Annotated in this window: 53 protein-coding genes and 1 pseudogene (1 of these 54 running past the window's edge); 35 read left to right on the top strand and 19 right to left on the bottom strand. The window is 70.2% G+C overall.

Going from position 1 to position 57671, the window contains the following annotated elements; genetic code table 11:
* From FB558_RS00250 to FB558_RS00230, 5 genes are all read left to right on the top strand, one after another.
* Nucleotides 1-1126 carry the 3' portion of a GMC family oxidoreductase gene (locus tag FB558_RS00250; protein WP_142046997.1) on the top strand. The gene continues 536 nt to the left of window position 1, outside the view, so the window shows 1126 of its 1662 coding nt (coding positions 537-1662); its start codon lies off the left edge, out of view; the stop codon is at nt 1124-1126.
* Between the two features lie 108 nt (nt 1127-1234).
* Nucleotides 1235-2902 carry a GMC family oxidoreductase gene (locus tag FB558_RS00245; protein WP_142046995.1) on the top strand — a complete coding sequence of 556 codons (1668 nt, stop codon included), beginning with the start codon at nt 1235-1237 and terminating at the stop codon, nt 2900-2902.
* A gap of 28 nt (nt 2903-2930) precedes the next feature.
* A complete protein-coding gene (locus tag FB558_RS00240) occupies nt 2931-3629 on the top strand; it encodes a gluconate 2-dehydrogenase subunit 3 family protein (protein WP_142046994.1) in 699 nt (232 codons plus the stop codon).
* Nucleotides 3626-4519: an SMP-30/gluconolactonase/LRE family protein gene (locus FB558_RS00235; RefSeq protein WP_142046993.1), complete on the top strand. Its 894-nt coding sequence runs from the start codon at nt 3626-3628 to the stop codon at nt 4517-4519. The genes FB558_RS00240 and FB558_RS00235 overlap by 4 nt, the downstream gene beginning before the upstream one ends.
* Nucleotides 4520-4861: 342 nt before the next feature.
* Nucleotides 4862-5611: a FadR/GntR family transcriptional regulator gene (locus FB558_RS00230; RefSeq protein ID WP_142046992.1), complete on the top strand. Its 750-nt coding sequence runs from the start codon at nt 4862-4864 to the stop codon at nt 5609-5611.
* A 276-nt stretch (nt 5612-5887) separates the two neighbouring features.
* Here FB558_RS00230 and FB558_RS00225 read toward each other — a convergent pair whose 3' ends face one another.
* From FB558_RS00225 to FB558_RS00185, 9 genes are all read right to left on the bottom strand, one after another.
* On the bottom strand, nt 5888-6970 hold the full coding sequence (locus FB558_RS00225) for a Gfo/Idh/MocA family protein (RefSeq protein WP_211365906.1): 1083 nt from the start codon (nt 6968-6970) through the stop codon (nt 5888-5890).
* The gene (locus FB558_RS00220; RefSeq protein ID WP_142046990.1) at nt 6967-7908 is read right to left on the bottom strand and encodes an aldo/keto reductase; all 942 of its coding nucleotides are present in this window, start codon (nt 7906-7908) and stop codon (nt 6967-6969) included. The genes FB558_RS00225 and FB558_RS00220 overlap by 4 nt, the downstream gene beginning before the upstream one ends.
* 27 nt (nt 7909-7935) lie before the next feature.
* Entirely contained in the window at nt 7936-8958 is a 1023-nt protein-coding gene (locus FB558_RS00215) for a LacI family DNA-binding transcriptional regulator (RefSeq protein WP_211365904.1), read from the bottom strand.
* A 46-nt stretch (nt 8959-9004) separates the two neighbouring features.
* On the bottom strand, nt 9005-10093 hold the full coding sequence (locus tag FB558_RS00210) for an ABC transporter permease (protein WP_142046989.1): 1089 nt from the start codon (nt 10091-10093) through the stop codon (nt 9005-9007).
* A gap of 63 nt (nt 10094-10156) precedes the next feature.
* On the bottom strand, nt 10157-11689 hold the full coding sequence (locus tag FB558_RS00205) for a sugar ABC transporter ATP-binding protein (RefSeq protein ID WP_211365902.1): 1533 nt from the start codon (nt 11687-11689) through the stop codon (nt 10157-10159).
* On the bottom strand, nt 11679-13454 hold the full coding sequence (locus FB558_RS00200) for a GMC family oxidoreductase (protein WP_142046985.1): 1776 nt from the start codon (nt 13452-13454) through the stop codon (nt 11679-11681). The genes FB558_RS00205 and FB558_RS00200 overlap by 11 nt, the downstream gene beginning before the upstream one ends.
* Nucleotides 13455-13458: 4 nt before the next feature.
* Nucleotides 13459-14094: a gluconate 2-dehydrogenase subunit 3 family protein gene (locus tag FB558_RS00195; RefSeq protein ID WP_142046983.1), complete on the bottom strand. Its 636-nt coding sequence runs from the start codon at nt 14092-14094 to the stop codon at nt 13459-13461.
* Complete coding sequence (locus tag FB558_RS00190) at nt 14094-15194, bottom strand: sugar ABC transporter substrate-binding protein (RefSeq protein WP_211365900.1); 1101 nt, start codon at nt 15192-15194, stop codon at nt 14094-14096. The genes FB558_RS00195 and FB558_RS00190 overlap by 1 nt, the downstream gene beginning before the upstream one ends.
* A gap of 110 nt (nt 15195-15304) precedes the next feature.
* On the bottom strand, nt 15305-16453 hold the full coding sequence (locus FB558_RS00185) for a nitrilase-related carbon-nitrogen hydrolase (protein WP_142046980.1): 1149 nt from the start codon (nt 16451-16453) through the stop codon (nt 15305-15307).
* A 505-nt stretch (nt 16454-16958) separates the two neighbouring features.
* Here FB558_RS00185 and FB558_RS00180 point away from each other — a divergent pair.
* The 4 genes from FB558_RS00180 (at nt 16959) to FB558_RS00165 (ending at nt 21903) form a co-directional block, all read left to right on the top strand.
* Nucleotides 16959-18110: a zinc-binding dehydrogenase gene (locus tag FB558_RS00180; RefSeq protein ID WP_142046978.1), complete on the top strand. Its 1152-nt coding sequence runs from the start codon at nt 16959-16961 to the stop codon at nt 18108-18110.
* Nucleotides 18107-19555 carry an aldehyde dehydrogenase family protein gene (locus FB558_RS00175; protein ID WP_142046975.1) on the top strand — a complete coding sequence of 483 codons (1449 nt, stop codon included), beginning with the start codon at nt 18107-18109 and terminating at the stop codon, nt 19553-19555. The genes FB558_RS00180 and FB558_RS00175 overlap by 4 nt, the downstream gene beginning before the upstream one ends.
* Before the next feature lie 12 nt (nt 19556-19567).
* Nucleotides 19568-21031, top strand: a complete 1464-nt coding sequence (locus FB558_RS00170; RefSeq protein ID WP_142046973.1) for an Nramp family divalent metal transporter — start codon at nt 19568-19570, stop codon at nt 21029-21031.
* A 122-nt stretch (nt 21032-21153) separates the two neighbouring features.
* Nucleotides 21154-21903, top strand: coding sequence for an IclR family transcriptional regulator (locus tag FB558_RS00165; protein WP_170231127.1), 750 nt, complete (start codon nt 21154-21156; stop codon nt 21901-21903).
* Between the two features lie 15 nt (nt 21904-21918).
* Here the strand turns inward: FB558_RS00165 and FB558_RS45110 are convergent, their stop codons facing one another.
* Entirely contained in the window at nt 21919-22578 is a 660-nt protein-coding gene (locus FB558_RS45110; protein WP_170231126.1) for a GntR family transcriptional regulator, read from the bottom strand.
* Between FB558_RS45110 and FB558_RS00155 the strand changes: the two genes are divergently transcribed.
* The 16 genes and pseudogenes from FB558_RS00155 to FB558_RS00085 all read left to right on the top strand — a co-directional run bounded on the left by FB558_RS00155 (nt 22505) and on the right by FB558_RS00085 (nt 38788).
* Entirely contained in the window at nt 22505-23503 is a 999-nt protein-coding gene (locus FB558_RS00155; protein ID WP_342787342.1) for an RraA family protein, read from the top strand. The two genes, FB558_RS45110 and FB558_RS00155, sit on opposite strands and share 74 nt — an antisense overlap.
* Before the next feature lie 78 nt (nt 23504-23581).
* Complete coding sequence (locus tag FB558_RS00150; RefSeq protein WP_142046965.1) at nt 23582-24589, top strand: tripartite tricarboxylate transporter substrate binding protein; 1008 nt, start codon at nt 23582-23584, stop codon at nt 24587-24589.
* 45 nt (nt 24590-24634) lie between these two features.
* Entirely contained in the window at nt 24635-25180 is a 546-nt protein-coding gene (locus FB558_RS00145) for a tripartite tricarboxylate transporter TctB family protein (RefSeq protein WP_142046963.1), read from the top strand.
* Nucleotides 25181-25223: 43 nt separating this feature from the next.
* Nucleotides 25224-26756 carry a tripartite tricarboxylate transporter permease gene (locus FB558_RS00140; protein ID WP_142046961.1) on the top strand — a complete coding sequence of 511 codons (1533 nt, stop codon included), beginning with the start codon at nt 25224-25226 and terminating at the stop codon, nt 26754-26756.
* On the top strand, nt 26756-27604 hold the full coding sequence (locus tag FB558_RS00135) for an enoyl-CoA hydratase/isomerase family protein (protein WP_142046959.1): 849 nt from the start codon (nt 26756-26758) through the stop codon (nt 27602-27604). Before FB558_RS00140 ends, FB558_RS00135 begins: the two co-directional genes overlap by 1 nt.
* The gene (locus FB558_RS00130) at nt 27601-28809 is read left to right on the top strand and encodes a CaiB/BaiF CoA transferase family protein (RefSeq protein ID WP_142046957.1); all 1209 of its coding nucleotides are present in this window, start codon (nt 27601-27603) and stop codon (nt 28807-28809) included. Before FB558_RS00135 ends, FB558_RS00130 begins: the two co-directional genes overlap by 4 nt.
* Nucleotides 28806-29597 (top strand): enoyl-CoA hydratase/isomerase family protein, encoded by a 792-nt coding sequence (locus FB558_RS00125; protein WP_170231125.1) that lies wholly within the window; start codon nt 28806-28808, stop codon nt 29595-29597. The genes FB558_RS00130 and FB558_RS00125 overlap by 4 nt, the downstream gene beginning before the upstream one ends.
* Nucleotides 29598-29655: 58 nt before the next feature.
* Nucleotides 29656-30849, top strand: coding sequence for a glycoside hydrolase family 88 protein (locus FB558_RS00120; protein ID WP_170231124.1), 1194 nt, complete (start codon nt 29656-29658; stop codon nt 30847-30849).
* Nucleotides 30846-32027: a CaiB/BaiF CoA transferase family protein gene (locus tag FB558_RS44270; RefSeq protein ID WP_246106176.1), complete on the top strand. Its 1182-nt coding sequence runs from the start codon at nt 30846-30848 to the stop codon at nt 32025-32027. The genes FB558_RS00120 and FB558_RS44270 overlap by 4 nt, the downstream gene beginning before the upstream one ends.
* Nucleotides 32024-33007 carry an aldo/keto reductase gene (locus FB558_RS00110; RefSeq protein ID WP_246106175.1) on the top strand — a complete coding sequence of 328 codons (984 nt, stop codon included), beginning with the start codon at nt 32024-32026 and terminating at the stop codon, nt 33005-33007. Before FB558_RS44270 ends, FB558_RS00110 begins: the two co-directional genes overlap by 4 nt.
* Nucleotides 33008-33023: 16 nt before the next feature.
* Complete coding sequence (locus FB558_RS00105) at nt 33024-34667, top strand: acyl-CoA dehydrogenase family protein (protein WP_142046947.1); 1644 nt, start codon at nt 33024-33026, stop codon at nt 34665-34667.
* Nucleotides 34668-35447: 780 nt separating this feature from the next.
* Nucleotides 35448-36599 carry a glutathione-independent formaldehyde dehydrogenase gene (locus FB558_RS00100; protein WP_142046945.1) on the top strand — a complete coding sequence of 384 codons (1152 nt, stop codon included), beginning with the start codon at nt 35448-35450 and terminating at the stop codon, nt 36597-36599.
* 61 nt (nt 36600-36660) lie between these two features.
* Nucleotides 36661-37140 carry a hypothetical protein gene (locus FB558_RS00095; RefSeq protein WP_211365899.1) on the top strand — a complete coding sequence of 160 codons (480 nt, stop codon included), beginning with the start codon at nt 36661-36663 and terminating at the stop codon, nt 37138-37140.
* A pseudogene (locus tag FB558_RS44265) lies at nt 37137-37415 on the top strand (alcohol dehydrogenase catalytic domain-containing protein); the annotation flags it as partial. The gene FB558_RS00095 and the pseudogene FB558_RS44265, both read left to right, overlap by 4 nt.
* Nucleotides 37416-37500: 85 nt before the next feature.
* Entirely contained in the window at nt 37501-38310 is an 810-nt protein-coding gene (locus tag FB558_RS00090; protein WP_246106174.1) for a zinc-binding dehydrogenase, read from the top strand.
* A gap of 136 nt (nt 38311-38446) precedes the next feature.
* Nucleotides 38447-38788, top strand: coding sequence for a putative quinol monooxygenase (locus FB558_RS00085; RefSeq protein WP_246106173.1), 342 nt, complete (start codon nt 38447-38449; stop codon nt 38786-38788).
* 164 nt (nt 38789-38952) lie between these two features.
* Here FB558_RS00085 and FB558_RS00080 read toward each other — a convergent pair whose 3' ends face one another.
* Entirely contained in the window at nt 38953-40635 is a 1683-nt protein-coding gene (locus FB558_RS00080; protein WP_142053439.1) for a PucR family transcriptional regulator, read from the bottom strand.
* Between the two features lie 553 nt (nt 40636-41188).
* Here FB558_RS00080 and FB558_RS43000 point away from each other — a divergent pair.
* The 4 genes from FB558_RS43000 to FB558_RS00065 all read left to right on the top strand — a co-directional run bounded on the left by FB558_RS43000 (nt 41189) and on the right by FB558_RS00065 (nt 43606).
* Complete coding sequence (locus FB558_RS43000; protein WP_170231123.1) at nt 41189-41569, top strand: STAS domain-containing protein; 381 nt, start codon at nt 41189-41191, stop codon at nt 41567-41569.
* Nucleotides 41560-41703 (top strand): hypothetical protein, encoded by a 144-nt coding sequence (locus FB558_RS42995; protein ID WP_170231122.1) that lies wholly within the window; start codon nt 41560-41562, stop codon nt 41701-41703. The genes FB558_RS43000 and FB558_RS42995 overlap by 10 nt, the downstream gene beginning before the upstream one ends.
* Nucleotides 41704-41729: 26 nt before the next feature.
* Nucleotides 41730-42287 (top strand): type 1 glutamine amidotransferase domain-containing protein, encoded by a 558-nt coding sequence (locus FB558_RS00070; protein WP_142046939.1) that lies wholly within the window; start codon nt 41730-41732, stop codon nt 42285-42287.
* A gap of 473 nt (nt 42288-42760) precedes the next feature.
* The gene (locus FB558_RS00065; protein ID WP_142046937.1) at nt 42761-43606 is read left to right on the top strand and encodes an aldo/keto reductase; all 846 of its coding nucleotides are present in this window, start codon (nt 42761-42763) and stop codon (nt 43604-43606) included.
* 395 nt (nt 43607-44001) lie between these two features.
* Here the strand turns inward: FB558_RS00065 and FB558_RS45610 are convergent, their stop codons facing one another.
* The 6 genes from FB558_RS45610 to FB558_RS00040 form a co-directional block, all read right to left on the bottom strand.
* A complete protein-coding gene (locus FB558_RS45610; protein WP_170231121.1) occupies nt 44002-44208 on the bottom strand; it encodes a YetF domain-containing protein in 207 nt (68 codons plus the stop codon).
* A complete protein-coding gene (locus FB558_RS00055; RefSeq protein ID WP_211365896.1) occupies nt 44150-45715 on the bottom strand; it encodes a low temperature requirement protein A in 1566 nt (521 codons plus the stop codon). Before FB558_RS00055 ends, FB558_RS45610 begins: the two co-directional genes overlap by 59 nt.
* Nucleotides 45716-46098: 383 nt before the next feature.
* A complete protein-coding gene (locus FB558_RS42985; protein WP_170231120.1) occupies nt 46099-46272 on the bottom strand; it encodes a hypothetical protein in 174 nt (57 codons plus the stop codon).
* 792 nt (nt 46273-47064) lie between these two features.
* The gene (locus tag FB558_RS00050; RefSeq protein ID WP_142046933.1) at nt 47065-48336 is read right to left on the bottom strand and encodes a hypothetical protein; all 1272 of its coding nucleotides are present in this window, start codon (nt 48334-48336) and stop codon (nt 47065-47067) included.
* 296 nt (nt 48337-48632) lie between these two features.
* Entirely contained in the window at nt 48633-48971 is a 339-nt protein-coding gene (locus FB558_RS00045; protein ID WP_142046931.1) for a helix-turn-helix domain-containing protein, read from the bottom strand.
* A complete protein-coding gene (locus tag FB558_RS00040) occupies nt 48968-50125 on the bottom strand; it encodes a tyrosine-type recombinase/integrase (RefSeq protein ID WP_246106172.1) in 1158 nt (385 codons plus the stop codon). Before FB558_RS00040 ends, FB558_RS00045 begins: the two co-directional genes overlap by 4 nt.
* A gap of 440 nt (nt 50126-50565) precedes the next feature.
* On the opposite strand from FB558_RS00040, the gene FB558_RS00035 reads away from it, so the two are divergent.
* From FB558_RS00035 to FB558_RS00020, 4 genes are all read left to right on the top strand, one after another.
* Nucleotides 50566-50817, top strand: a complete 252-nt coding sequence (locus tag FB558_RS00035) for a hypothetical protein (RefSeq protein ID WP_142046928.1) — start codon at nt 50566-50568, stop codon at nt 50815-50817.
* Nucleotides 50814-52265, top strand: coding sequence for a relaxase/mobilization nuclease domain-containing protein (locus tag FB558_RS00030; RefSeq protein ID WP_142046926.1), 1452 nt, complete (start codon nt 50814-50816; stop codon nt 52263-52265). Before FB558_RS00035 ends, FB558_RS00030 begins: the two co-directional genes overlap by 4 nt.
* Nucleotides 52266-52413: 148 nt before the next feature.
* Nucleotides 52414-52914, top strand: coding sequence for a hypothetical protein (locus FB558_RS00025; RefSeq protein ID WP_142046924.1), 501 nt, complete (start codon nt 52414-52416; stop codon nt 52912-52914).
* Between the two features lie 238 nt (nt 52915-53152).
* A complete protein-coding gene (locus FB558_RS00020; RefSeq protein ID WP_142046922.1) occupies nt 53153-53731 on the top strand; it encodes a Do family serine endopeptidase in 579 nt (192 codons plus the stop codon).
* 646 nt (nt 53732-54377) lie between these two features.
* Here the strand turns inward: FB558_RS00020 and FB558_RS45605 are convergent.
* Nucleotides 54378-55121, bottom strand: a complete 744-nt coding sequence (locus FB558_RS45605; RefSeq protein WP_425468011.1) for a trypsin-like peptidase domain-containing protein — start codon at nt 55119-55121, stop codon at nt 54378-54380.
* A gap of 171 nt (nt 55122-55292) precedes the next feature.
* The gene (locus tag FB558_RS00015) at nt 55293-55859 is read right to left on the bottom strand and encodes a DUF4231 domain-containing protein (RefSeq protein WP_246106171.1); all 567 of its coding nucleotides are present in this window, start codon (nt 55857-55859) and stop codon (nt 55293-55295) included.
* Nucleotides 55860-56673: 814 nt separating this feature from the next.
* On the opposite strand from FB558_RS00015, the gene FB558_RS00010 reads away from it, so the two are divergent.
* Nucleotides 56674-56856: a YegP family protein gene (locus FB558_RS00010; RefSeq protein ID WP_142046920.1), complete on the top strand. Its 183-nt coding sequence runs from the start codon at nt 56674-56676 to the stop codon at nt 56854-56856.
* Between the two features lie 640 nt (nt 56857-57496).
* Nucleotides 57497-57671: MEDS domain-containing protein (locus FB558_RS45430; protein WP_425468010.1), on the top strand; the 175-nt coding region annotated here is incomplete at its 3' end.

Genomic DNA, 57671 nt, shown 5'->3' with positions numbered 1-57671 from the left:
GCACTGGTGGCCCGCGGACAACGCGATCCTCACCCGCGCCAGGGACGCGCGGCTGGCCTGCAACGACTGCGGCTTCTGCCTGGCCGGCTGCCCGCGGCACTCCATCGCCTCCACCGACGTGTCGTACTGGCCGAAGGCCCTGCGCAACGGCGTCGACCTGCGCGTGAACGCCCGCGTCGAGCAGATCCACGCGAAGGACGGACGCGCGACCGGGGCGACGTACATCGACCGCGTCACCGGGCAGCGGCACGAGGTGCGGGCCGGGGTCGTGGTCGTTGCCGCGAACTCCATCGGCACACCGCGGCTGCTGCTGATGTCGGCGCAGAAGGGCCACCCCGACGGGCTGGCCAACTCCAACGGCCTGGTCGGTACGCACTTGATGTTCCACAGCTGGTCCTTCGTGGACTTCTGGTTCGACGAGCCGCTCGAGGGCTTCAAGGGCCCGGAGCCTGCGGTGCTCTACAGCCAGGAGTTCTACGACACCGACCCGTCGCGGGGTTTCCTCAACGGCTTCTCGCTGCAGGTCGGCACGGCCCTCGGCGCCGCCACCAGCGCACTGGGCACCAACACCGGCAACATCGCGCCCTGGGGGACCGGACACCGCACGTTCTTCAACGAGCACTTCGGGCGGCACGCGCTGATCTACGTGCAGGGTGAGGACCTCCCGGTGCGCACCAACCGCGTCACGCTCGACCCCGAGGTGAAGGACTCCAGCGGCCTGCCGGCACCGCACGTCCACTACGAGCTGCACGAGAACGACCGCCGGCTCGTGCAGTGGGGGGTCGAGCGCGCCCAGGAGGCGGCCGAGGCGGCCGGCGCCGTGATCGACACGGCGACCACGGGGATCGGCGGGATCGACGGACCGCCGCCCGGCTGGCACATCATGGGCACCTGCCGGATGGGCAACACCCCCGAGGACTCGGTCACCAACAAGTGGAACCAGACCTGGGACCTGCCCAACCTGTTCATCGCCGACGCGAGCTCCCTCACCACGGGCGCCGCGGTGAACCCCACCAGCACGCTGCAGGCCGTCGCGGTCCGATGCGCCGAGTACATCAAGCGCCGTCACCGCGACATCGCCGCGCAGACGAAGACGCCCACCAACGCCGAAGCGCCCGACCTGTAACCCGCGTCCCACCTCCACCCGACCCACCCCGCCGAGGGAGCTCTCCCTCGGGTTCCGGGGCATGCCGTCGCGCCTCGGCACTGCTGCCCGCGCGGAGAGGAGAGCATCGTGCGTCACGCCAAGAAGCCCGAGCCGGTCGACGCGATCGTCGTGGGACTCGGCGCCACCGGGGCCACCGCGGCCAAGGTGCTCAGCGAGTCCGGCCTCAAGGTCGTCGGCTTCGACCGCGGCCCGTGGCTGTCGGCCGAGGACCACTACTCCGGTGACGAGCTCAAGTTCGTCAATCGCAACTACCTCTGGCCCGACCCGAACCTGTTCCCGCGCACGCTGCGCCACGACGAGACCTCGGTCGCCGAGCGCTTCCCGTTCTCGCCCACTCCGCAGCTCGTCGGCGGCGGCACCAACCACTGGGCCGGTTGGGTGCCGCGGCCGCGCGAGTCGGACTTCGTGGTCCGCAGCCTGCACGGTGACATCGAGGGCGCGAGCCTGGCCGACTGGCCGATCCGCTACGAGCACCTCGAGCCCTACCTCACCAAGGTGGAGTGGGAGTTCGGCATCTCCGGCATCGCCGGCGCCGACAAGTACGAGCCGTTCCGCAGCAAGGGCTACCCCAGCGAACCCCTGCGCCCGACGCGGTTCGGCAAGCGCTTCTACGAGGCCTGCAACAAGATGGGGATCAACGGCTTCCCCATCCCGCACGCGATGGTGACGAACAACCACAAGGGCCGCGACCCGTTCAACACCACCAGCTTCTGGAACCAGTACGGCGACCCGAGCACCGCGCGGTCGAACACGCTGACCACGTTCATCCCCGAGGCGGTCGCCACCGGCAACTTCGAACTGCGCAGCGAGTCGTTCGTCCGCGAGATCACCGTCGGTGCGGACGGCCGGGCTACCGGCGTGATCTACATCGACCCGGACGGCAACGAGGTCGCCCAGGAGGCCGCCGTCGTCGTCCTCGGCCTCGGTGCCATCGAGTCCGCCCGCCTCATGCTGATGTCGACCTCCCCGCAGCACCCCGACGGCCTGGGAAACTCGAGTGGCATGGTCGGCAAGAACGCCACCTTCCACGAGTACGTGTCCGCGGTCGGGCTGTTCGACCAGGAGATCGACGACCCGCTCTACGGCTGGGTCGGCAACTACATCAGCGGCGGCACGTTCGAGTTCTACGAGACCGACGAGAACCGCGGACACATCGGGGGCTGCCTGATCTCGGCGTCGCAGACCTGCCACCCGATCAACTGGGTCTTCCCGGGCCGACCGCAGTGGGGGCAGTCCCTCAAGGACGCCGACCGCAGCTACTTCAACTTCGCGATGAAGATCGGCGCGATCCTGCACGACATGCCGGTCGAGTCCAACCGCGTCGACCTCGACCCGACGGTGAAGGACGCCTGGGGTCTGCCGGTCGCCCGGATCACGCACAAGCCGCACTCCAACGACGTCGCCATGAGCAAGTGGCAGGTCGACAAGAACGCGGAGATCCTGCAGGTCGCGGGCGCGCGCAAGACCATCCCGGTCTACCTGGACCGCATGACCGGCAACACCTGTCACCAGCACGGGACTGCGCGCATGGGCACCGACCCGTCGAAGACGGTGCTCAACGAGTGGTGCCAGTCGCACGACGTGGACAACCTCTTCGTCGTCGACGGCTCCTGCTTCCCGACCTCGACCGGCGTCAACCCGACGCTGACCATGATGGCCAACGCCTGGCGCGTCTCCGAGTACATCGCGGACGTCCGGTCCAAGGGCCGCGACGAGCGCATCACGGTCGCCTGACAGTTCCGAGAAAGGAAAGGAGGACGTCGTGACCCTGAAGGCCGACTGGGAGATCGTCGGTTCCCCGATCGACCCCGACTCCGACGAGCGCCTGTTCTTCACCCAGCACGAGTGGGACACGATCGAGGCGGCCGCCGCCCGCATCGTCCCCAGCGACCACGACCCGGGCGCCCGCGAGGCACGCGTGGTGGTGTTCATCGACCGCTACCTGTCGGGCATCGACTACATCTTCGCCGCCGCCGACGGCAGTGGCTTCCTCAAACTGACCGGGAAGTTCGCCGACGCCTGGCGGGCGCGCATGTACGACATGCAGCGGACCTACCGCGAGGGCATCACGGCGCTCGACGCCGTAGCCCAGGAGCAGTTCTCGAAGCCCTTCACGGACCTCGCGGAGGCGGAGCAGGACCTCGTGCTGGAGGCCTACTCCGGCGCGCCGAAGCCCAGCCCGGTGACCCTCGGTGCGAGCCTGGCGGTCGGGACGTTCCTGCAGGGCACGTTCGACCAGGGGCTGCCGTTCTTCGAGGCGCTGTGCCTGCACGTCCGGCAGGGCTTCTACTGCGACCCCGTCTACGGCGGCAACAAGGACCGGATGGGCTGGAAGGTCATCGGCTTCCCGGGACCGGAGTCGCTCAAGCACACGATGGACGGCACGTACAGCACGTCGCAGTACTTCGTCGAGTCCTACGACTGGGCCGACCTCGTCCCCCATCTGAGAGCCGGTCGATGACGACCGAGGTCGTCTCCGCCGTCGAGGTCCGGGACCCCCGGCTGCACGACGTCGTGGCGGACGAGCCGCTGCGACGCGTGGTCTCGGGGTTCCGGTTCCTCGAGGGTCCGGTGTGGCACCCAGGGGAACGGTCGCTGGTGTTCAGTGACATCCTCGCCGCCCGGCTTTCGACGCTGTCCGCCGACGGCGAGGTGTCGGTGTTCCGCGACCCCAGCCACATGGCGAACGGGAACGCCTACGACCGGCAGGGCCGGCTGCTCACCTGCGAGCACGCGACCAGCCGACTGGTCCGGCAGGAGGCCGACGGATCACTGGAGACGCTGGCGGACCGCTACCGGGGCCGGGAGCTGAACAGCCCGAACGACGTGGTCGTCGCCCGAGACGGGACGATCTACTTCACCGACCCGACCTATGGCCGCGGCGCCTCCTACGGCGTGCCGCGGGCGCGGGAGCTGCCGTTCTGCGGGGTCTACCGACTCGGGGAACGCGGTCTGGAACTGCTCACCGACGACGTCGAGGGGCCCAACGGGCTGTGCCTGTCCCTCGACGAGCGGTACCTGTTCGTCGCCGACACCGAGCGGATGCACATCCGCCGGTTCGAACTCACCGAGAGCGGCGTCGTCGGCGGCGAGATCTGGGCGCGGACCACGGGCACCGGACCCGGCGTGCCGGACGGGCTGAAGATCGACAGCGCCGGGAACCTGTTCAGCTGCGGACCGGGCGGGATCCACGTCTTCGACCCCGCGGGCGCGCCGCTCGGCGTCATCGGGGTCCCGGAGGTCACCGCGAACTTCACCTGGGGCGACGACGACCTGTGCACGCTCTACATCTGCGCCAGCACCACGCTCTACCGGTTCCGGACGCGGGTCCCCGGGCTCCCGGCGTTCTGAGAGGGAAGAGATGACCCTGTCCGCGGCCCAGGAGCGAACGGTCGGACGCCTCGGCAGCGCCCGGACCGTGCCGGTCCTGCGCGCGTCCGATGCCGAGGCCGGGCACGCGGCCGCGTTACTCCCGGTCGCGGCGGGACTCGATGTCCTCGAGCTCAGCGCGACCGTCCCGAGCCGGCCGGTCCTCGTTGCGGCTGTGAAGGCCGCGGGGGTTGCGGCGCGCCAGTCCCTGCCGGACAGTCGGGTGCGGAAAACTAGTCGTCAGACCACCGGACCACACCTGGCGTCCAGGCGGTGGGCGGACGCCGGACTGGCGACGTCGGCGACAGGGGAGGGGGAGGCCGGATGAGCAGCGCGATCCGGGGCGGGATCGAGCCCGTCCGCAGACTGAAGGTGGCAGACTCCGTCGCCGAGCAGCTCGAGCGGATGATCAGCCGGGGGGACTTCAAGCCGGGAGACAAGCTGCCGCCGGAGCGGGTGCTCGCCGACCAGTTCGGTGTGGGGCGCAGCTCCATGCGCGAGGCCATCCGGGTCGTCGAGGTGAACGGGCTGCTGCGCAGCGATCACGGGGTCGGAGTGTTCGTGGTCAGCAACTCCCGGCGCACGTCCGACCTGTCCCAGCTGCTCGTGCTCGACGAGTTCACCGTCCCGGAGCTGTTCGAGGTCCGGATCACGCTCGAGCGGGACTCCGCGGGTCTCGCCGCCAAACGCATCACCGCGGACGAGGCAGCGGAACTCCAGGGCATCATCTCCGGGATGGCGGATCCCGACCTGAGTGACGAGGCGTTCGTCTCCCTCGACGCCGATCTCCACCGGGCGATCGCGCAGGCGACGAAGAACCGGCTGCTCATCAAGCTGCACTCGACCATCGAGCCGCTGTTCGTCGACTACTCCCACAAGGTGATCACGCTGCCAGGGCGCCGCGAGCACGCTCACGCCGGGCACTGCGCAATCGTCGACGCAGTCGTCGGGCGACGGGTCCGCGACGCCCGCACAGCCGCCGTGCGGCACATCCGCGACGTCGAGCGCGACATCATCGCCCACCTCGGCCAGTCGGGGGGCGAGAACGGCCAGGATCTGTCCGCCGGCCGCTGACCCTCGGAGGCGACGTCGCTGCGCAGGCGGTGCGCACGGGACGACGTCGCGGAGGAGCGGCAGCACTCTCGTCGGCCGGACGACCCCGGCGGCGGGTTGAGCGTTCCACCGGGGCGAGCGCGACACTCTCCCGCCCGACGGCTCGCCGAGGCCGTCGACGCCAGGCGTGTTCGCAGCGTCGCCCCGGCAGGCACGTGGCTGCGGGGCCCCGCATCCGGCGCCCTCGCCACCGGTGCGTCACAGTCCCGTCCCTGACCCGCGTTCAGCGCTGCGGGATCAGGCGGCCCAGGATTCCCGGGAGGTGCGCACCGTCGCACCCGTGCGGGCTGACTCCTCGATCGCCAGGCTGATCAGGTGGTCCTGGCAGGCGTGCGCCAACGGGTACGGGGGCTCGCCGGTGCCGCGGCACCAGGCGCCCATCCGGTCGACGATGGTTGCCACCGAGATGTCGTCCTCGGCCAGCCGCGCTCCTTGGTAGGGGTTGCGGTAGACCACGCGGCCGTCGGCGCTGATGTGATCGAGGTCGAAGCCCTCGAGGTTCAGGTCGATCCCGGTCTGGCGGCGCACCAGGTGGGACTCCACCGCGGTCACCGGGTCGGCCAGGCGTACGAAGCGGTCGTCCACGAGCTCGCCGTGGGTGCCGCGCACGACGATCCGGTTCGCGCGCAGCGGGTTGAACCACTGGTTGTCGGTGAAGTCGTAGAGGCCGGAGCGCCCGTCGCCGAAGTCGAGTACCGCGAGCGTGGTCTGCGCCGTCTTCGCCTCGTCGCCGCCCGACCAGCCGCCGCGGTCGAGTGGGTCGGCGAGCGGTGCGGTGAGGCCGCGTGCGGTCACCTCGGCGTCGGCGAACCCGGCGTCGAGCATCAGCCGGATCATCGACACCGCGTGGTAGAGGTGCGTGGAGGAGACCTGCACGGAGGTCACCCGTCCGATCGCGCCGCTGCGCAGCACGGCCCAGCGGGCGGCGTGCGCGGGCATCATCAGGTACTGCTCGGCGACCTGGACGAGCCCGCTGTCGCCGACGCGCGACCACAGGTCACGCAGGCCGGCGAGATCCGGCGCGGGCGGGGTCTCGCTCAGCACCGGCACGCCCTGCTCGACCAGCTCCACGGTGACCGCGGGCGCGGCCGCCCACGGCACCGAGACGATCACGAAGTCCGGCCGGTCCGCGGCCACGAGGTCGGCGGTGGTGCGAAACGTCGGCACGCCCCACTCCGCCTCCACCTCTGCACCGCGCTCCGCGGTGCGGGTGACGACCCCGGTCGCGGTGAACCGGTCGGGCATCAGCCGGGCCAGGCGCAGGAAGAAACCGGTGCGCCAGCCGCTGCCGACGATCCCGTACCGAACGGGGGCGCTCACAGCCCGACACCTGCCCGGCCGGGGGCCGCGAGCGCGAGGAGCTCCTCCCACAGCGTGTCCGGGATCGACCACCCCGCGAGCTGTAGCGTCTTCTCGACGCGGCCGGGCTCGGACATCCCCACGATCGTCGAGGCGACGCGGCTGTCGCGGGTCGAGAACTGCAGTGCCGCGGCGGCCAGCGGCACGTCGTGGGCCCGGCACGCGCGCTCCATGGCCCGCACCCGCTCGATCGTCTCCGCGCTCGCGGGGCGGTAGCAGTACTGCGGCACGGCGTCCGGCCCGCGGACGAGCATGCCGCCGCCGTAGGGCGCGGCGTTGACGAACGCGACCCCGCGCGCGGCGGCGTCCTCGATCAGCGGCTCCGCAGAGGAGTCGACGAGCGTGTACCGGTTGTGGCTGATCACGGCCTCGAAGACGTCGAGAGCGAGGTAGTCGATCATGAGATCGATGGGCCCGCCGGCCACGCCGATGTGCTCGATCACGCCCTCGTCGCGCAGTGCGACCAGCGCCTCGACCGCCCCGCCCGGGCCCGTCGCCTCCGCGAAGGTGATGCGCTCCGGGTCGTGCAGGTACACCAGCTGCAGGCGGTCCAGGCCCAGCCGCTCGAGGCTCTCCCGCACCGACGCCCGCACGCGCTCGCCCGAGAAGTCGTCGCTGCCCGGCAGCGGGTCGACCTTGGTCGCCACCACGAAGCCCTCCGGGAGGCCCCCGGCCTCCCGGATCGCCCTGCCGATGCGGACCTCGGCCTGCCCGTCGCCGTAGTTGTTCGAGGTGTCGAGGAAGTTGATCGGCCCCTCGAAGACCCGGCGCACGGTGGCGACGGCCTGATCGGCACTCACCTCGTAGCCGTACTGCGAGGGGAAGTTGCCCAGCGGGCTGGTGCCGTGGCAGAGGGGAGTGACGGACAGCCCGGTCTTGCCGAGGGGCTGGGTCTGCATGGGGGTCCTTCCGATGGGGTGCGTGGGTCAGTGCCTGGGCGGCGCGCTGCTGGCGCGCACGACGAGCTCGGGGGGCACCCGGGGTTGCGGCTGCAACGGCCGGCTCTGGATGAGCTCGACGAGCCGCTCGACGCAGCGGCGCCCGACCGCCGCGAAGTCCAGGCGGACGGTGGTGAGGGCGGGCCGGTAGTAGGCGGCCTCCGGGGTGTCGTCGAAACCGACGACGCTGATGTCGCCGGGCACGTCGCGGCCGGCCTCGCCGAGCGCCTGGAGCACGCCGAGGGCCATCTGGTCGTTGGCGACGTAGACCGCGGTGACGTCGGGGTCAGCGGCGATGCGCGCGCCCGCGGCGTGACCGGAGGCCGCGCTCCAGTCGCCCTCGTAGGTCGGATGGGCGACGCGACCCCAGCTCGCGAGCTCGTCGCGCCAGCCGCGGATGCGGGCCTCGGTGCCCAGCCAGCCGGGCGGGCCGCTGACGTGCCGCACGGTACGGTGGCCCAGCTCGAGCAGGTGCCGGGTCGCCAGCCGCGCACCGAGCGACTCGTCGATCGCCACCATCGTGGTGCCGTTGTCCAGGTCGGGCTCGAACATGACGAGCGGGACGTCGGTCGTTAACCCCTCGACGGCGGTCGCAGCGGCGGTGACGGGGGCCAGGACCACGATGCCGTCGACGGAGTCGTCGACGAGCTGGTCGATCGCGGTCTGCATGCCGGCCCGGTCGGCGTTCACGGGGTTGAGCAGCCGCGTCGCGTACCCCGCCTGGCGCGCGGTCTCGGCGATGCTGAGCAGCATCACCGTCGGCCCGTACTGGAACGTGCCCGCGGCGATCACGCCGATGTTCATCGTCCGCCTGCGCGCCAGCGCCCGGGCCACGGTGTTGGGCTTGTAACCCAGCTGCTTCATCGCCGCCTGGACACGGGCGCGCACGTCCGGGCTGACCTGCGGGTTGTCGTTGATCACCCGGGAGACGCTCTGGTGGGACACGCCGGCGAGCCGGGCGACGTCGCGCATCACCGGTTGCCGGGCGCGGTCCGTGTTGCGGGACGGCATGTGGTTCCCCCTCTGATCGCGCGGACGGATGCGGGCGCGGCGGCCGTCATCCTCCCGCCAGGCGTCGGCGCCGGCCCCGCACTCCCGCGAAGGCGGCCGAGATCCGGTCGACGCCGCCCGCACTGGACAGGAACACCGCGATGACGATCACCAGTCCCTTGATCACGAGCTGCGGCTCCGACGAGATCCCGATCAGGTTCATGATGTTCGTGATGATCGAGATGATGAAGCACCCGATCACGGCGCCGACCGGGTTGCCCTTCCCGCCGAACAGCGACGCCCCGCCGACGACCACGGCCGCGATGGCGTCCAGCTCGTAGCCCTGGCCGATCAGGGAACTGCCCTGCAGCAGCTGCGCGGCGGCGAGCAGTCCGGCCAGCCCGGCGAGCAGGCCCGACAGCCCGTAGGTGAGCAGCAGGTCCCGGTTCACCGGCAGGCCGGACAGGCGTGCGGCCTCCCGGTTGCCGCCGACGGCGTAGAGGCGGCGCCCGAAGGTCGTGTAGCGGGCGGCGTAGGCGGCCACCAGGGTCACCAGGATGAAGATCAGCACCGGGTTCGGGATCCCCACGAGCGCTCCGTCGGAGAACCAGGTGACGAACGTCGGATCGGTGATCTGGATCAGGCTCGTGGACTGGATGATGTAGCTGATCCCCTGCACCATCGACAGCGTCGCGAGCGTGGCGATGAACGGCGCGATCCGCAGCCCCACCACGAGCACCCCGTTGAGCAGCCCGACCAGGGCACAGGCCGCCAGGGTGAGCAGCACCGCGACGCCCGCCGGGTACCCCTGCTGGAGCAGCAGCGCGGAGACGACGGTGGACAGCGCGACCACGGACCCGACCGACAGGTCGATACCGCCCGTGAGCACGACGAAGAACTGTCCGACGGCCAGCACGGCGACGATCGTCGAGAACGTGACGACGTTGGTCGCGTTGCGGGCCGTGAGGAAGTCCGGTGACGCGATGAAGCCCGCCACGACGATCGCCAGCAGGACCAGCAGCAGGTAGCTCTGCGGGAGCGCGTGTCGCAGGGCGGCCCACGGGCCCCGCCGCTCGGGCCTGGTCCGGTCTCCCGGTGGTCGCGCTGTCGTCCCTGGGGCCGTCGTGTCCGGACTCGTCGTGCCGTGATCAACCATCTCGCACCTCTGCGTGCGCCATGGGCGCGGTCGTCGTGCTGCGGGGAAGGAGTGGGGGAGGGGTCAGCCGAAACGCTGGATGATCGCCTCGCCGTGGGGGTCGATCTCGTCGTGGTCGAGCTCCGCGACGATCCGGCCGCCCGCCATGACCAGCACGCGGTCGCACATCATCGCCTCGGAGAGCTCCGAGCTGGCGACGATCACGGTGCCGCCGTCGCGGGCGAAGTCGCGCAGGAGCTCGTACATGTCCTCCTTGGCGCCGACGTCGACGCCGCGGGTGGGCTCGTCGCAGATCAGGATGCGGGCCGAGCGCACCAGCCAGCGGGCCAGGATCGCCTTCTGCTGGGTGCCGCCGCTGAGGGTCTTCATCGGTTGCCCGACACCGGCGATCTTCATGTCGAGCCGCTCGGCGAGCTGCTGCGCGGCGGCGTTCTCCCGGCGGTCGCTGCGGACCGACAGCCTGCTGAACATCGGCAGGCTGGCCAGGGTGATGTTGCCGGCCACGCTCATCTCCGGGATGAACCCGTGCGCCTTGCGATCCTGGGGCAGCAGCCCGATCCCGGCTCTGATCGCCTCTCGCGGCGAGGCGAGCGCGACCGGGCGCCCGTCGAGCGCGATCGTGCCGCCGTCCCGCGCGCGTGCGCCGGCTAGCACGGCGGCCAGCTCGGACTGCCCGCTGCCCACCAGGCCGGCGATCCCCAGCACCTCACCCTCGTGCAGGTCGAAGGAGATGTCGCGCAGCTTCTGGTCCGCGGCGACGTCGCGGACCGACATCAGCACGGTGCCGGTGTGCCCGGGACCCAGCCGCGGGCTGCGCTCGCCGGAGAGCGCGGCCTCGGCGAGCGACCCCGCGAGGCTCTTGCCGACCATCGCGGAGACCACCTCGGCCGGCGCGCTGTCGGCGGTGGCGAACGTCCGGGCCAGTGCGCCGTCCCGCAGGACGGACACGGCGTCGCACAGCTCGTACAGCTCCTCCATCCGGTGGGAGATGTAGAGCATCGTCATGCCCTGCCCGGCGAGGTCCTTCAGCACGCGGAAGAGCCGCTGGACGTCGGGCGGGGGCAGCGCCGAGGTCGGCTCGTCGAGCAGCAGCACCCGGGCGTCCTTGTGCAGGGCCTTCGCCAGCTCGACGCCCTGCTGCTCGGCGACGCTGTAGTTGCCCACCGGCTCGCGCACGTCGAGGGCGAACCCGACGCGGTCGAGCGCCTCGGCGGCCCGGCGGCGCATCGTCGGCCAGTCGATGCCGGGGAAGGCCGTGCGCGGCAGCTGCCCGAGCAGGATGTTCTCCGCCACCGACAGCTGCGGTACCAGGCTGAGCTCCTGGTAGATGGTCTGGATCCCGGCGGCCTGCGCGTCCTGCGGGGAGCGCAGGCGCACGACGTCGCCGCCGACGCTGATCGTGCCGCTGTCCGGCGACTCCGCGCCCGAGAGGATCTTCACCAGGGTGGACTTGCCGGCGCCGTTCTGCCCGGCGAGCGCGTGGATGCTGCCCCGGGCGACGGCCAGGTCCACCCCCTTCAGCGCCTGGACGCCGAGGTAGCCCTTGGTGACGCCGCTGACCTGCAGCTCCGGCGGTCGCCCGCCCTCAGCCGACACGGCCCGCACCGGCGGTCGAGCGGTCGTCGAGGAACCGGTCGGCGGGAACGGGGCTGGTGAGCAACGGCCGGTCCAGCATGTGGTCCACCGTGAGGTAGGCCAGCGCCCAGATCGTCTCGGTCGGGTTGTAGCCGTGGTAGCTGGGGAACTGCCCGCCGCCGATGACGAAGAGGTTCTCGCACTCGTGCGAGCGGCCGAAGACGTCGACGACGGAGGTGGCGGGGTCCTCGCCCATCCGGTGCGTGCCCACCTCGTGCGTCGACAGGTGGTAGGCGGGCTTCGTCGTCTCCTCCCACCACGTCGTCAGGCCCATCTCCTGGGCGATCAGCCGCTTCTTGGTGAGCAGGAACTCGACCATGCGCTCGTCGTGCTCGCTCCAGCCGTGGGTCATCCGCAGCGCGGGCTGGCCCCACGGGTCCGTGCGGTGCGGGTCGAGGTCGACGTAGGTCTCGGTGGTGGGGATGTTCGCCGTCTGGGAGTACATCGACCAGACGTGGTTGTAGTTGTCGCGCATCCAGTCGCGGAAACCGGCACCCCAGCGCGGCGCCGTGGCCGGCATGCCGTGCACGATCTCGATCGGCTGGTAGTCCCCGGGCCAGCTGATGATCGGGGCGCCCCACAGCACTGACGGGTCGTACTCGTGCACGAGCTCGCCGCTGAAGTCCTCGATCGAGGTCGAGGCCACCAGCGTGCCCATGTACGGGTTGGACGGCTCCTTCGTCAGGCCCATGAAGAAGCCGAACGCGTGGGTCATCAGGTGCTTGCCGACCTGGCCGTTGCGGTTGATGCCCGACGCGAGCAGCAGCCGGGCGTTCTCGAGGGCGTAGCAGGCCAGCACCACGCGGTCGGCCTCGACGTCGACGGAGCGGCCGTCGGCGTCGATGTAGGAGACCCCGGTGACGCGGGATCCGTCGGCGGAGCGGTTCAGCCGGTACACGCGGCAGAAGTCGCGGATCTCCAGGTTCCCGCTCGCGACCCCGGCCGGCAGCGACGCCACGTGGGTGGAGGTCTTCGCGTCGACGTGGCACGGGTAGCCGTGGCAGAACCCGCAGTAGGTGCAGCCCGACCGGCCCTTGAACGGCTCGGACGCGATCGCCGCCGCCGTCCGGAACGGGTGGTAACCCAGCCGCGTGCAGGCGTCGGCGAACTCGACGTCCGCGGTGCCCTGGCGCAGCGGGGGCATCGGGTAGTCGCGGGCCCGCGGGGCCTCCCACGGGTTCTCGTCGAGCTCAGGGCGGTCCACGACGTTGCTGCCCCGCCCCGAGATCCCCAGCTCCCACTCGACCTTGTCGTAGTAGGGCTCCAGGTCGGCGTAGCTCAGCGGCCAGTCGACCAGCGTGTGGTTCTCCGGGAGCGCGTCGGGGCCGAGGCGCTCGGTGATCGTGCTGCGCATCCGGAACTCGGACTCCCGGAACCGCCAGCAGGCGCCACCCCAGTGGATCGACCCGCCGCCGGTGCCCAGCGACGGCGGGAGGTGCAGCGGGTTGGCGGTGCCGAGCGGCCCGTCGGCCCAGGGGGCCAGCGTGCCGTCCCCGTCGGTGCTGTTCTCCCGCCAGGTCAGCGGGTCGGTCTTCATCGACGGGACCAGGGCGCCGCGGGCGTAGTAGCGGATCTCGTCCTGCTTGAGGCGGAAGTCCTCGGTGGAGTGGCGCGGGCCCTTGTCCAGACAGAGCACGCGCACGCCCTGCTGCGCCAGCTCGGAGGCCACGATCGCGCCGGACGCCCCGGCGCCGACGACGATCACGTCGTGCTTCTTCGCAGGCATCGGTTCAGCGCTCCGTCTCGAGGTCGTTGCGGGTGAAGATCTCGTTCGGCGGCAGGCTGCTCAGCTCCCGCCGCAGGTCGGCGAGTGTCTTGATGGGCAGCGAGCGGCCGTCGAACCCCGGGCCCATCTGCTCGGCGGTGTAGCCCCAGTGCGCGCCGGGGAAGCCGACCAGCTTCCAACCGACCGCGCCGCGGTTGCCGCCGTAGGCCGGGTCGCAGAAGAACCCCTCCACCGTGTGCTCGCGGATGACGGCGAAGAAGCGCAGCAGGACCTCGCCACCGGGCTGGTCGGACGGTCCGAACTGCACCCCCGCCGCCGTCTCCTGCACCTCGGGGCCGAGGAACCGGCGGACCACGTCGTCCTGGGTGGTCGGCGCCATGTCGACGAACGGGACGCCGTGCTCGCGCCGGCAGAAGTCGGCCAGCTCGCGCAGTCCCCGCCGGTAGACGGTCTGCAGATCGGTGCTGACCCCGGCGACGGCGCGGTCGATGTAGTAGACGACGCCGGCGTCGGTGGCGCCCGGGTCGACGCCGTCACCGGGGATGATCCGCTCGCAGACCGCCTCGACGGTGCGGGCCTCCTCGTCGTTGAACCAGAGCAGCGCGGTCGAATCGTCGTGCGCCTGCGGGGTGCTCGCCATCAGCTGTTCTCCTGCGCGCGGACGTAGGTGTCCTCGGGCTTGTAGTAGTCGGCCGCGTTCTCCGGCGTGACGACCGTGGTCTCGACGTACTCGGTCTTGTCGGGGCAGGCGGACGGATCGCCGTTGAAGGCGGCCACGGCCATCTGGACGGCCAGGGCCCCCTGGTCCCACGGCTGGTTCGACGCGGTGGCCTGCAGCGGGCCGTCCGGGTTGTCGAGCATCTCCTTCACCGCGTTCATGCCGCCGTCGTAGGAGGCCTCGAGGATCCCCGGGCCCCACAGACCGGCCTGCTGCAGACCCTGCTGGATGCCGGCCTGCATCACGTCGCTCTCGCTGTAGACGATCTTCAGGTCCGGGTTGGCCGTGGCGACGTCGCGGATCGGGGTCAGCGCCTGGTCGGGGAGCCACTCGCCGTACTTGAACGGCAGCTCGGTCGTGGTGATCTCCGGGTGCTGCGCCATGACGGAGTCGTAGCCCTGCATGAAGCCCTGGTAGCGCAGCTCGCTGATGACATCGCCGGGCAGCCCGCCGATGCCGACCAGCTTGATCTCGCCGGAGGTACCCCATTTGGCGATGGCGTCCTGCGCGATCGCCTCGCCCGCGAGGGCGCCCGTCGCGACCTGGTCCTCGGCCACGTAGCAGTACATGTCCGGCACCAGCGACGGATCGAGGTTGGAGTTGACCGTCACCAGCGGGATCCCCGCGTCCTTCAGGGCCTTCACCGAGGAGGCGACACCCAGTGGGTCGTTGGCGTTCATGATGACGACGTCGACCCCGCGGCTGATCAGCGTCTGGACGTCCTCGTTCTGGCGGGTGGTCTCGCGGTTGGCGTCGAGGATCTGGATCTGCGCGCCGATCTCCGCCGCCTCGGCCTCCCCGCCGGCGACCAGCGTCTTGTACCAGTCGCTGCCGGCGATCCCGCGTTGCGACCAGCCGATCACCAGCCCCTGCCCGGTGGCCTTCTGCTCCGGGCTCGCGGACTCCTGCCCGGTGCGGTTGCACGCGGTCAGCAGGAGGGAGGCGGCGGCGAGCAGGGCCAGCCCCCTGGCCAGCGCGTGACCTGGGCGGCGACGGACGGGCCGCATCACAGCAGTACTCATCACAGGCACTCCTTCGTGCGTCGCGATGCTCTGGACTTCGGAGCCGCGGACCGGCGTCGGCGGGTCCGGCGGGGGAACGGGCACGGCCCGGCGGGCCGTGCCCGCCGCGATCAGGCCTTGTCGGACGTGGCCGCGGCCGTGTCGGTGATCGGCTGACCGTTGCCGTTCGGCGGGGTGTAGCCGGCCGGCGGCACGAGCACGCCGCGCTCGACGAGCGTCTGGATGTTGCGAGCGCGCGTGGCGTCCTCGCGGGCCAGCCAGCCCTCGGTCGGCGGCGCGTCGCGGTACTGGTTCTTCGGGTAGATCGGCTTGTCGTAGATCGCCCGGTACTGCTCGGTGCGCAGGTCCTTGAACTGGTTGTAGAGACCGTTCGCGATCCGGGCGCGGCGCAGTGCCTCGATGTCGATCGTGGTGCAGACGAACGAGTCGCCGGAGGTCCAGCCCTTCTGCTGGGCGACGATCTGCCCGCGGTGGTTGACGATCATCGACTGCCCGCCGAAGAGGTCCTGCAGGCCGCCGTCGTCGCGGATCTCCGGGCCGAGGTTGGGCGCCACGACGTAGGCGGAGTTGAACGCGGCGTGCGCGCGGTTCTGCAGCTCCCACAGACCGTTCATCACGGCGGGTTCGATCAGGGTCGGCCGAATGATGATCTCGGCGCCGTTCATCGCGAGACCGCGCACGACCTCGGGGTAGACGCCCTCGTGGCAGATGGCGATACCGATGTTGCCGATCTCGGTGCGGGCGACCGGGAAGATCGCCTCCATCACGTCGCCGCCGCCCTTCTTGGCGACGAACTCGTCCCACACGTCGTGGGGGTTCATGTTGCCGAGCATGCCGCCCTCGTAGGCGTCGCTGGTGGCCTTGTAGCGCTGGTAGACCACCTCGCCGTTCGGGTCGATGATGAAGGCGACGTTGAAGTAGCGGTCCGGGAAATCGGGGTCGCGGACCATGTACAGCTCGGCGGCGATGTAGGTGTCGAGCTCGCGGGCCTTGCGCCCGAGCTCCTCGGTCTCCGGCCCGGGGATCTCCACGGCGTAGTGCGCCTCGCGCTCCCGGTTGCCCGGGGTGTTGGGGATCATCCCCTGGATCGCCATCTCGGGGATGACGACCAGCTTGACCGGTGCGCCCTCCCACGCCGCGACCATCACCGCGGTGTCCATGAACTCGTTGATGCGCTTCACGTTGGCGAGCGCGTCCCCGCGCTCTTTGACGGTGAAGGTGCGGGGTGACAGGGCCACCACTGCGAACGGGTCAACCACGAGCGGATCCTCCTCGAGCCACGTCGGTTACCGGTCACAGTTACCGGTCACAAGCGCCGTGTCAAGGGCTTGCTACCGGAAATAGCAGGGCGCTAACGTCGAGAAACCGATCCTGGCGAGCACGCCGCTCGTCCGGGCGCTGTGACCGGTCATCTCACGTGGCCGCTCTGCTCGGCGTAGGCGACGCTGCCGGGCGGTCGCGCCAGTCATCGCTGGTTGGTCGGGCTGCTAGGCGGCAACCTCCCGCTGTCGACCGAACGGTCGAAGGGCGTCTCGAAGAGGATCAGGGCCCTCGCCGCGGATGGCGCCCGGTGGGTCACCGGACAGGAACTGTGCTGCAGTTCGGCGCGGGCTTCATCTCGGAGTAGCCCGAGTCGCTGTCGCGCCCGGAGCAGGGCGAAGCTCCTCGTCGCCGCCGCGGTCTTGCCTGCAGGGGCGACTCGCCGTACGGTTCTCGAACCAAGTTCCTGATCTCGAACAATGCCATCGTCGCGAGGAGCCGCCCATGCCAGCCCGAAGCCGCGCCGTGGTGCTGCGGGAATTCAGGTCGCCGTTCGAGATGGAGAGCTTCGAGGTCCCCGCGCCGGGTGAGATGGCCGCGATCGTCGACGTGGAGTACGCCGGGATCTGCGGGACCGACGTGCACCTGCAGAACGGACGCCTGCCCATCCCCACGCCCGTCGTGCTCGGGCACGAGGCGGTCGGGCGGGTGGCGGCGCTCGGTGCCGGCCTGACCCACGACGCGCGCGGGGTCCCGCTCGCTCCCGGTGACGCGGTGTCCTGGCTGAACAACATCTCGTGCGGCCGGTGCCGGTACTGCCTGGTGGAGCAACAGCCGACCCTCTGCGTCGGGTCGCGGCGGATCTACGGGATCAACCAGCGGGCTGACGCCTTCCCGCACCTGTCGGGCGGCTGGGCCGACAGCATCTACCTCCAGCCCGGCACCGTGATGGTCAAGCTGCCCGACGGGGTCCGGCCCCGCGACGTGATCCCACTGGGGTGCGCCGGCCCCACCGCGGTGCACGGCGTCCTGGACGAGGTCGAGATCCGGCAGGGCGACGTCGTCGTCGTGCAGGGGAGCGGCCCGGTCGGTGTGGCTGCCGCGATCTACGCCCAGCTCGGCGGGGCGGGCAAGGTCATCATGGTCGGCGGCCCGGCCGACCGGTTGGAACAGGCCAGGCGCCTCGGGATCGCGGCGGTGTACATCGACGTCACGGACGGCAGTGCCGCCCAGGACCGCGCCGCCGCCGTCCGGGCCGAGACCCCGGACGGCCTCGGCGCCGATGTCGTGATCGAGTGCGCCGGGGTGCCGTCCGCAGTCGCCGAGGGCATCGACATGTGCCGGCCGGGAGCGCAGTACTGCGTGCTCGGGCAGTACACCGACCACGGGCCGACACCGCTCAACCCGCACCTGATCACGCGCAAGCAGCTGCGGGTGCACGGTTCGTGGGGCTTCTCGGCGCGCCACTACATCACCTACATCTCGTCGCTGCCGCGGCTCATCGCGCGCTTCGACCTCGGCAGCATGCTGTCCGAGTACCCGCTGGAGGCCGCCGACGAGGCGGTGACCGCGGTCAAGGCGGGGGCGGTGATGAAGGCCGTCCTGCGTCCGGGCCCACCGCGGGACGTGCCTGCTCCGGAGGGGGTGCTGGCGTGACCGCGGACGTCCTGGCCGGAGCCGTCAACTTCATCGGTGGCTCGTGGGCACGCAGTGCCGGCCCGACCGTCGAGTCGCGCAACCCGGCCGACGACAGCGACACCGTCGGCGTCGTTCCCGACTCGACGCCGGACGATGTCCGGCACGCGGTCGACGTCGCGGTATCGGCGGCACCGGGCTGGGCGGAGACGCCGGCGCCGGTGCGCGGTGACGTCCTACAGCGGTGGAACCAGCTGATCGGTGAGCACGCCGAGGAGCTCGCGCTGCTGATGACGCGCGAGATGGGCAAGCCGCTCGCGGAGTCGCGGGCCGAGCTGGGCCGCGCCCGCCTGGAGCTCGACTACACCGCGGGGGAGGGCACCCGGTTGCACGGGGCCACGATCCCCAGCCGGGCGGCCGGGCAGCTCGTGTACACCGAGCTCGAGCCGCTCGGCGTGGTCGCGGCGATCACACCCTGGAACTTCCCGGCAGTGGCCCCGGTCCGCAAGATCGGGCCGGCGCTGGTGGCGGGCAACCCGGTCGTGTTGAAGCCCGCGCTCGAGACGTCGGTGACCGCGTTGCGCCTCGCCGGGCTGCTCGCCGAGGCCGGGCTGCCCGAGGGCGTGCTGGGTGTCGTGTCGGGTCGCGGGGAGACCGTCGGCGCCCAGTTGGCCGCGGACGCGCGGGTGGACGGCGTCTCGTTCACCGGGTCGACCGTGGTGGGCCGTACGGTCAACGCGGCGGTCGCGCGGCGCCTCGGGCGCACCCAGCTCGAGCTCGGAGGCAAGAACGCGGCGTACGTGCACAGCGCCCGCGATCTCGATGCCGTGGCCGCGCACATCACCGGCGCGGCGATCCAGACCTCCGGCCAGCGGTGCACGGCAATCAGCCGCGTCATCGTGCACGACGAGCTGGCCGACGGCCTCGTAGAGCGCCTCGCCGCATCGTGGGCCGAGCTCGCCGTCGGATCCGGGCTCGAGCCCGCCACGCAGGTCGGCCCGCTGGTCAGCGACGCCCAGTACGAGCGGGTGACCGAGTACCTCCGGCGCGGCGAGCAGGAGGGCGCCCGGCGGTGCGCGCCGGACCGGCCCGTGCCGTCCGGTCGCTACGTCGCCCCCACGGTCCTCGACGGGGTGACCCGCGAAATGGCCGTCGCCCGTGAGGAGATCTTCGGTCCGGTGCTCTCCGTGCTGCGGGTGTCCGGCGAGGAGGAGGCCCTCGCGGTCGCCAACGACTGCGAGTACGGGCTGGCCGCCGTGGTGTTCAGCGAGGACATCGGCGTCGCCATGCGCTTCGCCCGGCGGGTCCGCGCCGGGATGGTCCACGTCAACCACGGCACCGTCAGCCAGCCACACGTCCCCTTCGGCGGGGTGAGCGGCTCCGGCGCGGGCGCGTTCTCCATCGGATTCACCAACCGGGACTTCTTCACCCAGACCAAGGTCGTCTACCTCGCCCCCACCCCCTGACAGGAGATGCTCATGGCCGACGACGTCGTCGCCCGGAAGCAGTTCGCGTCGGAAGTGCCCAGCAAGAACCTCCCCCCGATGGCGTACGGGGACATCCCCGAGCCGAAGTCGCTGCGGCGCGTGCTCGGGCCCAGCGTCATCCTGGCGGCGCTCGCCGTCAGCTCGGGGGAGTACGTCCTCTGGCCCTACATCACCGCCGAGGTCGGCCTGGTGATGCTGTGGGCTGCCGTCGTGGGCGTCACCATCCAGTTCTTCCTCAACATGGAGATCGAGCGGTGGACGCTCGCCACCGGGGAGACGGCGATCGCCGGCTTCGTCCGGCTCTGGAAGCCGTGGGGTGTGGTGATGGCGTTGTCGGCGTTCATCACCATCGTCTGGCCAGGCTGGGCGACAAGTGGGGCCACCACGCTCGGCTTCGTGTTCGGGCTGAGCCCGTCGGCTGCGACGTGGGTGGCCGTGATCGCCCTGGTCGCCATCGCGGTCACGCTGACCGTCTCACCGGTCGTCTACAACACGGTCGAGAAGATCGAGATGGTCAAGGTCGTCGCGGTGCTGGTCTTCCTGGTCGTCGCGCTGACCACGGCGATCAGTGCGCAGGCGTGGGCCGGTCTCGGCACCGCAGTGACCGGTATCGGCACCGGCCTCGGGCCCATGCCCGGCGACCTGGACCCCGCCGTCGTCCTGGGGGCGATCGCCTTCGCCGGCGCGGGCGCGCTGGCCAACCTCGCACAGAGCAACTGGATCCGGGACAAGGGCTTCGGCATGGGTGCCCTCATCCCGCGGATCGTGTCGCCGGTGACGGGCGAGGACGTCGCGAAAGCGGCAACCGGGACGATGGTCGGTCAGGACGACGGGAACCTGCGCCGGTTCCGCGGCTGGTGGCGCGTGGCCAACATCGAGCAGCTCGTCTCGTTCTGGGCGCTGACGGTGCTCTCGATCGTCGTCCTCTCGCTGCTCGCCTACTCCACGGTCTTCGGCCGGGACGTGCCCGGTGCAGGCGACCTGAACTTCATCCGCGGCATGGGCGAGGCTCTGAAGGGCACGGTCGGACCCTGGTTCGGCACGCTGTTCTGGGTGATCGGCGGCGCTGGCCTGCTGCTCACCGCGCTCGCGAACGTCGACTACGTCAGCCGGATCATCGCCGACGTCCTCAAGACGGTGTACCTCACCGACAGCATCCGCTGGACCGAGAGCCGCCTCTACTTCGTGTTCGTGTGGTCCATGGTGGGGATCGGCTCGCTGATCCTGATGGCGGGCTTCAGTCAGCCGCTCGCCCTGCTGGTGGTGTCCTCGGCGTTGTCCGGTGTGGTGATGTTCGTGTACTCCGTGCTGCTCATCCGTCTCAACCGCCGAGCTCTGCCCCAGGCGATCCGGCTCCGCGGGCTCCGGCTCGGCGTTATGATCTTCGCGGTGCTGTTCTACGGGTACTTCTCGGCCCGGCTCCTCATCGAGTACGGCGGGAAGCTCTTCTCGTGAAGAAGCTGCTGACGCAGTTCGTGGTCTTCTGCGCGGTGTTCGGCATCTTGCTCAGCGGGGCGATGGCGATGGGGATGGTGTGAGGGACGGGGGCGGCGGCGATGGTCAGCAGTGACGGGCTGGTGCGGTCCGTCGACCGGGTCGTGTCGCTGCTGGAGCTGCTCGGCAGCCGGAGGACGCCGATGCGGTTGATCGAGATTGCGCAGGCGTTGGAGATCCCGAAGAGCACGGCGCACGGGCTGCTGCAGACCTTGATGGCGAAGGACCTCGTCGTCAGGGACGAGGCGCAGCGGTACCGGATCGGTATCCGGTTGTTCTCGCTCGCTGCCGCCGCGCTCGACATGATCGACCTTCGGGACCTTGCGCGTGCCCCGATGGAGGACCTGTCCGGGACGACGGGCTGCACCTGCAACCTCGCCGTGCTCGATGGGCACCAGGTCCTCTACATCGAGAAGGTGGAGGACCGCACTAGCGCGCTACGTCTCGTGACGCAGATCGGCACGCGGCTCCCGGCACATGCCACCGCCCTGGGAAAGGTGCTGGTTGCCGCGCTGCCGGACCCGGAGCTGCGCGGGTGGCTGGCGGACCACGAATTCGTCCGGCTCACGCCGCGCACGATCGCGGACGCCGACGCTTTCGCCCGGGAGCTCGGGAAGCAGGCCGAAGTCGGCTATGCCATCGACAACCACGAGTTCCACTCGGCGGTCACCGGTATCGCCGCGCCGGTACGGGACCACACGGGCGCAACCATCGCGGCGCTGAGCCTCAGTTGCCTCGAGCCCGTCGACGACCACGAGCTCGAAGGGCTGGCGGCGAGCGTGGTGGCTGCCGCCGGGGCGATCTCCGTGGCGCTGCGCAGCTCCGGCGGCTGACCGCCCCGCCGCGGCCTACCGGTGGTCGCGGATCCGTTCGAGCATCAGCTGCTCACCCGACCGCAAGTGCTCCACGAGGAGAGTGCGGGCGGTCGCGAAGTCGCGACGGGCGATGGCGTGCGCGATCGCGAGGTGCTCGTCCAGGGTCTCGTCGGCCCGGCCTTCCGCTGCGAGGTACCGGCCACGCTCGATGTGGCTCTCCACCACCGCATACATGTCACGGATCCGCTTGTTCCTGCTGCATCCGACGATCCGTGTGTGGAACGCGTTGTCGCGCAGGAAGTAGTCCGAGGTGCGGGCCGGTGGGATCGGCCGCTCGTAGCCGTCGAAGAAGTGCTCGATCTCCGCGATGGCCTTCTCGTCCGGATCCTCGGCCAGCTCGTCGATGCCAACCGGTTCGAGCAGCACCCGAACCTGGAAGAGCTCGTGGACGTCGTCCTCGGTGAAGGGGCTCACGACCCATCCTGCCCGGCCGCGCGACACCGTGAGACCCGCTGCCTCGAGCCGGTGGAGCGCCTCCCTGACGGGGGTGCGGCTGACGCCCAGCACCGCGGCGAGCTGCCGATCACGCAACGGTTCCCCGGGGGCGAGCTCGCCGGTGATGATCGCCATCCGGAGGGAGTCGAACGCCCGGTCACCGAGCTGCACGGGCTCGATGGGAACGAGCGCTTTCATGAGATCTCCTCCGATCGGTGCCGCCAAGATGTCCGGGCAATCACGGAACCGACGGCGCCCGCACTTCCGAGTGTTCGTTGCGCCGGTCCGCGGCGCCGGCATCCTCTCATTCCGCGGTCGGACAGCTGTGTCGCGCGCGCGCCCCGGGTCTCGACCGACCGGACCCTGGCTAAGGCTGGCACTTTGTGCACAGAATTTGGTATACCACACCCACGCGCCGTACGAGACCCGTCAGGAGATCCCCATGCCCGTCGACTGCCGCCTCCACCCCGCAACGCCCTTGCCCGCCGACGACGTCGTCGACCGTCTCCGACGGCTGGCAACCTCGCTCGTCTCCGACGTCTTCGGACGATGGGCAGGAGCGCCTGGACTCCTGCCGGTGGCCGGCCTCGCGCCCGGGCGGGTAGTGGCGGGAGCGGCGTTGACAGTGCGCACCCGGCCCGGCGACAACCTGGTCGTCCACAAGGCCCTGGACATCGCGCGGCCCGGCGAGGTGCTCGTCGTCGCGGCCTCGGGAGCGACGGACCGGGCGATCCTCGGTGGTCTGATGGGTCGGTACGCGAGCGCGAGGGGACTCGCCGCCCTCGTCGTGGACGGCGCCGTTCGTGATCGTTCGGAACTCGGCAGGTCTGCCCCGCCCGTCTTCGCCGCCGGCGTGAGCCACCTCGGGCCCTACAAGGACGGACCCGGTGACCTGCGGTGCGACGTGTCGCTCGCGGGGATAGCGGTGCAGGACGGCGACCTGGTGGTGGGGGACGAGGACGGCGTGGCCGTCATTCCGCGCGCACGCCTGCAGGACGTGCTCGTCGCCGCCGAGGCGAAACGCGAGGCCGAGGCGTCCGAGACCGCCGCGATCGCGGCGGGAACGTGGGACCGCGGCTGGGTCGAGGCCGGCCTGCGCATCCACGAGGTGCCGCGAGCCTGACGCCCCCTTGACGACGTCTGGGACGCTGGATACCGTCGCGTGGTATTCCAAATCCCCGCATACCAAGGAGGAGCAACGATGCTCCATCGCGCAGTCCGCACACTCGCCGCGGCGGCTCTCCTGCTGGGCGTCGCCGCCTGCAGCGGCGGGGTAGCAGCGCCGGCGACCAGCGACGGCGCCGTCTCCTTCGATCGGCCGGTCACGATCTACATCCCGACGCCGGCCGGCGGCACGTTCGACATCGTGGCGCGCGGCCTGGCTCCCGCACTCGAGGAGGAGCTGGGCACCACCGTCCTGCCGGTGAACATCGAGGGGGGCTCCGGGGCCGTGGCGGCAGCCCGGCTGGCCGCGGACCCTGCGAACGGCCACCAGCTGCTGATCGTGTCCCGGACGATCTCGACGCTGCCCTACACGGGAGCCCCACAGGTGGACCCGCTGTCCCAGTTCGCGCCCGTGGGCGTCGTCGTCAAGGACGTGGCAGGCCTGACCGTGCAAGCGGATGCGCCCTACGACTCGGCCGCGGAGTTCGTGTCCTACGCCGAGCAGCACCCGGGCGAGGTGCACGTGGGCACGAGCGGAGTCGGAAGCGTCTGGCACGCGGCCGGGCTGCTGCTCGGACAGGCCGCCGGCGGCCTGGAGATGGAGTACGTGCCATACCCGGGTGGCCGGGACGCCGGGAACGCGGTGGCGTCGGGTGAGGTCGAGGCGACCACGATCAGCCCGGCCGAGGCCGTCGCGATGGTCGAGGCGGACCGCGCCAAGATGCTCGGGGTGATGTCGGAGCAGCGGTCTCCGCTCTTCCCGGACGTGCCGACGCTCAGCGAGCAGGGCATCGACGTCGAGTACGCGGTCTGGCGCGGGCTGGTCGCCAAGCAGGGAACGCCGGATGAGGTGCTCGCCGCGTTGGAGACGGCCGTGCGCAACGCCGCGGAGTCCCAAACCTTCAAGGATGCGATGGCGCACGCCGGCGTGGAGATCGCTTATGAGGACGCCGCCGCTCTGCGGGGGCACCTCGAGCGGGAGGACGAGCTCGTGCAGGACTTGTTCGGGCCCCTGGGCGTCCTCACCACCCGGCCGGAGCGCTGACCCGGCGACCTGCCGCGCACAACAGGGACTTCAGGAGGTCAGCAGATGCGCGACATCATCCTCGGCATCGCCTTCGTGGTCATGGGTCTGCTCATCGTCGGGACGACCCACGACTACCCGCCCGCCGCCTCGCTGGCCGCCGACCCGGCGCTCTTCCCCCGGGCGATCGGCGTCGCCCTCGGCGCCCTGGGCGTTCTCATCGCGGTGGCGGGTCTGTGGGCCCGCAGGTCGCAAGAGCGGGACGATCCGCGCGCGCCGGACGCTACGGGCGAGCAGGCCGCGCCCGCGGCGCCAGGGGCGGACACGCCAGACACCGCCGACGCGCCGATCGGCATGACGCAGGTGCTCCGGCGCGTCGCGCCGTTCGTCGCCGCGGCCGTGGTCTACGTCTGGGTGGCGTTCTCCTCCGGCCTGGGCTACGCGACCTCGACCTTCCTCTTCCTCACCATCCTGATCATCTGGTTGTCTCCGAAGCGGAACACCGCGTCGTACGCGTCGGCGGCGGCGCTGTCGGGCGCGATCAGCGCGGCGCTCTACGCGACGTTCGTGTTCGCCCTCGCCGTTCCGATCCCTCCGGGAATCCTGCCGTAGCCGTTCGCGCCCTCAGAACTGTTCGAACCGGAAGGGAATCAGCGTGCTCCTCGCCGCCGCAGGTTCGCTGTACACCGACGGACTTTCGCTCGTACTCAACCCGCTGACGATCCTCTTGATCGCCGCCGGGACATTGCTGGGGATCATGTTCGGCGCGATGCCCGGCCTGACCGCCAACATGGGTGTCGCACTTCTGGTGCCCGTCACCTACTCGATGTCGGTCACCCAGGCGATCGCACTCCTGATCGGGATCTACCTCGGGGCGCTGTACGGGGGCGGGATCCCCTCCATCCTCATGAACCTTCCGGGCACACCGGCGGACATGATGACCGGCATCGACGGCTACCCGATGACCAAGCGGGGGGAGGGTGGCAAGGCGCTCGGGGTGAGCACCACTTCGTCCTTCCTCGGCGGCATCGGCGGCGCACTGGTGCTCGCCGTGATGGCGCCGGTGATCGCCTCGGTCGCCGGCAGCTTCCGCTCCCAGGAGTACTTCGCCATCGCCCTCCTGGGCCTGACGGTCATCTCCTACATCGCCGGAAAATCGCTGATCAAGGGTCTCGCGAGCGGGCTGCTCGGGTTGTTCATCGGCACGATCGGCATCGACCTGGTCTCCGGCTACCCGCGGTTCACGTTCGGTCAAGCGGACCTGCTGAGCGGTGCCGAGTTCGTGGCGGTGGTCATCGGCGTCTTCGGCGTGGCCGAACTCCTCGAGCAGGTGGGCAAAGCACGCCACGGGAAGGCGGTGATACCCCAGAAGCTCGACAGGGTGTTGCCATCCTGGTCGTTGCTGAACCGGTTGAAGTGGGTCATCGTGCGCTCGTCGGTGACAGGCGTCGTCGTCGGTGCCGTGCCCGGCGCGGGCGCCACGATCGCCGGTGTCGTCTCCTACGGTCAGCAGACCCGCCTGTCCAAGCACCCCGAGCGGATGGGAACGGGTGAGCCCGAGGGCGTGGCGGCGTGCGAGGCGTCCAACAACGCCTGCGCCGGCGGCGCCATGACGACCATGCTGTCGCTCGGAATCCCCGGCGACTCGGTCACCGCCATCCTGATCGGGGCGCTGACCCTGCACGGCGTGACGGCCGGCCCGCTGCTGTTCGAGGAGGACCCGTCACTGGTCTCCGCGATCTTCCTGAGCCTCGTCGTCGCGAACGTGTTCCTCCTCGTCTTCGGGCTCGCCGCAGCGAAGCGGTTCGCACAGGTGGTCAACCTGCCGCGACACATCCTGATCCCCGTGGTCATCGTCCTGGCCGTCGTCGGCACCTACGCGCTGCGCGCCACTTCCTTCAACGTCTTCATGATGCTGGCGTTCGGTGTGCTCGGGCTGGTCATGGTGGCCTTCCGCGTGCCCAAGGCGCCGCTGGTACTGGGCCTGATCCTCGGCCCGCTCATGGAGACCAACCTGCGCCGGTCCCTCACCCTCAACGACGGCGACCTCGGCGCAACGGTGCAATCCTTCGCCTCCAGCCCGCTCTGCCTCGCCATCTTCGCGATTGCCGTGCTGCTGCTGGCCGCGCCCGCTCTGCAGCGAGCCACAGGGCGCAGGCCGGCCGTGGTGTACAAGGAGGAGGAGTGATGCCGGCGGTGCCGCAGACGCAGCAGGCGACCGATGAGCCGCTCGTCGTAGTGCGCCGGGAGGCGCGCGTCGCCTGGCTGGTGATCGATCGGCCCGAGGTCCACAACGCCCTCAGCACGGCCACGAACCACCTGCTCCGCGCGTCGTTGGAGGAGTTGGATGCCGATCCGGCCGTCGGGTGCATCGTGATCAGGGGAGCGGGGGAGCGCAGCTTCTCCGCCGGGGCTGATCTCCGCGAGGTCAGCGGCAAGTCCGCGGAGCAGTTGCAGACCGAGTTCGACAGCATCGTCAGCAGCACCGAGACGATGCGGACGATCGGCACGCCGGTGATCGCGGCGGTCCACGGCTACGCCTTCGGGGGCGGGCTCGGGCTCGTTGCGGCGGCCGACTTGGCCATCGCCTCCGAGGACGCGCTGTTCGCCACCCCGGAGATCACGCTCGGGCGGTTCCCGCTCATCATCAGCGCCGCCATTCTGCGGTCCGTCCCGGAGAAGAAGGCGTTCGAGATGGCCTTCACCGGTCGGCGGTTCACCGCGGCGGAGGCCAGGGACATGGGCCTCGTCAACACGGTCGTCCCCCGGGAGTGCCTGTGGGACGACGTCCGGGGCGTGGCCGACACGATCTCGTCGTACAGCTCCGGCGTCCTCCGGATGGGTAAGCAGGCCCTGCACCAGGCTGCGGACATGGAGTTCCGGCAGTCGCTGCAGCACCTTCGGAACGTCCTCACCCTCAACGCGCTGACGGCCGACAGCGCCGAAGGCGTCCAGGCGTTCCTCGAACGCAGAAAGCCGCGGTGGAACGCCGCCGACCCGGACGCACCGTTGGACGAAGGAGATGTTGCACGGTGAGCAAGGATCTTCCCCTGGCCGGCCTGACGGTCCTGGACATGTCGCACCTGGCGGCAGGGCCGTGGTGCACGATGGTCCTGGCCGACCTCGGCGCCGACGTCATCAAGATCGAGCGCCCCGACGGTGGCGACATGTCCCGGCAGGCGGGCAGCGTCTACGCCGGCGGCGAGAGCGCGGTCTTCCTCTCCCTCAACCGCAACAAGCGCAGCGTCGCCCTGGATCTCAAGAACCCCGAGGCCCGGGAGGTGCTCACCCGGCTCGCCGGGAAGGCCGACATCTTCGTCGAGAACCTGCGCCCGGGGAAAACCGCGGAGCTCGGCGTGGACTACGACAGCCTCGCCGCCCTCAACCCCCGCATCGTCTACGCGTCCATCTCCGCCTTCGGTCCGGACGGGCCGCACGTCGACCTGCCGGGCAACGACCCGATCATCCAGGCCCTCTCCGGTGTCATGAGCATCACCGGCGAGCAGGACGGGCCGCCGGCGCGCCAGGGCGTCAGCGTGCCCGACTTCGGCGCCGGGATGATGGCCGCCTTCTCGATCCTCGCGGCCGTCGTGGGGCGGGGCGAGAACGGGCCCGGACGGCACCTCGACCTCAACCTGCTCGACGTGGAGATCTTCGCGCTGGGGCCGCGGGCCCAGGAGTTCCTCCTCAACGGCGAGGAACAGCCGCGGCTGGGGAGCGGCCACCCCCAGTTCGCGCCGTACCAGGCGTACCGGTGCAAGGGCGACCGGTTCCTCTACATCGCGGCGATCAACGACAAGTTCTGGCGCATGCTCTGCGCCGCCCTCGGGCGGCCCGAGCTGGCCGAGCACCCCGACTTCGCGACGAACGTCCAGCGGACCCGGCGTCGCGAGGCCCTGGCCGGCCTGCTGGAACCGATCCTGCTGGAACGGGATCGGGACGAGTGGCTCGGCATCCTTCAGGCCCACGGCGTGCCGTGCGGTCCGGTCAACACCCTCGGCGAGGCGATGTCCGACCCGCAGGTCGTGCACAACCAGCTCATCCGCACCATGCAGCATCCCGCCGCCGGCTCGGTGCGGACGGTCGGCCTGCCGTTGCGGGTGGACGGCGATCCGCTGCCGGTGCGGTCCGCGCCTCCATTGCTGGGCGAACACACCGACGAGGTGCTGTCGCAGTACGGCTTCGGGGTTGACGAGGTGGCCCGGCTGCGCACGAACGGCACGGTGGCGGGCGGATCGTGAGCGCGGTCGGCGATGTCCCCGTCCTGCTGCGGGTGGCGGGCCCGGTGGCAACGGTCGTGCTCGACGCCCCGCCGCTGAACCTGCTCGGCGCTCGCGCCAAGGCCGCCCTGACGCAGATCTTCGAGGAGATCGCCTGCTGTGCCGACGTGCGGGTGGTGGTGCTGCGCGGAGCGGGGCCGCGCGCGTTCTCGGCGGGAGCCGACATCCGGGAGTTCCCGGAGCGCATCCGGACCGGCTCCGCATACGACGTGTCGCGTGCCGGGCAGCTCATGACCGCCGCCATCCGGGGGTGCGGGCGGCCGGTGATCGCCGCGATCGACGGCGTGGCGTTCGGGGCCGGGCTGGAGATCGCCCTGGCGGCGGACTTCCGGCTGGCGTCGCACCGGGCGCAGTTCGCCTTCCCGGAGATCACCCGTGGGGTCTTCCCGGGCAACGGCGGATCGCAGCTGCTGACGCGCCTCGTCGGTCCGTCGCGGGCGAAGCGGCTGATGCTGTTCGGAGCGCCGATCGACGGTCATGAGGCGTTCCGCATCGGTCTGGTCGACGAGGTCGTTCCCGCCGGGCGCCTGGACGAGACGACCGAACGATGGGCGCGCGAGCTCGCCGGACGACCAGGGGTGGCCGTGCGGTGTGTCCGGGAACTGGTGGACCGCGGAGGCGTGACCTCGTTGGAGGAGGGCCTCGCCATGGAGGCCGAGCTGTTCGCACGGGTGTTCGCAACCGATGACGTGCGCGAGGGAGTCGCCGCGTTCGTCGAGCGACGGGAGCCGTCCTTCAGCCACCGGTGAGGGGCATGTGTGGTGGGCAGCGGGACGGGATGACCGAAGGCGACAGGGGCATGAGGACATGACGACGACGCACGACACGACGGCGCGGCAGGAAGTCGCCCACCGGGCGATGGATCAGGTGCGAGTGGGCTGCCAGCAGGTGGTCCGGCTGATGCAGCAGGCGCCCGACGGCGCGGTGCCCCGCTTCAGCTACCGGACAGGCGGCTACGAGCTCGCGCCTGCGTACCAGCCCGACTCCTGGGCCACGTTCCAGTGGGTCGGCTTCCTCACCGGTCGGCTGTGGCTCGTCGCCGAGCACTTCGGCGACGAGGGGATCGCGCGGGTCGCATCCCGCCTGGCGTACTCCGTGGCCGACTGCCTGAGCCGGCGACCGCCGGGCTTCTCCGCCGCCGGCTGCGACCTGTTCTACGCCGCCTGCCTGGGCGCACGCTGCAGCGGTGATGCTGCGCTCGCCGCGACCGCGCGGGCCGCGGTCGATCGCTATGCGGAGAACTTCGACCGCCGCGTCGGCGTCTTCTTCCAGGTTCCCGGTGTCAACCGGGCCGTGATCGATACGGGCCTGAACCTCCTGCCGTTCTACTGGGCGGCGGGCGACGACCCCGCCCGGCAGGAGATCGCGGTCCGGCACAACGCCACTCTGCTGGCCGCCGGGATCGTCCGCCCGGAGGGATCGACCTACCAGGCGATCGAGTTCGACCTGTCGACGGGCGAACCGGTCCGCCGCTGGAACATGCAGGGCTACTCGGACGAATCGACCTGGGCGCGTGGGCAGTCCTGGGCGCTGCACAACTACGTCAACGTCTACGAGGCGACCGGCGACCCGGGCTTCCTCGAGGTCGCACGCCGGGTCTGCCGCTGGTACGTCGACCACCTCCCCGGGGACCACGTCCCGTTCTACGACTTCGCCGACCCGCAGGCCCCGGCCGTTCCGCGCGACTCCTGCAGCGCGTCGATCGCGGCCAACGCCCTGCTGCGGCTCGCACGCCTGGATCCCGAGTCTGCCGGGTGGGCGCAACCGGCAGGCGACGCGATCGTCGACGAGCTGCTGCTCAACTACCTGTCGCCGGGTGGTGTCCTGCTGCACGGCAGCTGGGGCCCGCTCGCGCCGGAGAAGGTCGGCGCGCGAATCAGCCGCTTCCCGCTGGAGGACGTGATGCCCTACGGCAACTACTGGGTGGTGGAGGCGCTCTACCGCCGGTTGCACGACGACTGGGCCCTCCTCGCCCTGGACGGGAACCGGGCGTCCTCGTGACCGCGCCGCTGACCGGGATCACCGTCCTGGACCTCACTCACTTCGTCGCGGGCCCCTGGTGCACGATGCTGCTCGCCGACCTCGGAGCAGACGTCGTCAAGGTCGAGCCGCCCGGCACCGGTGAGATCGGGCGCGCGATGGGCGGAGTGTTCGCGGCCGGCGAGAGTGCCATATACCTCGGCTTCAACCGCAGCAAGCGCAGCGTCACGCTGGACCTGAAGAGCCAGGAGGGACGCGAGGCCGTCCACCGGATGGCTCGCACGTCCGACGTCGTCGTGCACAATCTCCGGCCGGGCGCCGCGCAGCGCCTCGGCATCGAGCAACAGCGCCTGCTGGCGCTCAACCCGGCCCTGGTCTACTGCGAGATCTCGGCGTTCGGCCAGGACGGTCCCTACGTCCGCCAGCCGGCGAACGACCCCATCATCCAGGCGCTCAGCGGCGCGATGCTCGCGGGCGCGGCGCCGTCGGGCCGCCCCGTCCGCATGGGTGTCAGCCTGCCGGACTTCGCAGCCGGTGTGCTGGCGGCGGTCGGGGTGACCGCTGCCCTGCACCGGCGAGCGCGCACGGGTCGCGGCGGGACCGTGGATCTGAGCCTGCTGGACGCCCAGCTGTTCGCGCAGGCGGACATCCTGGCCCCGCTCCTGGCCTATGCCGGTGCCGGTGCCGCGCAGGACGCAGAGCGCCTGCCGCAGGACTGGTCCGGTGTCTACGCGTGCCGGAACGACGAGTACGTACACGTCGACGCGGGGGACGGCGCTTCGTGGCGCGTGGTCGGCCAGGCGCTCGGGCTCTATACCGGGGCCGACGCCCGTGAGCGCCCCGCTGTTCGTGGCGTTCTCACGGAGGCGCTGAGGGCTCGCGCACGGGAGGAGGTTGTCGCACTGCTCCGCGCTGCCGGCGTCGCCTGTGCCCCGGTCCGTACCCTGCCCGACGTGCTCCGCGCCGCGGAGCGCCGCACGATCACCACCCGCCACCCGACGATCGGCGAACTCACGCACCTCGCGACACCTGTCGACGCCCACCCACCATGGCCACGACGTGCGGCGCCGCCGCCCCTGCTCGGCGAGCACACCGAAGAGGTACTGGCCGAGCTCGGGTACAGCGCCGACGCGGTCGCCGAACTGGCCCGTCGCGGTGTCACGACCGCGGCGACGCAGCCGGTGGAGGTGGCGACGTGAGCCGCGCCGTGCCGCAGCGCACCCTGGCCGGCACCGACCTCGCCGTGGGACGGATCGTCCTCGGCACCATGACCTTCGGTACGCAGGTCGACGAGGCCGAGGCGACTGCCATGGTGCGAACCTGCCGCGAGGCCGGCATCACCATGTTCGACACCTCGAACAACTACGGGGCGGGCGCGGCAGAGCAGATGCTCGGCCGGATCGTCAGGCCGTTCCGCGACGAGGTCGTCCTCGCCACCAAGTTCGGGAGTCCCGTCGACCAGTCCGATCCGGAGGCGACCGGGCTCTCCCGCCGCGCAGTACGGCGAGCGGTCGACGACAGCCTCCGTCGGCTCGGCGTCGACCACATCGACGTCTACTACATGCACCGGCCGGACCGGGACACCCCCGTCGAGGAGACGCTGGAGGCGCTGGACGAGGTGGTGCGGCAGGGCAAGGTCCGCTACCTCGGCCAGTCGAACTTCGCCGCCTGGCAGATCACCGAGATGCTCCACCTGGCGCGTGCCAACGGCTGGACCGAGCCGCTCGTCTCACAGCCCCTCTACAACCTGCTGGGGCGCCGGGTCGAGGCCGAGTACGCCGCCTGCTCCGCCCGCTTCGGGCTCACGAACGTCACCTACAACCCACTGGCCGGAGGGCTGCTGACCGGCAAGCACCGGCGGGACGGCTGGCCGGAGGCAGGTACGCGCTTCAGCAAGTCGCTGTACCGGGACCGCTACTGGAACGACGCCCAGTTCGACGCGGTGGAGCGGTTGGGTGAGGTGGCCGCCGGGGCCGGCCTCACGCTGGTGGAAATGGCGTTCCGCTGGGTGCTGGGGCGCCCCCTGACCGACTGCATGCTGCTCGGCGCCTCCGGCGTCGACCAGCTGCGCAAGAACCTCGACGCCGTCTCCGGGCCTGATCTTGCCCCCGACGTCCTGGCGGCATGCGACGACGTGTGGAGGGGCCTCGAGGGCGTCGCTCCGCATTACAACCGCTGACGGAAAGGACATTGCCATGGAGGCAACCGTGGACCACGCCCGGACGCTCCTGACCGCTGCACGGGAGGTGGTCGACCGGGCCGTGTCCCGTCTGGCGGGAGACGTCCGAGGGTCGAACGCCCGCGTCGACCTGGCGCGGTTGGACCGGGAGCAGGCGCTCGTCTACGACCTCTCCGCGGCGGCCTGCCTCGTCGGCGCAGGCGAGGCGATGTTGGAGTGGGGCGAGTCGGGCGGGTTGGCCGCGATGCTGACCACGGCGTACTCCGGACACGTCGCCGCCGAGGTCGCCGCCCGCGTGCAGGGCCGGGAACGGGCATGGGGCGTCGAGGCGCTGCCGTGGCACCACGGGGACGTCGCACAGGCCTTCGCCGCAGCGCGGTCGGTCGAGCTCCTCGAGCGGATCACCGAGCAGGTGATCGCCGGGCCGCTGCCCAGCCCGCCCCTGACGGACGAGCTGGACATGGCGCGGCGGGTCTTCCGGGACTTCGCGAGAGAGAAGGTCGCCCCGCTCGCCGAGGCGGTGCACCGCAACGACCACGACGTCCCCGAGAGCCTCATCAGCGACTTCGCCCGGATGGGGCTGTTCGGGATGGGGATCACGGAGGAGTACGGCGGTTCGGCGTCGGGTGGGCCCGCCGGACACAGCGAGAACGACCTGCTGGCGATGGTGGTGGCCACCGAGGAGATCACGCGCGGTTCGATGGGGCTGGCCGGTCCTTTCATCACCCGGCCCGAGATCCTCGCGACGGCCCTGCTCAAGGGGGGCGAGGAGGAGCAGGCGAAGCGCTGGCTGCCCGACGTCGCGTCGGGTGAGCTGATGGTGGGCGTCGCGGTGACCGAGCCCGACTACGGCTCGGACGTCGCGGGGCTCACGACCACGGCCACCCGCGAGGGGAACCACTACCGGATCAACGGTGTGAAGACGTGGTCGACCTTCAGCGGCCGAGCCGACCTGCTCCTGCTGCTGGCGCGCACGGGTACGCGTGAGGACAGGCACCGCGGGCTGTCCCTGTTCGTGATCGAGAAGCCGCGGTTCCCGGGTCATGCATGGATCCACGAGGGAGAGCACGGGGGTCGCATCGACGCGCGGGCGATCAGCACCATCGGCTACCGCGGGATGCACAGCTTCGAGATCAGTTTCGAGGACTACCTGGTGCCCGCGGAGAACCTGATCGGTGGCGACGCAGGCCTGGGCAGGGGCTTCTACCTGCAGATGAACGCCTTCGCGAACGGGCGGATGCAGACCGCGGCACGAGCCGTCGGGCTGATGCGGGCCGCGTACGAGGCCGCGGCCAGGTACACGCAGGAGCGGCACGTCTTCGGCTCGGCACTGGCGGACTACCAGCTGACGCGGACGAAGCTTGCCAGGATGGCCTACCTCGTGACGGCCTGCCAGGCGTACACCTACCGCTGCGCGCACCTCATCGCCGAGGGCGGGGGACAGCTCGAGGCCTCGATGGTGAAGTCTCTGGCGTGCAACGCCGCAGAGTGGGTCACGCGCGAGGCGCAACAGCTGCACGGCGGCTACGGCTATGCCGAGGAGTACCCCGTGTCCCGGTACTTCCTGGACGCGCGAGTCCTGTCCCTCTTCGAAGGGGCCGATGAGACGCTCGCGGTCCGCGTCATCGCCAAGGGCCTCGCGGAGAGGACGCTGCGCTGACTGCATCGGCTCCAGCAACGGCGGGTTCGATCAGCGCGACCTCGGGTCCTCGTCAGGCTGTGGGCGGGCGCCGGCGTGGCGCACCGGTCGGGTTGTCCTCGTGCACGTGGTCGACGGCGGCGGTGAGCAGGTCACAGTGGCGATCGAGCGGTGCGTGCGCAGCTCGGGCGGCGCCACGATCATGAGATCGTCCGATGCGGCGCGCAACCGCCGCGCCGTCTGCGGCGAAGCGTCTCCGGCGAGCCGGAGCTAGTCGAACGCGAGCCGCAGGTGACCGCTCCAGTGGCTGAGCCGCACTGCGGTCATGGTGATCGATCGGCTGCACGAGTCCCTGCGGCAGCTCGCCACCCGCGACTCTCCCTCCTGCCGGCGCAGTGCGGCTCGTTGAGCGCACCCTCGGCTGGGCGTCATGGTTCCGTGTGTACGGACCCGCTCAGGATCGCCAGATCTCGACGTGAGCCGACCGCGCCACGGCACCGGCAAGAAAGATCAGATCAACCGGCGAAGGCGGCTGACGCCCGTATGAAGATCGAGACTAGCGGTATCGAGAGATGCGGATACGTCTGGGGCAATTGCATCGTGCGCGACCCACGCAGAAAAGAATCATGGAGATTGAGCCTCGATCTGCGTGTCCCCTGTCCTGGCGGGGGTACCTAGGTGCGGTCCGAGTGAAGCACGTTGGCGATCGCTCGTGATGAAGTTGGGGGGGGGCGGGTGATCGTTCCGTGATCCACGATGATCCATTGTCCTGCACGGTGTGAAGATCGTTGAGGAGTTGACATGAAGGCTCTCGTGTACGAAGGCGCCCGCAAGGTGAGCGTCCAGGACGTACCGGATGCCCGGATCGAGAGGCCGACCGATGTGCTGGTCCGGATCACCGCGACCAACATCTGCGGCTCGGACCTGCACATGTACGAGGGCCGCACCGACTTCGAGACCGGGCGGGTGTTCGGGCACGAGAACCTCGGCGAGGTCGTCGAGGTCGGGGACGGCGTGGACAAGGTCCAGGTCGGCGAGCGGGTGGTGTTGCCGTTCAACATCTCGTGCGGGTTCTGCAAGAACTGCGAGCGCGGCCTGACGAACTACTGCCTGACCACCCAGCCCGAGCCGCAGATGGCGGGCGCCGCGTACGGGTTCGCCTACATGGGGCCCTGGCAGGGCGGGCAGGCCGAGATGCTGCGGGTGCCCTACGGGGATCACAACTGCCTGCGGCTGGGCGAGGACGCGGCGGAGAAGGAGAACGACTACGTGATGCTCGCCGACATCTTCCCCACCGGCTACCACGCCACCGAGATGGCCGGCGTGGTCCCCGGCGACTCGGTGGTCGTCTACGGAGGCGGACCGGTCGGGCTGATGGCGGCGCTGTCGGCCACGATCAAGGGCGCCGCCAAGGTCATGGTCGTGGACCGCCACCCCGACCGGTTGCGGCTGGCCGAGGAGATCGGCGCCATCGCCATCGACGACTCGAAGACCGACCCGGTGCAGTTCGTCCTGGACCAGACCATGGGCTTGGGCGCGGACCGCGGATGTGAGTGCGTCGGGTTCCAGGCCCACGACCCGCAGGGCACCGAGCACCCCGAGATGACCCTGAACAACCTGGTCAAGTCGGTGCGGTTCACCGGAGGGATCGGCTCGGTGGGCGTGTACGTGCCACAGGATCCGGGCGGGCCCGACGAGATGGCCCAGCAGGGCGCGGTCGCCTTCGACTACGGGCTGCACTGGTTCAAGGGCCAGACCATGGGCAGTGGCCAGTGCCCGGTGAAGAAGTACAACCGGCGGCTGCGCGACCTGGTGGCTGCGGGCAAGGCCACGCCCTCCTGGATCGTGTCCCACGAGCTGCCGCTCGCCCAGGCACCTGAGGCCTACGAGCACTTCGACAACCGGGACGACGGCTGGACCAAGGTCGTCCTCAAGCCGGCTATGGCCGGCTGATCGTTCCGGGCACCGGGAGGAGGAGCCGAATGACTCCGCACGGACCGGAAGGAGACGGGTGATGACGACGAAGGCGCTGATCGGCCGACTGATGATCGTGGCCGGGGTCGGGGTGGCGGGCGCCCGCGCGGTGCGGCGGACGATGTCCGGGCCGCATCGGGGGGACGACGCCGCGACTCACAACCGGTGGTTGGTCGTCACGGTCCTCCGCTCACCGGACGAGGTCGTCTCCGACGGGACGCTGCCCGCACCGCTGGCGCAGCTGGGTGACCTCGTCGAGGTCCAGGTCCGGCCCGCGCCCGGCGACAAGGGCACCGAACTCGCCGCCCGGCTCACCGGCGGGGGGCCGACCTCAGCGGCCGCCCGCGTGCAGGGGAAGGACCCGCGCCAGCGGGTGCGCGCCGCGTTGCGTGAGGCCAAGTCCATCCTCGAGGTGGGCGAGATCGTCCGACCCGACGCGCCCCCGACGACCCATCCGGGCCCGGGTGGCCGCCTGGTGGGAAAGGCCACCGACATCGCACAGGGAGAGGGTCGACTGTGAAGGCACTGTGCTGGGAGGGCGTCAACGAGCTCAAGGTCGAGCAGGTGCCCGACCCCGAGATCCGCAACACCGGCGATGCGATCGTGAAGGTACGGGCAAGCGCGGCCTGCGGCTCGGACCTGCACCTGCTCGGCGGGTACGTCCCCGCCATGCAGGCCGGTGACGTGCTCGGGCACGAGTTCCTCGGCGAGATCGTCGAGGTCGGCAGCGGGGTGCGCAACCGCAAGGTCGGCGAGCGGGTCGTCGTGTGCTCGTTCGTCGGCTGCGGTCGCTGCTGGTACTGCACCCACGACCTGTGGTCGCTGTGCGACAACGCCAACACGAACTCCGGCATCACGGCAGGCCCTGTGGGGGTCGGACGTGGGCGCCTGCTTCGGCTACTCCCACGCCCTGGGCGGCCTGGCCGGCAGCCACGCCGAGTACATCCGGGTGCCCTTCGCCGACCACGGCAGCTTCCCGGTACCGGACGGGCTCGACGACGACCTGGCTGCGGTGTTCGCCTCCGACGCCGGACCGACCGGGTGGATGGGCGCCGATCTCGGCGGGGTCGGGCCCGGGGACGTCGTCGCGGTGTGGGGCGCGGGCGGCGTCGGGCAGGTCGCCGCCCGCGCCTCGGTACTGCTCGGCGCCGAGCGGGTGATCGTCATCGATCGCATCCCCGAACGGCTGCGCCAGGCCCGCGAGTACATGGGGGTGGAGACCCTCGACTACACCGGGACCGACGTCGGCGCCGAGCTGCGCGAGCGCACCGGCGGTCGCGGACCCGACGTGTGCATCGAGGCCGTGGGGATGGAGGCCCACAGCCCCGGCCCCGAGTACGCCTACGACCAGATCAAGCAGCAGCTGCGGCTGCAGAGCGACCGACCCACCGCGCTGCGCGAGGCCATATACGCGTGCCGCAAGGGCGGGTCGGTTTTCTGCCTCGGCGTGTTCGCTGGGGTCGTGGACAAGTTCCCGCTCGGGGCGATGATGAACAAGGGGCTCACGTTCCGCGGCGCCCAGCAGCACGGGCAGCGCTACATCCCCGCGCTGCTCGACCGGATCGCGGGTGGCGATCTGCCGACGCGGCACCTCGCCACCCATCCGATGACGCTCGACGAGGGACCCAGGGGCTACGAGATGTTCAAGCGGAAGCAGGACGGCTGCGTGCGACCCGTCTTCCAGTTCTGACCAGACACCCGACGGCGCCGGCCCCCGCGGTACCGACAGGGTGAGGAGGATGGGCAGGAACCGCAGGGCAGGAAGGTGACGGTCTCACTGCAAGAGCAGGCCCGGCAATCGGCTGGATCTCTATGAGACTGTTTCAGTGACCGTGAAATTCACGAAAAGGGAGGCTGCCATGGCTGAACCGATTACCGCTGGGCTCCTCGTCCGGATCGAAGCGCTACCCGGGCGGGAGAACGATGTCGAGGATTTTCTCCGGCACGGCTTAGCCCTCGTGGAGGACGAGCCCAACACGGTGCGGTGGTTCGCTCTGCGTTTCGGGCCCACCTCGTTCGGGATCTTCGACGCCTTTCCGGACGACAGCGGTCGACAGGCGCACCTGTCGGGCAAGGTTGCCGAGGGGCTCACGGAGAACACCGGCACCTTGTTCAGCCAGCCCACGATCGAGCCCGCTGACGTCCTGGCCGAAAAGCCACCGATCTGATCTGGGGAGGAATCAACCGACCCTGCGGTTTGCCGGTCCGGACCCGGCGTCATTCGTGACCAGTTCGGTTAGTTGTTCGCAGCGTGCCCAACTCGGCCAGGTGGTGCGCTTCTCGGTGTCCCCTACCGTCGCTGTTCCCCGGACCCGGAGATCCCCACGCCCGCTCAGGGTGACGGATGCAGGACCGCCAGCGCCCTGGTGGCGATGTGCAGGTTCAGGCGGTGGTCCACAGTACCGAGGTCGTAACCACTGACCTCCCTGATTCGCTGCAGCCGGTAGCGCAGGGTGCTGCGATGGATGGTCAGGGAGTGGGCCGTCGCGTCGTAGTTGCCGCCGTGTTCGAGGTAGCTCGACAGTGTGACGACGAGGTCGGCGCGGTGCCGGGCGTCGTAGTCCAGCAACGATCCGAGCCATTCCCGGATGTACTGGTCGACCTCGTCGCTGTTGCCGCCGGCGCCGAGGATCCGGTACATGCCGAGGTCGTCGTGCGCGGTCACGCCGTCGGGCGTCACCGAGCGTTGCCGGACGGCGAGCGCACGTGTCGCCTCCCGCCAGGAGCGCGGGATGTCTGCCGTCCGCTCGCAAGGGCCGCCGACGCCGACAGCGAATGCGCCCGACTTGAAATGGCGCGCGATCGCGGTGTGGATCTCTTGCCACCGGTGCTCGGGGCCGCCGTCGGCCGGACACCTTGCCAGCCAGACGGTGGTGCCCGCACGGCGGGTGAGCATGCTGCCGACGCCGTGCAGCCGGGCTGTCTGCTCGACCGCCCTCGCGACGGCGTCGTCGGTCTCGCGGCTGCGGCTCCGCACGACGATGACCCGATGCGGGTGTTGCAGGTCGTGGCCAAGTGCCCGCGCCCGGGTGATGGCGCCGTCGTCCACGCCGCTGATCAGGTCCTCCACCAGGTCCCGGCGCAACCGCAGTTCCACCTCGGCGACGATGTGCTGGTTGGCGAGCTCGACGGCGAGCACGGTGCCCGCGTGCTCGAGGGCGAGCACGTGGTGCCGCCGCGCGACCCGGTCGGGGTCGATGAGTGCAAGCACCCCGAGGACGCCGTCCCGGGGCTGGGCGAGTGTGATGAGGCGGTCACCGTCACGGACCGGACCCCCCGCCCGCTGCGCCTGCCGCAGCACAGCGGCGCGGCTCCGCTCGCCGGGCTTGGGATACGGCTCCTGACGTTCCGGACCCGCCCACGCCCGCAGGTTCCCGAACCGGTCCTCGACCGCGACCGGGAAGTCGGTGAGCTCGTGCAGCGCCGTGGCGATGCCGGCCTCGCCGCCGCCGCGTGCGGAGACGCGAGTCAGCACCTCGTGCACCTTCGTCTGGAGCTCCAGGTCGGCGACCGTAGCGGTCAACCGGTCGTTCGTGACGGCGAGACGCTCACCGAGATCGCGCAGCTCGTCGGCGCGCTCGCGTTGCTCGCGGAGCAGCCCCACGCCGGCGAGAGCGGCGCCGGTCTGCTGCACCAGGGTACGCAGCAGGAGGCCCTCGTCCTCCGACGGCGCGATGTCGGCGCCGATCACCAGGTATCCCCACTGGCAGCTGTGACTGCGCAGCGGGTACGCCCAGGCCCACGGGTCCTCGGCGAGGTCGATCGGCCCCTCGTTGCCATCCAGGGCTTCGACCTGCCCCTGCGTCGCCGGCTCGTCAGTCGTCGAACGGTGTAGCTGCCCGTCGCGTAACAGGTAGCCCGCCCGGCAGCGGAACGGGCCGAGCGCCGGAACCGCGGTCTTGCACAGCCGGATGATCTCGTCCTCACCGGTGGCGTCGAACATCTCCAGCGACAGCACGAACAGACTGCGCAATGCCGAGAGCTGCTCCGTCGCCCGGTCCGCCCAGGCCTTCATGACCACGCCAGGGGACGTGACCGGAACGCTCGCAACTGCATTGCGTGCATTGCGCTGACCTCCTCCGGGGGCGGTCGGAGGCAACACGACCGACACGAACGAGTGATGGGAGAGGTTACTCAACCGTGACCATGCGTGCATCGGCAAGCCGTCGAGCGCAGGCAGCAGTTCGGCGTGGACGCGGGAGCGGTCCCGCACCAACCTTCGACGCCGACGGGACGGTTGGCTCGACCGTACCGCGCCCGCGGGCGCCCTGAACGCGCTCCACGCGTGGCCTCGGTGCTCCGGGTGGTCCTGCGGAGGCCAACCTGGGAGTAATGCTTGGTACCACCGGGTCGATGCTCGTGCCCGGATCCCTCTTGCAGGCTGGCCCTGCCACGCGTTCGGCAAGCCCAAGGGGAAGGACCCGCATGACAACGTCTCCTCGTCTCGGCTGGCTCGATCGTCCCGGCTCGGATGTGGTGGTGGATGCACGGATTCCTCAGCGGCGCGGCGCGAACCCGTTCCCGCCGCCGCTCGAGGTCGCTGTGAACCGGCACCCGGGGTTCCGACCGTGGTCGAGGCCGTCGGCGACGTGGACCTGCTGACGGCCGCTGGGCTGCTCGACGTGCTGCAGCGCGAGCTCGATCAGGGAGTGCGCGTGCTGGTGCTGGACCTGGACGGCGTCCGGTTCCTCGCCGCGTGCGGCATCACGACGTTGCTCGAGACCGACCGCGCGGCACAGCGCTCCGGAGCGGACTTCCGATTGGTGGGCGGATGCCGGCTGGTCCGGCGCCCGCTCGAACTGCTGGGCATCACCGCGGGGATGCCGCTGCACCGCGACGTGGCGTCCGCGCTCGCCGAGCCCGTCCGCACCCGGCGCCGCAAGCCGCAGCCGGCGGCCGGGTCACCGTCGCGCTGGTCCGGTACCTGGAGGCCGTCGCCGTGGTGTTGAACCGGCGCACCGTGGCCGTCGCCAGCGTGGAGATCACCGCGCCCTACGTGGCGCAGTTCAGCAGGAGCGACGGTGACACCGCGGCGCTCTACGACGTACTCGGTCAGGCAATCGCATCCGCCTGCCGGGCCTGATCATGAACTGACGAGAGGAGAAACCGATGGCGAACGGGCTGCAGGGGAAGAGGGTCGCGATCCTGGCCACCGACGGTGTCGAGCGGGTCGAGCTCGAGCAGCCGCGCGGAGCCCTGTACGGGGCGGGTGCGGCGAGCGACCTGCTCTCGATCCACCACGGCGAGATTCAGGCCCGCCAGTTCGATCTCGTCTCGGCGGGGACGTTCCCCGTCGACCGGCAGGTCGCCGATGCGTCGGTGGACGAGTACGACGCCCTCCTGCTGCCAGGCGGCACTGTCAACCCGGACGGCCTGCGCATCAAAAGCGACGCGGTCGCCTTCGTCAGGGCCTTCGTCGCGACCGGTAAGCCGATCGCCTCGATCTGCCACGGGCCCTGGATGCTGGTGGAGGCAGATGCCGTGCGGGGGCGACGAATGACGTCGTGGCCGAGTTTGTGGACCGACCTGCGCCACGCAGGCGCCGAGGTTCTCGACGAGGAGGTCGTCGTTGACGGACAGCTCACCACGAGCCGCTCACCCGCAGACCTGCCTGCGTTCTGCCCGGCGATCGTGCAGCAGTTCGCGATGGCCAGCACGTCGGGCTGAGTTCGCCTCGATCACGCCAATGGCCGTTCGGTCATGCTTGGTACACATTCACGCCCATCGTCTCGGTTCGGGTCCGGCAGACGCGTGGCCCGCCGGGCCCGGCCGGGTGGGCTCCGCGCTGGGCACCTTCGCCGTGTGCTCGACACCGTACGGCGCCGTGCCCCGGGCCATCGACGCCTCCCCCCGTCCACAATGGATGCCCGACTGGGGGCAGCAGCACCCGTCGGGACCCTCCGATCGTGCGGGACACCGCGCCCGGCCACGTCAGCCTGCAGCACCAACGCGGGCCCCGAAGTTCACCTCGCGGCACGGACTCGGCGTGCACCGAACTCCGGCGCCGGGCCCTCGGGTCGGGCCGACCTGTCCTCCCGGGATGAATTGCCGATTGGATTTCCGCCTCGGCGGGCGTAGCCGCGTGCGGCCGCGTCTTGTCACGGTTGCCGGGACAGGCGATCCATGCACGAGAGGCCGCGATGACACCCGCCATCAGCACTGTTTCGCTCCCGTCCGGCGAGGTGGTACCCGCCCTCGGTCAGGGGACCTGGGGCTGGGCGGAGGACCCGCACCGCCGCGGTGACGAGATCGCTGCCCTGCACGCGGGGCTCGATCTCGGGCTGACCCTCGTCGACACCGCGGAGATGTACGCCGACGGCGCCGCGGAGGACCTGCTCGGCGAGGCGCTCGAGGGCCGCCGCGACGAGGTGTTCCTGGTCAGCAAGGTGTTGCCGGGCAACGCCACCCGCCGCGGCACGGTCGAGGCGTGCGAGCGCAGCCTGCGGCGGCTGCGCACCGACCGGCTGGACCTGTACCTGCTGCACTGGCGCGGTCGCAGCCCGCTGGGCGACACCGTGGCGGCGTTCGACGACCTGGTGCACGACGGCAAGATCCGGTACTGGGGCGTCAGCAACCTCGACGCCGAGGACCTCGCCGAGCTCGCCGCGGTACCCGGGGGCGACGCGGTCGCAACGGACCAGGTGCTCTACAACCTCACCCGGCGCGGCGTTGAGCACGATCTGCTCCCGCAGTGCCGGGACCTGGGCATCCCGGTGATGGCGTACTCGCCGATCGAGCAGGGCCGGATGCTCGACCATCCTGCGCTGCGAGACGTCGCCGAGTCGCAGGAAGCGACGCCCGCGCAGGTGGCCCTGGCGTGGCTGCTGCGCCAGGACGGGATCGTCGCGATCCCCCGGGCAGGCAGCGCCGGGCACGTCCGGGAGAACCACGCCGCGCTTGACCTACGGCTCACCGAGGACAACCTCGCAGCGTTGGATCGCGCCTTCCCGGCACCGACCGGGCCGCAACCGCTGGAAGTGCTCTGAGGTCACGGTGCTGTCGTGCCGTCGGGACGATGCCGCCCGGAGCCCGAGTGCAATTGTGTCGGCCGCCGTTGCACTAGGCTCCGCCGCATCCTGGCATCGAGCGCAGCGTCTGCGCCAGTTGCCGGGACATGACAACCGTTGATCCAGCGCCGGCTGCAAGAACCCGGCCCGCCGCTCGGGCCTACCGCCACGACCTGCCTATTTCCGCGGTCGGATGCCGGTTACTCGATCGACGACAATCCCGATCACCGACGGACGGCCCTTCAGCCCAGGCCCGGCTCCGCTCGAGGTCGACTCGGCCGCACTCAGCGCTGATGTGGCGGATCGTCCAAAGCCCTGTTGGCCGAACGCATTTCGTTCACCGCGGCCAGCAGCCGACTCTCCACCTCCTCCAGTCACCGATGGAGTCCGGCGACGTCGCCGTGGTCGGCAGGCTGCTCGTCTCGCCGCAGGGTGACGACCAGCGACCCGCCGGGCTCGAGTACGGCGCGTTCCACATCCGCGACCCCGTCGGCGTTCTGCGCGCGCAGCGCCGTTGCGATGTCACCTACTCGCAGGCCTTCGCGGCGCAGGGCCGAGGTGACCCAGCGTGGGTGCTCCACGAGGGTGGTCGGGGTGCCTTCGAAGAGCCACGTCAGCCGGTTGAAGCGGGCGGCGATCCGCACCACGGCGGCGTTGACGGCGATCAGGACGACCGCCGCGAGGACGCCGTCGGTCACGCTGGTGTCCTCGCCGAGGATTCGCATTGGCGACCGTGTTGGCAATCAGCAGCACCACAACCAGGTCAAAGGTATTGAGCTGGGCGAGGCCGCGTTTGCCGGCGACGCGGACGAGCACGGCCAGCGCGAGATACACCGCGAGTGCGCGAAGGACGATCTCCCACACCGGGACTGCGAGGGCGAACACCTGCGACATCGACCTTCCTCCTTCGCTCAGCGGGAGTTGCCGACAGGCCCGATCTCGGTCGGGTCGCCGCCACAGCTCCCATCCGGTCTGGACCGCGCAGACGGCGGTCAGGGCCGCAAGCGCGGCCAGCGCGGGTGCGAACATGGCGAGCGGGATGACCGCGGCCGCGGCAAGCGCGGCGAGCAGCCGGTCGGTGGCCAGCTGGTGGTGGTCCCGCCAGCGGTAGCCGACGTCGGCGGCGAAGAACAGCGCAACCCCGCCGACCAGGGCCAGCGCGGGCAGCGGCGGCAGGGGCTCGTCCACCCCCGCGACGGCCTCGTGCACGCCGAGCGCGAAGAACACGATCCCGGCAATCAGGGGCAGGTGCAGGTAGCTGTAGGAGTCCCGCGCAAGCCGCGCTCGATCCTGGCCCTCGGCGCCCCGCAGTCGGCGCTCTGCACCGCTGCGGATGTAGCCGAAGTAAGACCACCACAGTCCCGCTGCGATCAGCACGGCGAGCACGACCGCGCCGAGCACCGCGGGCCGAGCCAGGTTCTCCTCGGCTCCGGCGCCGACCTCCACGATCGCCTCGCCCAACGCGATGATGACCACCAGACCGTGCCGTTCGACGAAGTACGACGGCGCGACCCGCCAACCGCCTGTGCCGACGACGAGCGGCCCCGAGAAGTCGATCACGGCGGCTGCGATCCACAGCAGCTCCCGCACCGGCGACTCGAGGAACGCCCCGGCCACGACGAGCGCCGGCCCCGTGAGCAGGGTCGGGACCAGCCGTAACGCAGCGGCGCCCACGGCAGCCTCGCCGCGCACGTCGAGAACCAGCATCACGACGTGGATCAGGCGGACGGCCAGGAACGCAAGCCCGAACACCAGCGCGCGGGCGCCGAACGCCTCCGGCAGCGCGACAGCGGCGACCAGCATCGCGGCCATCGCCAAGAAGATCAACACCCGAGGAAGCGGCCCCGCGTGGGCCGAGGTGTTGGTCAACCAGGCGTAGCAGACCCACGCCCACCACACCGCGGCCAGCCCAAGCAGCCCATGACCGAAACCCACCCACGAGATGTCGGCCAGCATCAGGGCCGTGACCTGAGCCATCCCGTAGACGAAGACCAGGTCGAAGAACAGCTCCAGGGTGCCGACCGACCCGTCCTGCACCTCGTCCGGCGCATGCTCGTCGGACGTCGGATTCGCCCGGTCCTCGCTCATTTCACCGGCATTCCCCCGCAGTGCCCGGATAAGCGCCAGGGACGTCCCGTCTCAAGCGGGTCCCGCGGATCATGGCGGTCGGATGCCCTCGCACGCAGGCCCTGCACGGCGGCCGGCTCTTCGGCGAGATCGGGGACTCCCCGACCTCAAGGAGGTGGCGGGCGGCGATCCGGTTGCCCCCGAGCGGGGCTGGGGTCGTCGCCACCGTGAGCTCGACGGTCCAGCGGCTGCAATCGAGGAGCGGCACTCAGTCGAACCGGGCGGTGCAGCCCCAGCCACCACCGAGTCGACCACCTGGTGCAGGGTCCTCCCACCGGCGGTGTGCAGGTGCGGCGCGATCCGCAACTCCCCGTGCGCCCCGCCGTCGGTGATTCAGTCCACCACTAGCGCACGGGCGGCGCGGCGCGGGGCGGCAGGCTCCTGCAGCAGAGGCCCATGGCGATGTCGCTGCAGCGCAGGTACTCCGGCAGCGACGTCACCTCCGGGTCGGCGACGACCAGCTTCGCCAGGGACACCGGGAAGCGGCGCCCCTGCTCGCGGGGCAGTCCCGATGACAAAATTGGCCTTATACCCTCCGGCTCCGCGGCTGGTCAGGCCATGATCTCGGACCCCTCCCCGGTGGTGCGCACCAAACCGTTGCCAATCCGCATCCGATTTAATAGGAATCGCTGCGGCAATGAGATATGCCAGAAACGATCCTTCTGGCCGACGCGTCACGGAGTCGTCGGTCCGGAACGGGGGCGTTCCTCGGTGGCGCCTGGGCAGCGACGGGTAGCTGTGCCGGTGGTTGACTCACGGGACCACGTAATGTGATCAACGCTGCGGTTGCTGACCACGGTCCGACCCACCTACTTCGGGACCTGGCCAGCGTGGCGAGGCCGGTGAACGAACTGGTGGTCAGGCCGTGGTCGGTGAGCAGGCAGTGCGGTGGTCAGAACGCGGTTCGTCGAAAGCACAGGTCTGTAGATCGGCTTGGCTGGCGACGCGAGCTCGATCGAGCCGGGCTGGTACCGCGCCTGACCTCGAGGCGTTGGGGGGCTGCGATTCGGGACGGCGCCGATGCCGTGTAGCGGACCTGGCCCGGGCGCAGCTCGTCGGCGATCTGGCGGTAACCGGTGTGATAGGTCAGCCGGCGAGGTCGGTCGTTGCTGCGCCGCTAGCCACGGCTACAGCTTATTCGAGGAGCCCGCCCCCGGTTCGAATCGCTCCTTCGCGCTGTTCGGACCAGCGCTCTGAGGCTGCCGGCCGAGCACGTCCTGGTGCGCGTCGCCGCGGTTTACCCACGCAGCAGGCGGGGCGAGTCCTGCATCCGATGAAACTCGCCCTGGAATACTGGTAGGCACGCGTATTTATCTGCCGCGTGTTCGGGGCTCGGCTTGCTGAGTTGGTCCGTCGGGCGCGGCGTAGCGGTTCCAGATCCCGCCGGCGTGGATGGTCTGGCGCTGGGTGGTGGTGTGGTGGAACCCGAGCGCTTCGGCGATCACCGGGGCGGGCGCCTGCAGTGCGAGCTGCCGTAGGGCGGCGACGCGCGCGAGCCGCAGCGGCACTCCGATATCGCGCAGGCCCTGGCTGAGGCTGACGTAGTTGAGCGGTTGTCCGGGGCGGCGGCCGGGGAACAGCCAGCGGCTGGTGGCGTCGTCGGGGCGCTGGGCGAGCAGTCGCATCACGAGCGTGGCGAACGGCTCGGGGACCGGCGCGGGGGGGTTGCCGAGCTGGAGGACCATCGAGCCGTCGTCCTCGATGACGAAGTCGTCGACGGTGAGGGTCATGATCCGGGTGACTGGCTGGGCGTAGAGCAGGAGGAGGCAGGCCGCGACGCGCATCCGTAGCGGGCCGGCGTGGTCGTGGTCGGGGACGAAGTGGCGGAGCAGGTCGAGTCGCTGGGTGTGGGTGAGGGCCTCGCCGGTGGTGAACCGGGTCCGGGCGAAGGTCAGCGTTGGGAGGTTGCGGCTGGTCATGGCCCAGTTCAGGAACCCGCGCAGCGATTGCCGGTGTCCGATCTTCAGCACCGTGTAGTAGCGGTCAAGGTCGATCTGCCCGAGCTCGGTCGGGCGGTGGTTGTGCTCGGCGAGCCAGGTGCAGAACGCGGTGGCGTGGATGAACTCCAGCTGGGCGTAGGTCCGGGCGGGTGGGGTCAACGGCTGCAGCGCGGCCTTGGTGCGCATCCGGGGAAGCTGGTGCCAGAGCCCGAACTGGCGCAGCAGCCGCTCGTGCGGATGGGCGGCGAGCTTGTCCAGGCGCCGGGTCAACCAGGCTTCGAACTCGAGCAGTTGCCGGTCGACCTCCGGCAGCGTGCCGCAGTGGACGAGCAGTGCGCGCAGGTAGGGGATCGGGCCCTGCTCGGGGTAGGCGTTCAGGTCGGGATGGGTCAGCGGCAGCTGCCCGGTGGCGAGGGCGCGCAGCAGGTCGCGGTTGTGCGGCTTGGCGAGCCAGACCAGCCGCCCGCCCGGGGTCGGGGTGGGGCCGGTGGTCAGCGCGGCGGCGAGCGGGACGAGGGCGGGGTCGATATGGCCATCGCCGTTGTCGAGCAGTGCGGCGACCCGGTCGGTGACGGTGCAGCGGATGCAGAGTTTGCGGTGGTAGAGCCGTCCCTCGACCTCGCAGCGGTGGCAGCGGAACACGCTGTGGACGATTCCGGCGCAGGCCGGGCAGATCGGGGCGCCGTCGGAGCCGCGGCCTGGCAGGATCCGCTGGTCACCGCAGCCCGGGCAGACTCCATGGATGTCCAGGGCGGCCAGGACGCAGGTCCGACATAGGTGTCCCTCGGGCCAGCACCGGTAAGCGGAGTGGTCGCGCCCGCAGCGCGCGCAGGTCCACCGCTTCGACCTGGCCGCTGGCGAGGACGACGTCCTCGTCGTGTCGGGCGTCGTGGCTGGCGGCGTGGTCGATGTGTGGTCGGGCGGGTGTGGTGGTCGGGTCACGGCTCGGGGCGCAGCCGCGCGCGGGTCGGGCGCAGCTCGGCCGGCCCGGGGATGGCCGTCGGACCGCTGGCGCCGGCTGCCTTGCGGACCGACGTGTTCTCGGCGCGAGTCTCGATGAGCTCGGCGGGGGTGACCTCGAGCAGGTCGCAGAGCGCGGCGAGGACGGGCAGCGAGAGCCGTTCGGGGGTGCCGGTGACGAGGCGGTGGATCTGGGAGGCCGACAGCGTGATGCCACGCTCGGCGAGCAGCGGCGCGAGGTGGGTGGTGGTGAACAGCCCGCGGGTGGCCATGATCTCGCGCAGCCGCCACCGGTAGCTGACGTGTCGGCGGTTCATCGGCTGCTTCCGTCCGGTTGCGGCCTGACCGCCACGGCGGTGCTCGCCGCTGCGGTCGTGGCCTGGGTGAGGGTGGCATCGAGCGCGCGGCGCAGGGTGCGGGTGCGGAAGTCCGAGGACACGCAGGTGTAGATCGCGGTAGTAGACGCGTGCTCGTGCCCGACCTGATGCTGGACGAACAACGGGTCCCAGCCGGCCTCAATGAGGTGCGTGACGTAGGAGCGGCGCAGCGAGTGGAAGTCGAGGCCCGGGGCGAGCCCGAGCGCGGTGCGGATGCTGGCGAAGCGGGCGTCGATCTGGGCCAGCCCGACCCGCGGTGCCCGCTCCGAGGGCCAGAGCGCCGGGTTCGATTCGGCGGCGAGCAGGGGCCGGATCTCGGTGGTCCACTCGGCGAGGGCTTCGGTGACCCAGGGCCAGACGGTCAGCACGCTGCGCCGTTTCGGGGCGGAGCCCTTCATCGCCTTGCCGTGGCGGACGTAGCAGACCCCGCGCTCGCCGAACTCGGGAGCGTGCGGGTTGGTGCCGAAGTCGGCGACGTCGAGCATGGCGACCTCGCGGCGGCGCAGCCCGTATCCGTAGGCGATCTTGAACAGGGTGGCGTCGCGGAACGCCGGCAACCAGCCCTTCCGCCCAGCCGCGCGGATCCGCGCGACCTGCCCGTCGGCGTGGTCGAAGAACGCCTGCAGCTCGTCGATCGTGAAGGCGCGCTTGATCGGGTCGCCCTCGGCCTGCTGCACATGCACGGCGGTGTTCCACTCGTGCACCACCTGGACCGGGTGGGTGCCGAACCGGGTCTCGCACTCGCCGGGCCAGCCGTAGGCGGGGTCGGTCAGGTAGAGACACAGCAGCCGGATCGACTCCTGGTAGCCGCGCAGCGTGGAGCGGCGCAGCCCGCGGACCGCGCGCAGATCCCCGAGCCACTCGTCGAGCAGCGCCGCGCTCCACAACCACGGGAACGCGTCGGCGTGCGCGGCGAACGCGCGGGCGGCGCGCTCGCGGGCGGCGATGGTCGCCAGCGCGAGGTTGCGGGCCAGCTGCTGGTTGCGCCAGCCGTCGAGCATCGCGGAGAACACCTGCTCCTCGGGACGCAGCAGCGGGATGCCGTCGGCCAGGTGCAACCGGGCCGCTCCCGGCACCCGCGACCCGATCTCCACCCTCGATCACTCCCGACCTTGTTCGCGTTGAACGGGAGAATGTCGCATCGGATGCGAGTCCGCCAACATCCCAGCAGGTCAACCAGTCGAACGAGTGGCCGGCGACGTGTCGGCGTTACGGCTCGAGGTGACATCATCACTCGCACCAACATCGCGTCGCTGCTGCTTAGCTCAGGTTCTGCCTCGATGCGCAGAATTGCGCAGCAGACCGTATCGAGTTCGCATCTGATCGAATACGCGCCACTTGGAGCGAGATATGCGAGAAGCGTTGCTTCTCGCGAAAAGCGCTGGTAACGGGAACGGGGGCGTTCCCTCGTGCTGATGTTGTGGCGCGGTCGAGCCACGTCAGGACCACACCTGCGCTGAGCATGGTCGCGGTGAGTAGCCCTGCCGACTTCCGCCCGCGTCGTCGCCGCGCTCGTGCCGACGCAGCGCGCACGTTGCAACTCGTCGTGCGGTTCGCGCCGTCCGAGCTCGCGGTCGTGGCTGCTGCGGCGGAGCGTGACGGGCTCGCTGCGGGCGCCTGGATCGGTGAGCTGGCCTGCCGGGTGGCTCGGGGTGACGTGGACGAGATGCCGGTGGAGTGGGTGGACGTGGTGCGGATCTTGCTGCGCTATGGGCGTGAGGCGCCAGCGACGCGGGCGCGGCTGGATGAGCTGGTGGATGTTGCGGTGACGCGGTTGTCGTTGTGATCACGAAGGTGGTGCACGGCTGGCGGGTCGGCGGGCTGCTGGCCTATCTGATGGGGCCCGGGCGGGCTGAGGAGCATCGGCGACCACGCGTGGTCGCCACGTGGGACGGCCGGGACGCGGGGTGGCAGCCGCCGGCCACGGGGCCGGGGGAGTGGGATCTCGAGCTCGGTCCGCTGATTCGAGCCCTGCGTGCACCGGCGATCGCTGCGGGCCTCTCGGAGGCTGCCGATGGTGAGGGTCGGCGCGGGTATGTGTGGCATTGCTCGGCGCGGGTCGCGGCCCAGGATCGCGTGCTCTTTGACGCCGAGTGGGCGCAGGTGGCGCGCGATCTGTTGCACGGCGCCGGCGTGGTGTCCCGCGGTGACAAGGGTGGGCCGCGGTGGGTGGCGGTGCGGCATGCGGATGACCACATCCACATCGCGGTGGTGCTGGTGCGTCAGGACACGGGGCGGCGGTTCTGGCCGCACCGCGACTATCCGAAGTTGCGGGTGGCCGCGCGGGAGATCGAGCAGCGGCTGGGCCTGACGCTCACGGCTGCAGCCGACGCCACCGCCTCCCGTGCTCCGGTCCGGGGCGAGGTGGAGAAGGCGGCGCGCCGGGGTCAAGTCCCGGCGCGGCCGGATCTGGTGCGCGCGGTGACCGCGGCGGCGGTCGCCGCTCACGACGTGTCTTCGTTCGAGTCCGCGTTGCGTTCGGCGGGGTATCTGGTGGAGATCCGGTACGGCCCGTCGGGGGACGCGTTGGGGTACAAGGTGGCCCGGCCCGGCGACAAGACTGCGGCCGACTATCCCGTTTACTACTCCGGCAGCAAGCTCGCGGCCGACCTGTCGATGCCTCGCCTGCAGCAGCGGTGGGCTGGAGTCTCGGGTGTAGCGGCCGCCCCTGCCGATGTCTTGGCGGAGGCGCGGTACGGCGTGGACCGCGCGCGACGGGCGGTGGCCAGCACGCGGAACGGGCGGCTGGGCGTGGACGCCGACGAGATCGCGCACGCCACGCAAGACCTGCTGACAGCCGTGCGCGGGTTCGAGCTCGCGGGCCGTGACCTGGGCGGGGCTGCGGATCGGTTCGAGCGGGCGGCACGGATCCCGGAGCGGCGGGTGGGGGAGCCGAGTGGGGCCAGCACGGGTCTGCGGTGGGCGGCTCGCCAGCTGATCGGCCACCGCAGGGTGTTGCGGCAGGACGAGGTCGCGGCTGGGGTCGCGCTGGCGGTCGCGTTGGCGGCGTTGCTGCAGGAGATCGCGGCGTGGCAGCGCGAGCGCGGGCGGGTGCATCAGGCGGCCGCAGCCGAAGCCACGGGTGAAGCGGTTCGGGCCTGGTCGTCGGCGTGGCCGCCTCCGACGGTCTCGACGCCGTCGTCGCAGGTGGCTGGCGTTGACCACGTATCGGTCGCGCGGGAGCCACGGACCCGGACAGGTCGGGATCGAGGCTCGCGTCAGCCGCGGGTGTGAGCCCTCGGCGTGGGCGGCGCGGGGAGGCAGTGGTGCACGAGCGGCAGTCCGTGGGGGTCGTGCTCACGTTGCACGGTGTTCAGGAGTTCGCGGTCGTCGCTCATCATGCGGGCACCGCGGAGGCGGCGGTGAGTGTGCGGGTGGGCGCATGTTGCTCTACATCCACGACCGGCCGACTGCGCGTGTGTTCGCGGCGACGTGGCGGAAGTTTGGCCAGGATGCGATGTGGTTGCCGAGGGAGTCGGGCCGTCCGCGGGTGCCGCCGGTGCAGCAGGTCGGTCGAGGTAGCGCAGAGACGGCGGTGCTGATCGACGCGCGTGACGCGCCGCCGTCGTCGGGACAGATGCTGCGTCCTGCGGGGCGGCATTGTTCGTTGCGGATCCAGCTCGAGCGGGTGGTGTTCGACGTTCGTGATATCGGTGCGTACGCGTCGATGCACCGTGCGTTCGTCGACGCCGAGGCCCTTGCGGGGTCCGCCCTGCCCGCGCCGGATTGTGCTTCGGCGGCCCGGCGGGCGGCCTTCGAACGCGCAGCGCAAGCGCTCCCGACTCACTCTCGGCCACGTGGGGCCGATCTGACACCGCGTTGGAACGCAACGCCGGGGCCGGTTCGGCGTGCTCCGCGTCTCGGAGAGGCATGGATGGGATGAGTACGGACTATCCGCTGATGACGTTGCCCAGCTACGAGCTGTACCAGCTGGCGCACATCGCGACCTTCCTCGCCGAGGCACTCGCCCGGCACCGCCGCGCCGGGCACCGGTCCGAGCGGGACGCCGCTGTTCGTGACCTCGCGGGCGCGCGGCCTACGAGAACGCGCTCGGGGTCACGACGCACTCCGGTCAGCTGCCCGGGCCGATTGACGCGGCGACGTACGAGTCCGCCAGCGAGATGGTCGAGCGGGGGCCGCGCGAGGCGCATGTGGTGTCGCTCGAAGCGATGGGGCGCAGCGGATGGGCCGTCGTGGGGCGAGTACCGGGCATCGGGCGGGTCGGCGCGGTTGTTCCCGGCGAGGCCACCGCGAACGCGCTTCGTCAGCATGTGCTGACCCAGGCCTTCTGGCCGCCCATCTCATTTTCTGGCCGCATGGTCAGTGCGGACTTCGACCAGGGCATGTCCGGCGGGCCCACGATCAACTCCCGCGGTGAGGTGTACGGGATCAACAGCCAAATGACCGTGCCGTTCTTCGGGCAGAACTTCAATGTCATCACCGACACCGGCATGCTGCGCGAGTTCCTGGGTGCGGAGGTGGTGGAGCCCAAAGCGGCGAGCGTGCCCGTCGAGCCTCCGAACCAGGTCGTCGCGGCGGTCGAGCCCGGCAGTAGCTTCTCGCAGGGGGCGCTCACCGGCTGGCCGCTTCTGATCTCAGGGTTCGGCGGAGTCGCGCTCGGTGGCGGGCTGGTGGCCTGGCGTCTCAAGAGCTCCCCGCGATCGGGTCGCAGTGCCAAGACGACAGAGGCCAGCCCCTGACCCCCTGACAGACGTTGCGCCGACGTCGCTCGATGGGCATGCCGCCGTCATCAGCACGGACACGTGCCGCCAGCCAACAGAGGTCATGCGGCGCACGCTCACGGACCATCCGGTGCGGACCCGGTGGGCTTCTCCGGGATGGGCGCCGCGCGGATTTAGGACACCTCGTCCTCGATTAGCCCGTACGGAGGCTGGTCTGCCCGCCTGGAGAAACGGACGACGATGTCGTCGTCAGCTGAGGCGGGTGGGGCGTTGTCCACAACGAGGACTTGAGCGCCCTGGCCCGGACCTGTCAGCCAGTCCTGCAGGTGTTTGTAGAAATCGGCGACTGCGACGCTGTCGGCGAAGTCGGCAACCCGCGCGGGCTATCCCTGCGGCAGCAGCCATCCTTACGCGATGGCGAGCCGACCAGCCAGGCGGTCGCGGCGCGCGACAGTAACTCGGCCGGGCCAGGCACTCGGGGAGTATCGAGCGCTGCCTGGCTGTTGCCACCCCTGCCACCCCTGCGTTCGCGTGTTCAGACTTTCCTTCCTTGTTCAAGGCGGCGCCTACCCGATGCAGCCGCAAGCGCTCGCGCGGGGCGTGCGGCCTCCGGCCGGTCCCCGCGCGGCGCGCGGCTGCTGGCGCCGACGTTGTGACACATAACCTAGCCGGATGCCAATGATTCGCCTGTGGGATTCATCTGACCGCGTATGATCTCCGCAATTACTTGCGGCTTCCACACTCGTCCGAGGTCGCTCTCCTTATTTACGCGGCCCGAGTACACGCCCAACAGTGTGGCTGTGGGCGGCGAGTACCCCATCGAAACGCTGCCGTCCGGGTGTCTTGTGGTTCCGCTTGCCTGGGACCAGTGGATAACTGGCGAGCCGGATTGGCCCTGACGAGTCCTGCTGTCGACCAAGAACTGAGGAAGTCCGTCGTAATCGATGATGGGATCTGTCGCTACTGTCCCGCGTGACCAGATTGCTAGCCGCCCTCCTGCGGCCAGGTTGAATGGAAACCCGACAATGAAGACGTCCGCCGATACTTCCATGTTGACGAATGATGGGTTGGAGGCGGCAGGGTTATATGGTCGCAGCTGTAGTCCGTCTGCTGAGTGGAGCGGGAGGGCGACGACATCCACCCTTCTGCCGTGCTGAGGATGCTCAAGCCAACGGGGCGATCCGGGCTCAAAGTACAGCTCCTCGGTCCTTTGCGTCCAGCCGATGCTGTCGGTTGTGACTGCCGAGTGCCAGATTCCGACGCGGGTCGGTATGCGTCCATTACCAAGCGGCTCGTTGTCAGAGTCGCGACCAATAAGGTTGTGGCGGTTTGTGATCAGGAATGGCTGGGCGTCCGTCACGACGACGAAGCCGGTTCCTCGGGCGACGAGTGTGTCGCCCGCCAACATTTCCAGCATAAGCGACCGCGCGGACGGTTCGGCAACGGACAATCGGTGCTCCCGGGCTAGACATGTCGGGGCGGAGTAGGTCACGCCCTGTCATTGGATTGGCTTACAAGAACCACGGCCGTACGCTTTCCTGCCCGCCGTCGGCCTTCTGAACGCCACCGCGCACGTCGATCATTGTTCCTGTTTAACTTCTGCCGGCTGTTCGAGCTGCTGTTGCCGCTTACTCTGCTCTTCGCGCAGCCACTCGACCTCGTGTGCAAAGTCGGCGTATGCGTCCGCCTCTGCCTTGCCGCGGTAGCGGCCAACGCGCAGTTCGACCGAGTAGTACTGACGCTCGATCGAATCGGCCGTTTGCTGGAGATTAAAGCTTCTCTCTCGGTACTTGAAGTACCCGGTAAATCCGGCCGCGATGCCAACAATGAGGCTGATTGCAACTGTCAGCCAGCGAAACGATTCTTGAGTCACTGCGGCTGTGGCCAGTGTTGAGATTGTGATCGATCCGACGATAGTAATCCCTTGGAGAACGTTGTGCGTACGACGGTACTTGTTCGACTCTTCTCGATAGGCCTCCACGACGTCGGGGGCTTCCTCGCGGTAGCGCTTGTGAATAGCCAGAAGGCTCGCATCCCCAGCCTGGCTGGCCTCTTCGAGAAGGTGCTCCTTTCGGACCTGGTTTAGCTTCCTGAGGCGAAGCTTGCCCTGTCGGATCCTCTCATACTGGCGGTAGTACAGCGACAAGCCAGCAACAATCGAAACTATGAGTGCTGAGCCAATAGTGACCACGAGTGAAACGGCCGGGTCGGTAACCCATAAAAGTAGTGCGAGTAATGCCGCGATTATCAAGTTGCCGACTACGAGCCAAAGCTGGATAAGGCCTCGTATCAGGCGTTGGTGGCGCAAGTAGTCTTCTTGATCTAAGATCTGACTCTTTATGTGAGCCTGGTGTCCATCCTTGAGGAGGGACTCGATGGGCTCCGGAGTGCGCTTACTGGAGTCTGAAGCGCGCCTGCTAGGCATAGTCAATGCAAGTTCCCCCAAGTGACCGCACTGCGGGGAGCATTCAAGCAGAGCATTCGTGACCGCACACCTGCCGTTAGAGTGAATGGCCTGAGGTGGCGAGCTGAGGAGGAGGCAGTGGGCTGGAGGTGGCCGGGTGCGCGCCATCTCCTCGACCTCCCCAAGGGCTATCACGCCGCCGCTCGGGGGCAAGCCTGGGTGGAGAAGCGGCGGTACCGTCGAGGGATGCCCCCGAGCGGCGGCGTGACCGGGCTGCGCCAGGTCGAGGAGATGGCGCTTCGGCACTCGGGTGGGCGAGCGGAGCATTCCCGGAGCGCACGCCGTATCCGCACCCGGCCCGCGCTGGCGCCCAGTGACACGAAGCCGCAGCTCAGGCGGCATGTAGCGGCACAGGGCGGCAGCCGATAACCCGTCGCATCCGCCTTTACACCGAAGTGCTTACCGCGGCGCCTGCTCGTGGCAAGGACTCCCGCCTGATCGTCGACAGCGGTACTGTCCGCGATCACCGAGCTGATCATCTCCGGAGGTGGCTTCGATGGCAGGTAAGTTCGAGGTGTACGAGGATCGCGCCGGCAAGTTCAGGTTCCGGCTCAAGGCGAGCAACGGTCAGGTCGTCGCGACCGGCGAGGCGTACGAGACGAGGGCCGCCGCGAAGAAGGGCTGCGAGTCGGTCCAGAAGGCCGCCGATGGCGCTCCGGTCGTCGAGACCGACTCATAGCGCACGACGCTGCCGAGACCGAGCGGTGTCGGTGGTGAGTGACTAGCTGAGTGACAACCGCGGCGCAGTAGGCCGGACCGACCTGGACTCCCGTGGACGCCGCGACCAGCAGGGGAGCGGTGCACGGCTAGCTCAGACGGCAAGCGCGAATGCCTGGGGGTCAAGGGGTCGCAGGTTCAAATCCTGTCGTCCCGACGGTGACCAGAGGCCGGTGTCCAACTCGATGGACACCGGCTTCTGGTGTGTCTAGCAGTGCTCGCATCCCCTTGGTGCGCTTGTCCATGAGCCCACCGGCGCCGAGGGCTCGCTCCATCGGACACGGCGCCTGTAAAGCCGGGTGTAGACGCCGTCCGCGGCGAGTAGCTCGTCGTGTGCCCTGCTCGGCGATTCGACCGGACTCCATCAGCCGGATCGTGTCGGCCTCGTGCACGATCTCGGCGATCTTCCACAGTGCCGGATCGACGAGCTGGTAGCGACGCAGGGATCACCTCGAAGGTGCAGTTTCGGCCAGGGTGGACCCGCCGTCGGGCCTGCCGCCGCTCCGGGACCGCGAGGCCGGCCGATGGTGCGCTGCGTAGGCTGGGGTACACGCCGGATATGGGAGCGCCAGATTTTCGCTTCGAGTTGAGGGGATCCAGCCGTGACCGTGCTGATCTCGCCCACGCCTCCTGCCGAGGACGAGGAGCTGTTCCGGCATCCAGCACTGTTCTACGCGGGGATGGACGAGTACCTCGCCGGCACCATGTCGTTCATCGCGGATGGTCTCGCGGCCGGTGAGCCGGTGGCAGTGGCCGTTCCGGGGCCCAGCTGGAGCG

The sequence above is a fragment of the Pseudonocardia kunmingensis genome (assembly GCF_006716445.1).
GTDB classification, from domain to species: domain Bacteria; phylum Actinomycetota; class Actinomycetes; order Mycobacteriales; family Pseudonocardiaceae; genus Pseudonocardia; species Pseudonocardia kunmingensis.
This window is presented reverse-complemented; position numbering and strand designations above follow the sequence as displayed.

Bases quoted from the DNA above. Each gene is read 5' to 3' on its own strand.
- FB558_RS00235 (WP_142046993.1), top strand. From the start codon at position 3,626: ATGACGACCGAGGTCGTCTCCGCCGTCGAGGTCCGGGACCCCCGGCTG.
- FB558_RS00230 (WP_142046992.1), top strand. From the start codon at position 4,862: ATGAGCAGCGCGATCCGGGGCGGGATCGAGCCCGTCCGCAGACTGAAG.
- FB558_RS00220 (WP_142046990.1), bottom strand. From the start codon at position 7,908: ATGCAGACCCAGCCCCTCGGCAAGACCGGGCTGTCCGTCACTCCCCTC.
- FB558_RS00215 (WP_211365904.1), bottom strand. From the start codon at position 8,958: ATGCCGTCCCGCAACACGGACCGCGCCCGGCAACCGGTGATGCGCGAC.
- FB558_RS00210 (WP_142046989.1), bottom strand. From the start codon at position 10,093: ATGGTTGATCACGGCACGACGAGTCCGGACACGACGGCCCCAGGGACG.
- FB558_RS00200 (WP_142046985.1), bottom strand. From the start codon at position 13,454: ATGCCTGCGAAGAAGCACGACGTGATCGTCGTCGGCGCCGGGGCGTCC.
- FB558_RS00195 (WP_142046983.1), bottom strand. From the start codon at position 14,094: ATGGCGAGCACCCCGCAGGCGCACGACGATTCGACCGCGCTGCTCTGG.
- FB558_RS00190 (WP_211365900.1), bottom strand. From the start codon at position 15,194: ATGAGTACTGCTGTGATGCGGCCCGTCCGTCGCCGCCCAGGTCACGCG.
- FB558_RS00180 (WP_142046978.1), top strand. From the start codon at position 16,959: ATGCCAGCCCGAAGCCGCGCCGTGGTGCTGCGGGAATTCAGGTCGCCG.
- FB558_RS00170 (WP_142046973.1), top strand. From the start codon at position 19,568: ATGGCCGACGACGTCGTCGCCCGGAAGCAGTTCGCGTCGGAAGTGCCC.
- FB558_RS00155 (WP_342787342.1), top strand. From the start codon at position 22,505: ATGATCGCCATCCGGAGGGAGTCGAACGCCCGGTCACCGAGCTGCACG.
- FB558_RS45110 (WP_170231126.1), bottom strand. From the start codon at position 22,578: ATGAAAGCGCTCGTTCCCATCGAGCCCGTGCAGCTCGGTGACCGGGCG.
- FB558_RS00150 (WP_142046965.1), top strand. From the start codon at position 23,582: ATGCTCCATCGCGCAGTCCGCACACTCGCCGCGGCGGCTCTCCTGCTG.
- FB558_RS00145 (WP_142046963.1), top strand. From the start codon at position 24,635: ATGCGCGACATCATCCTCGGCATCGCCTTCGTGGTCATGGGTCTGCTC.
- FB558_RS00135 (WP_142046959.1), top strand. From the start codon at position 26,756: ATGCCGGCGGTGCCGCAGACGCAGCAGGCGACCGATGAGCCGCTCGTC.
- FB558_RS00120 (WP_170231124.1), top strand. From the start codon at position 29,656: ATGACGACGACGCACGACACGACGGCGCGGCAGGAAGTCGCCCACCGG.
- FB558_RS00105 (WP_142046947.1), top strand. From the start codon at position 33,024: ATGGAGGCAACCGTGGACCACGCCCGGACGCTCCTGACCGCTGCACGG.
- FB558_RS00100 (WP_142046945.1), top strand. From the start codon at position 35,448: ATGAAGGCTCTCGTGTACGAAGGCGCCCGCAAGGTGAGCGTCCAGGAC.
- FB558_RS00095 (WP_211365899.1), top strand. From the start codon at position 36,661: ATGACGACGAAGGCGCTGATCGGCCGACTGATGATCGTGGCCGGGGTC.
- FB558_RS00080 (WP_142053439.1), bottom strand. From the start codon at position 40,635: ATGAAGGCCTGGGCGGACCGGGCGACGGAGCAGCTCTCGGCATTGCGC.
- FB558_RS00070 (WP_142046939.1), top strand. From the start codon at position 41,730: ATGGCGAACGGGCTGCAGGGGAAGAGGGTCGCGATCCTGGCCACCGAC.
- FB558_RS00065 (WP_142046937.1), top strand. From the start codon at position 42,761: ATGACACCCGCCATCAGCACTGTTTCGCTCCCGTCCGGCGAGGTGGTA.
- FB558_RS00055 (WP_211365896.1), bottom strand. From the start codon at position 45,715: ATGAGCGAGGACCGGGCGAATCCGACGTCCGACGAGCATGCGCCGGAC.
- FB558_RS00045 (WP_142046931.1), bottom strand. From the start codon at position 48,971: ATGAACCGCCGACACGTCAGCTACCGGTGGCGGCTGCGCGAGATCATG.
- FB558_RS00025 (WP_142046924.1), top strand. From the start codon at position 52,414: ATGTTGCTCTACATCCACGACCGGCCGACTGCGCGTGTGTTCGCGGCG.
- FB558_RS00020 (WP_142046922.1), top strand. From the start codon at position 53,153: ATGGTCGAGCGGGGGCCGCGCGAGGCGCATGTGGTGTCGCTCGAAGCG.
- FB558_RS45605 (WP_425468011.1), bottom strand. From the start codon at position 55,121: ATGTTGGCGGGCGACACACTCGTCGCCCGAGGAACCGGCTTCGTCGTC.
- FB558_RS00010 (WP_142046920.1), top strand. From the start codon at position 56,674: ATGGCAGGTAAGTTCGAGGTGTACGAGGATCGCGCCGGCAAGTTCAGG.